This is a genomic window from Actibacterium sp., assembly GCF_055134745.1.
Map to the genome: position 1 here is coordinate 1 of NZ_JBSRVX010000037.1, position 40,883 is coordinate 40,883.

Below are 40,883 nucleotides of genomic sequence, written 5' to 3' on the forward strand. Positions count from 1 at the left end.
GTGGCTGATGGAAATTCTGGCGCTGGCCATTGCCGCGTTTGTGGTTTTCGTCTGGGTCAAAGGTAGCTTCGCAAACTTTTGGCGGGCCTGGAAATTCGGTGGTGATACGCCTGAAATCGGTATTCCGCTTTGGATTGGTATGTTAGTCGTAAGCTGTGCACTTTCGCTTCTTCTGGTTCGACTGGCCGTGCAGCTTCTGGAAGCTTTGCGTCTTGTGATCAGCCCCGAAGCACCCACCCGTATCTTCCACGACCCGGTCGAAGATGCGCTTGCGGTACAAGAATAAGGATCTGACATGGACCCCATTACACTAGGCTATCTTGGCCTCGCGCTTCTTGTCGTGTTGATTTTCTTCGGCGTTCCGGTCGCCTATGCCGCTGCGTTTACCGGGATTGTCGGCATCACCATGATCCGTGGTTTTGGCGTTGCTTCTGGCTTGGCTGGAATTATACCCTATGCGAATTCAGCCTCATATTCCTTCAGCGTTCTACCTCTATTCATCGCCATTGGCTTTCTGGCGATGCATGCGGGCATAACGACGGCAGCCTATGACGCCGCGCGGGTCTGGGTCGGTCGTGCCCCAGGTGGCCTGGCCACGGCAACCATCTTTGCCAGCGCCGGCTTTGCCGCCGTTTCGGGCGCCAGTACGGCCAGTACCGCCGTGTTCACCCGTCTGGCCCTGCCCGAGATGGAAAAACGCGGTTACGACCAGGCGCTTGCTGCTGGTGTCGTCGCCGTTGGCGGCACCCTGGCCGCGCTGATCCCCCCCAGTGCCCTGCTGGTGATCTATGGCATCCTGGTCGAGGAATCGATCGCGAAGCTTCTGCTGGCCGGCGTTATCCCCGGCGCAATCTCGATCATCGTCTATCTGATCGTGATTTTCACGGTTGTGACCATCAATCCCAAGCTGGCCCCGCGCCAGCCCGCCTATTCGATGATGGAAAAGCTGAAAACACTGCCGCAGGTCTGGGGCATCTTCGGTGTTGTCGGCGTGATCCTGGGCGGCATTTACATGGGCTGGATGACGCCGACCGAATCCGCCGCCGTGGCAACCGCAATCATCTTCATCATGTCGCTGCAGAAAAAGATGAAGTTTGTGGATCTCAAGAATGGTTTGCTTGATACAGTAAAGACATCCGTGATGATCTTCATGGTGATCTGGGGCGTCATGATCTTCGTGCGGTTCATGGCCTTTACCGGCCTTCCGGCCGAGATCACCAACATGATCGTCGGTCTTGATGTGCCCAGAGAATACATCCTGATCTCGGTCATCATCATGTATCTGCTGATGGGTATGATCCTGGACGGGTTGGGCATGATGATGCTGACGCTGCCGGTTGTGTTCCCGGCGCTGATGGGTCTTGGATATGATCCGATCTGGTTCGGCATTCTTCTGGTCAAGTTGATCGAAATCGGCGTTGTGACACCCCCGGTTGGTTTGAACTGCTATGTCGTGAACGGTATCCGCCCGGATATTCCGCTGGAAAAAGTGTTCCGCGGCGTGGCGCCATTCCTGATCGGCGAACTGGTCATTGTCGGGATAATCGTGGCCTTCCCCGAACTGATACTGGCCTTGCCGAACATGATGAAGTAATTCGAATTTCCATATTCGAAACGAAAACACCCGCCGGAAACGGCGGGTGTTTTTTAATGCGCATCCTGAGCTTGTGATCAGGGCGCCCCAAGGCTGTTCAGCAACGGCGCCAAGTCGTCCAGATCGTCAAGCTGGTCGATCAGCGTTACGATGCGTGCGCTTGCGTCTTCGCCCATGATCGGATCGCTGAGCGCGCGGAACTTGTCGATCACCTGGGCGTCGGTCATCGGGTTCTGGGCCGTGCCGCGCGGCCCGTCATTTCCGGTCTCGATTGTCCTGCCGTCGCGCAGATGGATGGTCAGGCGCGACTGATGATAATGTGACAGTGCATCGCTGTCGGAAACGGCGATTGCATTTGTCAGGCGGGCGATCTGGGGGTTCTGGATATGCCGGGGAAAGTCATTGCTGTGGTCAGGCTGCACCACAGTTGCACCGCAGGCGGCATGGGCCAGAATATACTGAATATGAAACCGTGCCTCGTTGGGGGTTGTGGGCGGGCCCGCTTTGCTGATCGCGGGAATGATATACTTGGGCACGCGCACGTCGATCCGTTCAATCTGGTCGGGATCAAGCCCATCTGCCTGAACAGCGGATGAAAGCGCATCGAATGAAGAATGGATGTAACCGCAGCAGGCATGCAGCTTGCGCCGCGGCCCCATCAATGCCCATTCATCGGTGGTGATTGCGGCCATATCCCATGCTGTTGCCATCGTGGCGAAATAGCCCCGGGAACCTTCCAGAATTTTTCCCGGACCGGTCAACCCGGCCGCAGCATAGCTGACAGCCTGCAAGCCGGACGCCGCCGGAACCGATCCGAACAGCATCGGCTTGATTGTGCCGCCATCGCCAAAGATCACCTCGGCCGGGCACCAGCCTGCGATGGCGCCGGCGATGGCCAGTGCTTCGGTTGTTTGCGCGCGCGACAATCCTGCCAGCCGGGCCGCCGCAGCCGCGCTGCCCAGCGACGACGGAAGCCCGACGCTGACCATGCCACAGGATTCCAGGCCCTTCTGATGCGGGTAAAACGCATTATACAGCCGGGCGGTCACTTCGATGCCGGCGATCAGCGCGCTGACAAGATCACGCCCCGAAGATCCATTCAACTCGGCAGCCGCCAGCGCGGCAGCGACATTGCCAATGCTCGCATGGCCGCCGATCAGGTCGTTCAGTTCGAACATGTCGCCCATATAGCCGTTCACGCGCGCGGCCGAACTGGCCCCAAGCCGCACATCGTGACCCACGATCATGGCTTGCGCCGCGCCGCCTGATGCGGCTTCGGCCGCGATCACGGACTTTGCCTCTGGCATCTGCGAACCTGCAATCATGCAGCCCAGCGTATCAAGCAGGCAAAGCCGCGCCTGCAGGCGAACCTGTTTTGGGGTTGTGTCGGGTGACAGGTCAAAGCTGAACCCTGCCAGTTCCTGAACAACGTTCGATACGAGTGTGCTTTGCACATCCTCGAATGGCGGCTGTATCGAGTTCATTCAACTTCTCCTGTTTGTGCGCGTGATCGCGCCCTGGCAATTTACATTTGCAATTGTAAGCGCAAATTCATTCAAGGCCAATCGTGCGACATCACTGGGCATCATTTGGTGCAGATATGGCGGGAAATATGCTTGTAACCCGTGGTGGCCTGTTGTTGTAATGCGAGTCTGAAGGGACAGGGTGCGTTCAATAAATCGCTGTCACCGCATCGTTACGGACCAGCCTGAAAAGGGTTCGGGCACCGTGTCGAATTCAGCATAGGGGGGATCATGGCGAAGATGCGCGCGGCATTTCTGACCGGGCATGGCGGCAACGAGGTTGTCTGTATCGGCGAACGGGAAATACCCCAACGCCGCGCGGGCGAGGTTCTGGTGCGCGTGGTTGCGTCTGGTTTAAATCGCGTCGATCTGTACATGCGCAACAGCGGTGCCGGAATTCGGCACAACCTGCCGCTGATCATGGGGCTGGATTGCGCGGGCACCGTAGAGGATGCGGACGACAATTCAGGCTTGGCCAAGGGCGAGCCGGTTGTCCTGCATCCTGGCATCGGTTGTGGGGTATGTGAATTCTGTATCCGCGGCGATACCGTTCTGTGCACCAGAATGGCCATTATCGGCGAACATCGCGACGGCAGTCTGGCCGACTTCATCAGCCTGCCGCAAAGCAATGTATTCCCGATGCCGGCCGGGCTCAGCTTTGCGCAGGCCGCCTCGCTGAGCGTTGGTCACCTGACTGCATGGCGGATGCTGCACACGCAGGGCCAGGCCAAGCCGTGGGAAACGGTGCTGATCTTCGGTATAGGCGGCACCGTTTCGCTGGCCGCCTTGCAGCTGGCCAAATTGTCGGGGATGCGCGTTATTGTCACATCCCGGCATGATCACAAACTGGCGCAGGCCCGTCAGTTGGGGGCGGATGCCGTCATCAATGGCGCAACCGAGGATGTCGTAGCCCGCGTGCAAGACCTGACGGATGGGCGCGGCGTGGATATGGTGATCGAGAATGTTGGCGCCGCCGTATGGTCCGATGCGCTTAAATCCTTGGTGCGGGGCGGGCGGATCGTGGTGTGCGGCGCAACCACCGGTGGGGCACCTTCGGCGGATCTTAATCGTATCTTTATCAGACAGTTACGCGTGATCGGCTCGACCAGCGGAACGCTGGCGGATTTCGCGAATATGCTGACCGCGGTCGGGCGGTCGGGCATCAAGCCCGTGATCGACAGCACCTATGATCTGGCCGATCTTCACGCCGCGTTGGACCGGTTGGATCAAGGGGCGCAGCTTGGCAAGATCAGCATCTCGGTTGCCGAAAATGAATAGTCGACTTGTCGCAAATTATAGGACTTTTGTATTTTCTGGGCTTGACACTAGAATAAAAATACATGAATGACCGTTCAATCATGAGGCTCGGCGAGTCGTCTCGCCGCGAATAGGGAGAACTTCCGATGACCATTCTCAAGCGCGAAATCTTCTCAGACTATCACGACATGTATCGTGAAACGGCGCGCAAGTTCTTTGAACAGGAAGTGGTTCCCTATCACGCCCAATGGGAAAAAGACGGTGTCGCGCCCCGCTCGGTGTGGAAGAAGGCCGGCGAAATGGGCCTGCTGTGTGTGAACCTGCCCGAAGAATACGGCGCTGCCGGTGCCGATCGCCTGGCCTCGGCCATCCTGATCGAAGAACAGGCTCGCCTTGGCTTGTCGGGTCCCGGCTTTTCGACCCATTCCGACATCGTTGCCCCTTATGTCCTGAATCACGGCACCGAAGAACAGAAACAACGTTGGCTGCCCAAGATGGTATCGGGCGACCTGATTGGCGCGATCGTTCTGACCGAACCCGGTGCCGGGTCTGATCTGCGTTCGATCCGCACCAATATCCGCGAAGATGGCGACAGCTATATTCTGAATGGACAAAAGACCTTCATCACAAACGGCCAGTGCGCCGACCTGATGGTTGTCGCCACCAAGTCCGGCGATGCGAGCGGCACGAAGGAACTGACCCTTGTGGTGGTCGAGGCAACGATGCCCGGCTTTTCGCGTGGTCAGAATTTCCACAAGATTGGCATGAAGGCGCAGGACACCTGCGAACTGTTCTTCGACAACGTCCGTATCCCCAAGGAAAACATTCTGGGCGAGGTCGGCAAGGGCTTTCCGCTGCTGAGCAAGGAACTAGCCTGGGAGCGGCTGCAGATCGCAATCGGGGCCGTTGCCACATCCGCCGCTGCACTGGATTGGACCATCGAATATACCCGCGAACGCAAGGCTTTTGGCACACCTGTTTCAGATTTCCAGAACACCCGTTTCCGCCTCGCAGAGGTCAAGACCGAAATCGAGATCGCGCAAGTCTTCATCGACCGTTGCATCGTCGAGGCCGAGGAAGAGCGTCTGGACCCCGCCGTGGCCGCAATGGCCAAATATTGGTGCACCGAACTGATGGGCCGCGTGGTCGATCAGTGCCTGCAACTGCATGGTGGTTACGGCTATATCTGGGAATACCCGATCGCACGCGCCTATGCCGATGCGCGGGTGCACCGGATTTATGGCGGCTCGAACGAGATCATGCGCGAACTTGTCGCGCGCACCCTGTAAGACATAACCGGCGGCAATGTCCGCCATATTGATCGCCCGGACGCGGGCCCAACTTGCCGGCACGGCCCTTTGGCCGAAGCAAGGCATCCAGAACGGGAGAGGACTATGCGAATTCTATTGACGGGCTCCAGCCGTGGTATTGGTCGCGCTTTGGCGGAACGGCTTGCCAAGTCGGGCAACAGCCTGGCTTTGTGCGCCTCGCGCCCCTCTGCCGAGCTGGACGAGGCCGTGCTTGCCTGCAAGGCGGCCGGCGCGGCAGATGCGGTGGCTTTGACGGGCGACATGGGCGCGCCCGACGTTCCCCCCCGCCTGATCGCCGAAGCGGTTGAAAAGCTGGGGGGCCTGGATGGGGTCGTGTCCAATGCCGGTATCGCAATCTCTGGCAGCCTGAACACCATGCCGCAGGAAGAATGGGATCGTGTCTTCAACGTCAATGTGCGCGGGTCGTGGCTGTTGGCCAAGGCCGCCTATCCCGAAATGGTCAAGGCGGGCGGCGGTTCCTTCGTTTCCGTTGCCTCGATGTCGGGGATCGAACCCTATCCTGGAACTGGCGCCTACAGCGCATCAAAGGCATCGCTGATCATGCTGGTCCGCACCCTTGCGCTGGAATGGGCGGCGGCGGGTGTGCGTGCCAATTGCGTGTCGCCGGGTCTGTTCCTGTCGGCCATGACCGCGCCGATCTATGCGGACCCCCAGAAAAAGGCCGACCGCGAGGCCCTGATCCCGATGCACCGGATCGGTGATCCCGCCCGCGATATCGCTGGTCTGGTCGAATTCATGCTGTCACCTGATGCCGGATATATCACGGGCCAGAATGTGCTTGCCGATGGCGGGCTGATCGGGTCGATCCACGCCCAGATTGCCGGGCGTCCAACCTCGGGGAATATTTGATGCGCTATCCTGTTCCAGACAAGGCGTTCAGCGAGAAATACCGTGCATTGGGGTATTGGCGCGACGACACGGTGCCAGCCCTGTTCGCCAAATCCCTGGCGCAAAACCCCGAAAAACTGGCGGTGCGCGATTCTACCGGCGCATCCGTGACCTATGCCCAGCTTGACGCGCAATCTGCCAGTGTCGCCGGATTTCTGGCCGCCCAAGGTCTGGGCAAGGGCGATGTCGTTACCGTTTGCCTGCCCAACTGGGTTGATACGGTTGTCATTTTTCTGGGCATCATGCGCATCGGCGCCGTCGTGAACCCGGTTCCGGTCACCTATGGTCGCGCCGATCTGACCTTTGTGATGGGCAAATGCGACAGCCGCGCCCTGTTCACCGCCGACCGGTTCCGCAGCACTAATTTCAATGATATGCTGTCCAAGATGGACCCCGGCACCCTGGACAATGTCGCCGTGGTCACGCTGGGCGATGACGTGGCCACAGGCCGCACCGCTTACCGCGATGTGCTGAACCACGCGCCCTTTACTGGCACTGTCAATATCAGCGCCGATGATCCGGCCGTGATCCTGTTTACCTCGGGCACGGAATCCAAACCCAAAGGCGTCGTTCACAGCCACAACACCATGCTGTTCGGCGAACGCACCCTGGCCCAGGCCCTGTCGATCGGCGCGGATGACGTGGCTTTCATGGCCTCGCCGATCTCGCATACCACGGGCTACATGCATGGTGTCATCATGACACTGATGACCGGTGGCACGCTGTCGCTTCTGGATGTGTTCAAGGGTGGTGCCGCCGCCACCCAGATGGCTGAACATGGCTGCACATGGACAATGGGCGCCACGCCGTTTCTGGCCGATATATCCGCAGCCCTGCGCGAAAAGGGTGAAACCCTGCCGACCATGCGCTATTTCCTGTGCGGCGGCGCGCCGATCCCGGAATCGCTGGCGCGGGCCGGCACTGATGTGGGGTTCCACGTGCTGTCGGTCTATGGTTCGACCGAAAGCCCGCCCCACACGATCGTTCTGCCCACCGACCCGATTTCCAACGCCTGGACAACCGATGGCCGTGCCTTGCCCGGCATCGAAGTGCGCGTCGTTGCCGAAGGCGGCGTCGATGCGCCGCTGGGCGAGCCGGGCGAAGAGTGGTCGCGCGGCCCCAATACATTCCTGGGCTATCTGGGCGAACCTGAACTGACCGCCCGCGATCTGGATGCCGATGGCTGGTATCATTCCGGCGATCTGGCGCGCATGACCGAAGATGGATCTATCCGCGTGACGGGCCGCCTGAAGGAAATCATCGTGCGCGGCGGCCAGAATATTTCGGTGCGCGAAGTCGAAGATTACCTGATGGCACATCCCGCAGTGCTGCGCGCGGCCGTTGTCGGTATTCCGCATGACCGGCTGGGCGAAACCGGCTGCGCCATCATCGTGCCGAAGGACGGCCAGCAGGTGACCTTTGAAGAAATGATTGCCTATCTGAAATCCAAGGGTGTGGCGATGTTCAAGCTGCCCGAACGGATGGAGATTTGGCCCGAACTGCCGATGAACGCATCAGGCAAGATCCAGAAATTCATCATCCGTCAGAAACTGGCGGAAACTGACGGGGGAAAACCGGAATGATCGAATTTACCCTGACCGGACAGACCGGCACCATTTCCATGAACCGCGCGCCGGTCAATGCGATCGACGCAGCCTTCGTCAAGGCAATGCATGACGCCCTGGACAAGGCCGAGGCCGCCAAGCCCACTGCGCTGGTGTTCAAAAGCACCACCAAATGTTTCAGCGCCGGGGCAGATCTGGCGATGATCGGGGGCTTTTTCGATGATGCCAACGCGGTGTCACTGATGGACGTCTATGTGCGGTCCTTGCACAAGCTGTTCGACCGGATCGAAGCCTTCCCCGCCATCACCCTGGCGGTGATCGACGGCCCCGCCCTGGGCGGCGGTCTGGAACTGGCACTGGCCTGCGATATGCGCATCACCTCGTCCAAGGCCAAGGTCGGTCTGCCCGAGGCGCGCGTAGGCATGATCCCCGGTGCCGGCGGCACCCAGCGCCTGACCCGCCTGTGCGGCCCCGGCGTGGCATCGCGCCTGATCCTGGGCGGCGAGATCGTCGATGGAACCGAAGCCGCGCGCCTAGGCATTTCGCAATGGTCCACCACAACCGAAGAATTGGATGCGTTGACGGCTGAAACCGCAACACGCATCGCCGATATGTCGCGCCAGGCGCTGCTGGCATCCAAAGACTGCATCGCCGCCTGGAGCAAACCCGATGTCGATGGCTATGCCCTCGAGATTGAAAAGCCCAAGGCCATCATCCCGACCGAAGAAGCCCGTAACCGCGTCACCAGCTTCTTCAAGCGCAAGTAACGCCCATCCCGATACCCTTTCAAAGAACGGAGACAGACATGAACTTCACCGGTAAAACAGTCCTGGTCACGGGTGCCGCGTCCGGCATCGGTAACGCCTGCGCCAAAGGCTTTGCCGAAGCTGGCGCAACCGTCATCCTGACCGACATCAACGAAGCTGCGGGCAATGCCGCCGCTGCCGAAATCAAGGGCTCGCAGTTCATCAAGCTGGACGTGACCAGCCGCGACTCCGCCGAGGCCGTCGCCGCCCAGATCACCGCCGAAGGTGGCAAGCTGGACGTTCTGGTGAACGCCGCCGGCTGGGACATCATCGAACCCTTCATGAACAACACCCCCGAATATTGGGACAAGATCATGGCGATCAACTTCATGGGCCCGGTTCAGCTGACCCGCGCGCTGTTGCCGCTGCTGATCGAATCCGGTTCGGGCCGTATCGTGAACGTGTCGTCGGATGCCGGTCGCGTTGGGTCGTTCGGTGAAACCGTTTATGCGGGCGCCAAGGGCGGAATCATCGCCTTCACCAAAAGCCTTGCCCGTGAAATGACCCGCAAGAATATCCGCGTGAACTGCATCTGCCCGGGGCCGACCGATACCCCGCTGTTCGCCTCGCAAAGCGAAAAGATGCAAGAGGCGCTGAAAAACGCCATCCCGATGAAACGCGTGGCCAAGCCCAGCGAAGTCGCCGACGGTGTGCTGTTCTTCGCCTCCGACCGTTCGTCCTTTGTCACGGGCCAGGTGCTGTCGGTTTCCGGCGGCCTGACCATGGTCGACTAAGCAATGCCCCTGAAAGGTCGCAACATGAGCAAGCAAGTCACCCTGTCCAAGGCCATCGCCCAAACCGTGAAATCGGGCGATGTGCTGTGCTTTGGCTTCACCCACAACCGCAGCCATGCCGCGGTTTACGAAGTCGCGCGGCAGTTTCGTGACCAGAACTGCCTGACACTTGTTGCGACCGGTCTGCTTGAATACGCATCCATCCTGGTTTCGGCCGGGGTGGTGCAACACCTGGAAGCCGCCTTTTCCGGCAATACCTATCCCGCGCCGTCACCGTCGCGCATTTTGCAAAACGTCTTTGCCGAAGATGCTGAAAGCGATCCGGACTGGACGAATTACACCATGACAGTGCGCCTGATGGCGGGCGCGATGGGCTGGCCCTTTGTGCCGGTCAACAGCCTGCTCGGGTCTGATCTGTGGCGCGACAAGGGCCGCGCCTTGGTCAATGATCCGTTCACCGGCGAAGACAAACCCATCATCCCCGCGCTGGTGCCTGATGTGGCCTTCCTGCATGCCCCCATCGCCGATACGCTGGGCAATGCCGTCATCCACGGCCCCGACGCCGAAGAAAGTTGGGCCGCCTTTGCCGCGCGCAAGGTCATCATCACCGCTGACCGTGTTGTCAGCCCCGAAGAATTCCGCAAGCTGGGGCCGCGCAATGGTATCCCCGGCCATCTGGTCGAATATGTGATCGAAGCGCCGTTCGGCGCCCACCCCCAGGCCCAGTTTGTCTGGACCAAGGAAGAGGGCGTGGAATCCTATGCCGAAGATTACGAGTTCCGCAAAACCCTGCGCCGCCTGACGCGCGACCCCAAGGCGTTGCGTGAATGGGTCGAAGAATGGGTTTTTGACAGCGACCATGATGCCTATCTGGCGCGGCTGGGCAAGGATCGCCTGAAAGCCTTGCAAGACGCCGCCGTGAACCCCGTTCCGGCAACCCCGCGCGATGCCGACGCACCCGCATCGCCCGAAGAACGCGCCGCCGTTGTCGGCATGCGCAAGGCTGTGCAGCGCGCCACCGATGGCAGCGCCCAAAGCTTTTTCGCCGGGATCGGCCTGTCACATCTGGCCGCCTGGGGTGCCGAACAGATCTGCCGCGACAACGATGTGGAAGTGGCCGTGATCGCCGAAAACGGCATGGTCGGCTTCCGACCGCTGGCGGGTGATCCCTATCTGTTCAACCGGCCCAATGCGGCCTCATCGCGGTTCCATTCCAGTTTCATGCGCACGCTGGGCGTTCTGGCCGGCCCGCGTGCCCGCGCCTGCCTGTCAATGCTGGCGGCTGGCCAGATCGACAGCGCTGGCAACATCAATTCGTCGCGCACCGCAGATGGCGGCCTGATCGTCGGGTCGGGCGGTGCGAACGATCTGGGCGGTGGCGCATCCGATGTAATGGTGGTGATGCCGCTGAAACCCGGCCGCTATGCGCCGAAAATGGCGTTCACCACAACGCCGATCAAACACCTGGCCGGGATCGCAACCGATCTGGCCTGGCTGGAGCGCGGCGCCGACGGCACGTTGGAAATTGCCGGTATCGTCTGCGACGAAGGCGGCGAAGCCGAAGCCCTAGCCGCGATCGAGGCCGCGACGGGCGTCAAGCTGCCCGTGCGCGCCAACGCCGAACGCATCGCCCCCCCAAATGACGCCGAGGTTGCGCTGCTGCGCAGCTTTGACCCCGCCCGGGCCATTCTTGGCTGAATACCCTTAACCCCGAAGGAGAAAATCATGGAATATACCGACGTCCTTTACGAGGTCAGCGAAGGCATCGCGACCATCACCATCAACCGCGCAAATCGCCTGAACTGCTTTCGTGGCCGCACCATCGAAGAACTGATCCACGCCTTCAAACGCGCCTGGGCCGACAAGGATGCCGGCGTTGTCATCCTGACCGCTGCGGGTGAAAAAGCCTTCTGCGTCGGTGGCGACCAGAAGGAAATGGCCGAAAAAGGCACCTATGGCACCTCGGAAAATGGCCTGTGGGAAATCGACGACCTGCACATGGTCATCCGCAACATCCCCAAGCCGGTGATCTGTGCCGTGAACGGCTATGCCATCGGTGGCGGCCACGTGATCCATGTGATCTGCGACATGACCATTGCCGCTGAACATGCCAAATTCGGTCAGGCCGGCCCGCGCGTCGGTTCGTTCGACGCTGGCTGGGGCTCGGCCTATCTGGCGCGCACCGTCGGTGAAAAACGCGCCCGTGAAATCTGGTTTCTGTGCCGTCAGTATACCGCCGCGCAGGCGCTGGACTGGGGCCTGGTCAACGCCGTCGTTCCGGGCGATCAGCTGATGGCCGAAGCCCGCAAGATGGCGGCCGAAGTCGTCGCGCTCAGCCCGACCGCGCTGAAGTTCCTGAAACATGCCTTCAATGCTGACAGCGCCCATATCTTCGGTCAGGTCAAAATGGCTGCCGACGGTCTGGCCAGCTTTGTCAATTCCGAAGAAGCTGCCGAAGGCCGCGACGCTTTCCTGGAAAAGCGTACGCCCGATTTCTGGCGGTTCCGTTGATCGCGGATTTCACATCAGCAGGCGCGGTTTTCCGCCGCGCCTGCGCTCCGGCCACCCCGGTTCATGGGGTGGCCCATGGTTGATTCAAACGTATCATCGGTCGTAGGAAACCCTGATCTGATCGAAAAGCGTCGCAAGCAGATCGTCGATGCCGCGACAAAGCTGTTTTCCGATCAGGGCTTTTACCGCACCACGATCAAGGATGTCGCCCAACTGGCCGGGGTCAGTGCAGGCACCGTTTACCTTTACGTGCGCGAAAAGGAAGACGTGCTGCTGTTGGTCCTGCTGCAGGTGCTGGAAGACTATGCCACCGAAATTCCGAAATCCATCGAAAGTCTGACAGACCCGCTGCAGCGTCTGATGACCATTGTCGACGCCTATTGCCGCGTGGTTGATCGTCATCGCGCCGCAACTGTGCTGGCATATCGGTCCACCAAATCGCTGTCGCCGGAACGCCGATTGCTGATTCAGCAGCACGAAACCGAAACCAACCAGATCATTTCCCGTGCCATCATTGCCTGTCAGGAGGTGGGCGTCGTACGCCCGCTGAACGTCGATGTGCTGACCTATCAACTGATGCTGGTGGCCCATAGCTGGGCGTTGAAAAGCTGGTATTTCAAATCCCGCCTGACGCTGGATGAATATATCGCTGCCAGTCTGGATACCTTGTTCGCGGGTGCGCTGACAGATACCGGGAAAACCCAGTTTGATACGCTGCGCCTGGCGGGCGACCGGCCGGAACAGGGCGTGCAATCATGACTGTTTACCAATCCCCGGATGCACAGGCCGCGCTGGAACAATCCATCAGGCATCTGTTGAAGAATGACGCTTATTCCGCCTTTCTGGGAATCGAACTGGTCGCCGCACGCCCCGGTTTCGCGGAACTGTCGATGCTGGTGCGCCCCGAACTGATGAATTTCCATGGCACCGCCCATGGTGGCGCGATCTGGACCTTTGCCGATCTGGCCTTTGGATCCGCCGGGCGGCATCTGGGGCCGATCCTGACAGTGGAATCCAACCTGTCCTTTCTGCGCCCGTCGCCCGGAAATTCGGTTCTGACCGCGCGCGGCCAGCAGATCGCACGGCGTGGCAAGACAGGGGTGTTTCAGGTGACGGTTGGCGCCGATCTGGATACCGAAGAGGGCGTATTCGCCACCGGTATCTTTTCAGGCCGCTGGTATGAACCGGCCAAGACCGAATGATGAATGCGACGATACGCACCGACGAAAGGGTGACAAGATGACAATACGCTGTGACATCACCAACGGAACGGCCACCGTAACGCTGGATGGCGCCGCCGCCCCTTATCGCGCCGACCTGCTGGCCGCGCTGGAGCAGGCCCGCGCGGCAAACGTGACTCGTGTGATTCTGGCCGGCACTGGCAAGACGTTCTTCGCCGGTGCCGGTGAAACCGTTCCGGCACTGGCCGATGTAACGGCGGCGATTGCGGCCTTGCCCGCCATCGCGGCGATCAACGGGGCCGCCTTGGGTGACGGCTGCGAAATCGCGCTGGCCTGCCGGTATCGTGTGGCGACGGTTGCTGCCTCGCTGGGGCTGCCGGGCGTTGCGCATGGTTTGCTGCCCGGTGGTGGCGCAACCCAGCGCCTGCCGCGCCTGATCGGGCTTGCGGCTGCGGCTGCGATGATATCCGAAGGCAAATCCACGCGTGCCGACAAGGCCGCCGAAATCGGCCTGGTTGATGCGCTGTCCGACGATCCGGTGGCCGCGGCAATGGCCGTGGATGCAGCCGCACTGCCCGCCGAGCGCCCGGCCCCGAAGGCCGACGATGAAGGCCTTGCCGCCGCCCGCAGCACCGCGAAAAAGAAGATGCGCGGCATGACGGCCCCGCTGGCCGCCATTGATCTGGTCGCACAGGCCGCCACCCTGCCGCTGGCCGAAGGTCTGGCCGCGGAACGCGCCGCCCATGATGCGGCTGCCAATTCCGATCAGGCCCGCGCGCTGGCACATGTCGCCGCCGCCGATGCCCGCGTGGCTGGCCAAAGCCGCAGCCTGGGCACCGCCCCGGTCGAGGTGACACAGGCCGTTGTTGTCGGGGGCGGCAACATGGGGTCGTCTATCGCCTATGCGCTGGCCCAGATCGGCGTTCATGTGACGCTGGTCGAAATGGATGCCGCCGCCCGTGATCGCGCGCGCGATAATGTCGGCCGCCTGTATGGGCAGGCCGTCAAGCGCGGCATGATGACACCCGAAGCCGCCGACAAGGCGCAGGCCGACGGGTTCGCGTTTGCCATCGGCTATGACGCGCTGCCCCCCGCGCAGATCGCGATCGAGGCCGCCTTCGAAGACATGGGCGTCAAGAAAACCATTTTTGCCGCGCTGGCGGCAGGGCTGCCCGATACCGCCGTTCTGGCCACAAATACATCCTATCTGGATGTGAACCAGATCGCCGACGGCATTCCAAACCCGGGCCGCCTGTTGGGCATGCATTTCTTCAGCCCGGCGCATATCATGAAGCTGCTGGAAATCGTCAAGGCGCGCGCCACCTCGGATCAGACCATGGCCACCGCGTTCCGTCTGGGTGAACGGCTGCGCAAGATCCCGGTTCAGGCCGGTGTCTGCGACGGGTTCATCGGCAATCGCATTCTGACACGCTATCGCCAGACAACCGATATCGTGATGCTGGAAGGCGCGCTGCCCTGGCAGATCGACAAGGCGATGCGCGATTTCGGCTTTGCGATGGGCCCGTATGAGGTGCAGGATCTGTCCGGCCTCGACATCGCCTATGCCAACCGCAAGCGTCTGGGGCTGAAGGATAATCCCGATTATCGCTATATCCCCATCGCCGATCGCATGGTCGAAGAACATAAACGCCTGGGCCGCAAGACCAAGGCGGGCTGGTATGACTATGCCGAAGGCGCCGCGCCTGCGACATCGCAACTGGTCGAGGATCTGGTGATTGAAACATCGGCGCAGAAGGGCGTGACCCGCAAATCCTTTGACGATGCCGAAATCCAGGCCCGCGCCCTGACCGCGATGATCGAGGAAGGCACCCGCATTCTGGAAGAACGTATCGCCGAACGCCCGGCCGATATCGATCTGGTGATGATCCACGGCTATTCTTTCCCGCGCTGGCGCGGCGGGCTGATGTATCATGCCGATCAGATCGGGGTGTCCGAACTGGTGTCGCGCATCGAACGCTATCGCGCCGAAGATCCGCTGTCCTGGGATGTGCCCGACCTGCTGCGCAAGCTGGCCAAAGACGGCAAGACCTTCGCAAGCCTGAACTGAGAAACCTTCCGCGGATCAGCCGCGCAAAGACGGAGAAACGAAAATGGCAGACGCATTCATCTGCGACTATGTCCGCACCCCGATTGGCCGCTATGCCGGTGCCCTTGCAAAGGTTCGCACGGATGATCTGGCCGCTATTCCCGTGGCGGCGCTGGCGGCGCGCAATACCGGGCTGGACGCAGCCGCGATCGAAGAGGTTTATTTCGGCTGCGCCAACCAGGCCGGCGAAGACAACCGTAACGTGGCCCGTATGGCGCTGCTGCTGGCCGGCCTGCCCGACACGGTGCCCGGCGTGACCCTGAACCGCTTGTGCGGGTCGGGGATGGAGGCCGTGGCCTCGGCCGCGCGCGCGATCATGGTTGGTGACATCCAGGTTGCCATCGCTGGCGGTGTCGAAAGCATGACCCGGTCACCCTTCGTGATGCCCAAGGCCGAAACGGCCTTTGCCCGCGCGAACGAGGTTCACGACACCACAATCGGCTGGCGGTTCACCAACCCCAAGATGCACGCCCAGTATGGCAGTGAATCCATGCCCGAAACGGCGGAAAACGTGGCCGATGATTTCAAGATCAGCCGCGAAGATCAGGACGTTTTTGCGCTGGCATCCCAGCACAAGGCCGAGGCGGCGATGACATCAGGCCGTTTTGCGCAGGAAATCGTGCCGGTTACCATTGACCTTGGCCGCGGCAAAACGGCCGAAGTCACGCAAGACGAACACCCCCGCGCCGGTGCCACGATCGAAGACATGCAAAAGCTGCGCCCCTTCGTGCGCAAGGATGGCACGATCACGGCCGGCAACGCATCGGGCGTGAATGACGGTGCCGCCGCGTTGTTGATCGCCTCGGGCGATGCGGTCAAGAAATATGGGCTGAAGCCGATTGCCCGTATCGTGGCGTCGTCCTCTGTCGGGTTGGCGCCGCGCATCATGGGCTATGGCCCGGTGCCCGCGATCCGCAAGCTGTGCGATCTTGCCAAGATCACGCTGGACGATGTGTCCGTGATCGAACTGAACGAAGCCTTTGCCAGCCAGTCGCTGGCCTGCCTGCGCGATCTTGGGCTGGCTGACAATGACCCTCGCGTGAACCCCAATGGGGGCGCAATTGCCCTGGGGCACCCGTTGGGTATGTCGGGTGCGCGCATTGTTGGCACCGCAGCACTGGAATTGCAGAAAACCGGCGGTAAATATGCCATATCGTCCATGTGCGTGGGCGTCGGGCAGGGCGTCGCCCTTTTGATGGAACGCGTCTGAGCACGCGCAAATACAAGGAACACAATCATGACTGACAAGAACAGTTTCGTGTGGGATGACCCCTTCCTGCTCGAGGATCAGCTGACCGAAGAGGAACGCCTGATCCGCGATACCGCCCGCGCCTATTGCCAGGACAAGCTGGCCCCGCGCGTCAAGGAAGCTTATCGTCAGGAAAAAACCGATCCCGCAATCTTCCGCGAGATGGGTGAACTTGGCCTTCTGGGCGTCACCATCCCCGAAGAATACGGCGGAACCGGTGCCGGCTATGTGTCTTATGGACTGGTTGCCCGCGAAGTAGAGCGTGTGGACAGCGGCTATCGTTCGATGATGTCGGTGCAGTCCAGCCTGGTGATGCATCCGATCTATGCCTATGGTTCGGAAGAGCAGCGCAAGAAATACCTGCCCAAGCTGGCAACCGGCGAATGGATCGGCTGTTTCGGTCTGACAGAACCCGATGCCGGTTCTGACCCCGCAGGCATGAAAACCCGCGCCACCAAGGTGCAGGGTGGCTATGTTCTGAACGGCGCCAAGATGTGGATTTCCAACAGCCCCATCGCTGACGTTTTCGTGATCTGGGCCAAATCAGATGAACATGGCGGCAAGATCCGCGGTTTCGTGCTGGAAAAAGGCATGAAGGGCCTGTCTGCACCGAAAATCGAAGGCAAGCTGTCGCTGCGCGCCTCGATCACCGGTGAGATCGTGATGGAAAACGTCGAAGTTGGCGAAGACGCATTGCTGCCCAATGCCGAAGGTCTGGCCGGGCCGTTCGGCTGCCTGAACCGTGCGCGCTATGGCATCGCATGGGGTGTTATGGGCGCATCCGAGGCCTGCTGGCACGCGGCCCGTCAATACGGTCTGGACCGCAAGCAGTTCAACCGTCCGCTGGCCAACAACCAGCTGTATCAGGCCAAGCTGGCCGATATGATGACCGAAATCACACTGGGCCTGCAGGCCTGCCTGCGTGTCGGCCGCCTGTTTGAAGAAGGTCGCATGGCGCCCGAGATGATCTCGATCATCAAGCGCAACAACTGTGGCAAGGCCCTGAACATCGCCCGTATGTCGCGCGACATGCATGGCGGCAATGGTATCTCTGATGAATTCCCGGTCATGCGTCACATGGTGAACCTGGAAACGGTGAACACCTATGAAGGGGCCTATGACGTGCACAGCCTGATCCTGGGCCGCGCGCAAACCGGGTTGCAGGCCTTTTTCTGATCGTCAGATCTGACTGGTAAAACGAACACCCGCGGCGCTGCGCCGCGGGTGTTTTCATTCAGAACAGAATCCCGTGCGCCACGATCACCACCACCCCGGACAGCACGCAGAACGCCAGATAGGCACCGTTCCAGCGAAAGCTCAGCGTTATCGGACTGACCCCGAACAACCGTCCAGCAACGATGGTCGTGGCGGTAAAGGGCGAAAACTGTGCGCATAGCGACCATGCCGACAACAGAACCAACGCATAAAATGTCGGCTCCATCCCGATGGCCGCCGGGTCGCCAACCAGTGCGATGGCGACGGTCACTGTCAGAATGGCGTTCACACCCACAAGCGACAGCCCGACGGTGGCCAGGAAAACCACGATGGCGATGATCTGCGGCGATACGTGGTTGGCCATGAAAAAACCGGTAATCGCATCGAAGGGCACCATGGCCAGAACCATCGGCCCCAAAAGACCGGCCGCCACGAAAACAGTGGTTTCCGAGGCCTGCTGTGGAAGGCGCACTCCGATTATGTTGCGTATCGGTCCGGTCACGACATCGTTCAGGCGGCCCCGGCATTGCACCGCCAACCAGATCAGCGAGGTCAGCGGAATCAGCAACGTCACGACTGTCGCAATCGACAGTGACAGCGTGACCGAGGCGAATTTTATCGCGGCAAAAATCAGCGTGATCATCAGCGCCAGTTTGGCAAAACTGGCCCAGGGCAGGGCAACGCGCGGCAGCCCTGTCATATCGGTGCTTGTGGCGGATCCACGTCCGCCCAAATAGGTAAATACCCCCGCCGAAAGCAGCATCAATGCCGCGATCAGCATCGCTTGCGGCATCACATGCGCCATGTTCACGCCAGGCAGCAGCGTGCCGACAAATATCGGTGGCACGGCCAGTGGCGACCACATCGACGACGGGGCAAAGCCCCGGACCGATGACAGTGCAACCTGCCTTTGCGCGGCATCGGGCGGTTCACCGTCGCGCTTGTTGGCGGTGGCGATGGTGCCGATCAGGATCAACGATCCCAGATTCATCATCACCGCCATCACCTGTGTGCCCAGCATCACGAAAATACTGCGCCGCTGAATTGGCTGGCCGATCAGGTAAAGGCCGATCCTTTGCAGCATCCGCGACCGCAAGGCGGCCTCTTGCAAGGTGAACACCGACGCCATGAAACCCTGAAAGAATAGTCCGCGCTTGATCCCATCCCAGATTACCGGCCCCGGTTCATCAATCACCAGCAGGGTGATGATGACGCCCGCGATCGTCAGCCAGACGAACAGCCTCGAAACACGCCCGCCCACGAACAGCACAATGCCGAAAACCGCCAGCAGCGATATCGCGCTGGGATAAAGCAACCACTCAAGACCAAACCAGCCCTGAACGCCGACCATGATCATGTTGACCAGCAACAGACCCCCAAGAACCCATGTCAGCGGTGTTACATTCGGCCGGGACGCTGCAGGAATGGCGGAGGGCGTGGGCACGATCAACATTTCCTGTTGCGCTGGTATTTCGAGGCACCTGATGGCAAGGTTTCAATGCACCGTGCGCCATGGGCTTTGGCAATGAGTCGCATGATACAGGAATATTTACAATATGCCTGTTGGGGTGCTATCGCGGGGGAAGCTGGAAAAAGGATATTCTCAATGACCAGAAATGTGGCGATGCTGGGCTGTTCCGCCCTGCCCGTCGGGAAATGGCAAAACCCCGACAGCAAAGACGCGCAGAACCTTGAACACGAAGTGCTGGCGCGGCTGGTCGTCGATGCGATGGCCGATGCAGGGCTGGAAAAGTCCGATATCGGATCGCTGATCTTCAGCCTGCCGCGCCCCTATACGCCGCAGAAATACTTTGCGACCTTCATGGCGAACTATCTGCGCCTGCCATGTGACGGCCTTGTGGCCGAAATGATGGGCAACGGCATGACCGGCGCGCTGGCCTTTCAGACGGCGGTTGATCAGATCCGGCTGGGGCGCACCCGCGTATCGCTGGCGCTGGGCGTCAATTTTGAAACCGCCACCTCGGCGATTGACCACATGATGAGCTCGATGCGCGCCACCGGCGATGTCGATTTTCACGTGCCCTTCGGGTTCACCCCGATTTCCTGGTACGCGATGGACGCGGTGCGCTATATCCATGAATATGGTTCATCGCGCGAAGAACTGGCGGCCGTCGCGGTCAAGAACCGCGCCCATGCGATGCAAAACCCCATCGCCCAGTTCCGCAAGCCGATGACAATGGACGATGTGATGGCGCAAAAGCCGATCGTCGAACCCCTGGGCCTGTTCGAGGTTCCGGGCCGTGGCGATGGCGCGGTCTGTATCGTTCTGGCCGACGAAGAAGTCGCCAAATCCACAGGTCTGCCCTATGCGCTGATCCGGGGCGAAGGTTTCTTCCACGAAGGCGCGCATCAGATCAGCGAAGTGCCCAATGACATGATCGCGCTGCAGGCCGCGCAGCGCGCCGGCGAAAAGGCCTATGCCATGGCGGGCGTCACGGCCGCCGATATCGACTTTGCCGAACTTTACGCCCCCTGCACCATTGTCGAGGTTCTGGTGTCCGAGGCACTGGGCCTGTGCAAACGCGGGCAGGGGGGCAAGGACGCAACCGCCGGTGAAACATCGGTGGGGGGCCGTATTCCGATCTGCACGTCAGGCGGTTTGCAATCGCGCGGCCACCCGGCCTATGTCACCCCGCTGTACAGCTATGTCGAGGTGATGGATCAGTTCCGCGGCCGCGCCAATGGCCGCACGGTCAAGGGCGCGAACCTGGCGATGACCAGCGCCGAGCTGGGCAATTACAACGCCGCGATGGTGCATATTCTGGAGGCAATGCAATGACCCTTCCCAAGCTGAAAATCGCATCGCAGCGGCCCTATCCCCCCCGCCAAAGCGAATTCACCACGCCGTTCTGGGAAGGGCTGAAACAAAGCGAATTCCGCACCACTCAATGCGTGGCCTGCGGCAAGAAATCCTTTCCGCCAAAACCGATCTGCCCGCATTGCTGGTGTGGAGAGGTCACTTGGGGTGTCTTGTCGGGCTTTGGCACGCTTTATTCCAAAACCACGATTCATGCGGCGCCTGCCGTGTTTCAGGCCGAAGCCCCCTATGAGGTCGGCATCGTGGATCTGGATGAAGGTCTGCGCATCGCGACCCGCATCCTTGACAATCCCGCGCTGGATCAGCGCGTGGAAATCGTCGTGTTGGAATATGAAGACGGCCCGATCTATGGGGCTCGTCCTGCCTGAATCGAACGGGCGCGCGTTTGTGCGCCCATTCGTCTAGCGCGACAACCTGGGTGTTGGAAAAACCGGTGTCCCGGCCCCGTCATTAGGTTGGAAGCTTTGCAGCCGCTGCGAAATCCGTGCGGCGGCTGCAACGACCAGATCGCGCAGCGCGTCCAGATCTTCCTGTGTGCTGATATCGCGTCGCCGCACATAGCACAGACTGGCGGAAACGGCATTGGGCGCGTGAAAGATCGGGGCTGCCACACCCACGGCGCGCGCGTCCAACTGATTGCCGACGCAATAGCCATCACGCCGGATCGCCTTGAGCACCGCGCGAAAACCGTTCCAGTCATCACCCATACCGGCTTTGGCAATCTCGGCGGCATTCTTGGAATAGACCGCTTTCAGGTGATAGGGCGGCAGATAGGCAAGGATCACCTTTGACGGCGCGGCATAGAACAGCGGAAAGGTGCGGCCCCGCTCCATCGTCAGCAAAATGTCCTGATCGCGCTTGTCGACGTAAACCGACAACATCTGATCGCCGTAAAAACCGCAAATGAACTTGGCCCCGATGATAGGGCTGTCATCGGGCGCAAGGCAGGGAATCGCGACATTCAAAAGCGGATCCGATTTCTGGATCTGTCGGTCGATCTGGATGAAGCGCGGCCCCAGCACATAGCTGCCACCCGCACCGGGCACGACCAGGCCCGCAGTATTCAGCGCCTTGAGATAGCGATAAGTGGTCGCCCGGGTCAGGCCCAATTCTTGGCTCAACCGCTCTGCCGTCCAGGCCGGGCAGTTTTCGGTAAACAGGTTCAGAATGCCCAGAACCTTGTCTGTGCTGCTTTGTTTTTCTTTTTTGGACGCTGGCATACCGCGCTCTCGTTCTGTGTGTCAGGCTGTCATTGGCGGACACCATACAACATTCCGCATGACACCCAACAACAATGAATGACTGGCCGGTCATATCCGCGGTATGCGATCATCGGATATCCTGTTGAAAATCACCTGCTCGCCCTCGTTATGGTCTGTAAAAACAGGTGCGGTTGGGCTATGAAAACCTTGGCTGCCCATGCCGGGCGGATATGGCGGAATTGCACTTGCCTGCGGGTGATTATCTCGTATTGTGCGACGAATGCCAGCAAAAATACTGCGCGAAATCTGATCCGCCCGGATCAGTCAAAGTGCCTGTCGCGGTTCGAAACGAAGGGGGGATACATGAAAGTTGCAAGTGCGACTTGTGCCATGTTCTGTCTCTTTGCGCCCCGACCCGGCAATCAGGAAAGAGCAAGGCCAAGCAAATGAAAAGACCATTCAAAGATTTTCCAGCCCATGTTCCCAACAAGCCCGGCGCACAGCGCCCGCTGTCGGGAATGAAAGTCGTGGATTTCACGCATTTTGTCGCGGGACCCTTCGCGACAATGATGCTGGGTGATTTCGGCGCCGAAGTGATCAAGATTGAATCGCCGCGCGGTGACGATTTCCGCCAGTTCCCTCCGGCCGATCCGGCCCTGAACGGGGAAGGGTCCCCCTTCCTGTGGACCAACCGCAACAAGAAAAGCATCGTGGTGAACCTCAAAAGCGAAGAGGGCCAGCAGGTTGTTCGGGAATTGATCAAAGAGGCTGACATCATCGTCGAAAACTTTTCGACAGGCGTGATGGAGCGCTTTGGTCTGGGCTATGATGATGTGAAGAAGATCAACGAAAACATTATCTTCTGTTCAGCGTCTGCTTATGGCCGCACGGGCCCCTATGCCGACCGCACCGGGTTCGATACCGTCGTTCAGGCCGAAAGCGGTTTCATTTCGATGAACGGTTTCCCCGATCGCGAAGGCGTGCGCGCCCAGCCGGTTGTGATGGATACGACCACGGCATTGATGGCCTGTAACGCGATCCTGGCCGCGGTCGTGCATCGTCTGCGCACCGGCAAGGGACAGCGGATTGATGTATCCCTGTATGAATCCTCCTTGATCATGCTGGGTTTTGGTTCGATGCAATACCTGCAAAACGGGATTGTCCCGCCGCGCGTGGGCAATTCCAGCAACGATACCCAGCCCACCGGCACCTTCCATGCCAGCGACAGCGCCTTCTTCATTTCGTCATCCTCAACCGCGATTTTCCGGCGGGTATTCGAGGTGATCGGCCGGCCGGACGTGGCCAATGACCCCGAATTGCAAGACCGTATGGGCCGCCTGAAAAAGGCGCAATATATGAAGGACATCCTGGAAGAGGCCTTCGGCAAACAGCCCTGGTCATATTGGGAACCCAAGCTGCGCGCCGCCGGTGCACCTGCAGGCAAGATCAATGAATTGAACGAAGCACTGGAAGCCGATGTAACCCGGTCATTCGGCGTCATCACGAAAATTCCGCATCCCACCGCCGGTGAAATTCCGAACCTTGCCTTGCCAATGCATTTCTCGGAATCGCCGCTTGCCGATCCGGTGGCTGCACCGACAGTCGGCCAGCATACCAACAGCATTCTGAAAGATATGCTGGGATATGATGACGCAAGAATTGCGGCACTCGAATCCAGCGGTGCGATCGGCAAGGCCAAATAGGCTGATTTAATGAACTGACCCGCGCCGCCCTGGCGTGGGTCAGAATTCGATCTTCACACCCGGCAGCTTCAATGCCGCCATTAGATCGCGCAATTCCTGACGGGCTGCCACATTTGAAAGGTTCAGACCCTTCACGCCCAGATCTTTCAGATCCAGCAATGTCAGCCCGCTTGGGAACAGCTCTCGGAAGATCACCCTTTCGCTGAAACCGGGGATCACGCGAAACCCGATCCGCTTTGACAGGGCCTGCAACGCGTCGCCCATCTTTTTCTTGTTGTGCATCTGCTGGGCGCCCATTCGGTTGCGCAGCACCACCCAGTCGATCGCAGGCAATCCGGCCTGCGCGCGCAATTGCCGCGCGCTCCAGACCATTTCGGAATAGATTGATGGGCCAAGGATCTTGCCGGTATGCGGCTCGATCCGGGCCAGAAGATCGAAGTCGATGAAACTGTCGTTCAGCGGCGTGATCAGCGTATCGGCCAGCGAATGGGCGACCTGGCTCAGGCGCGTATGTGACCCCGGACAGTCGATCAGGATGAAATCCACCTCCTGCTCCATGCTGGCCACGGCGGCCGACAGCCTGCGGTCAAAGATGTTCTCGCCCGGATCCAGTTGGTCTTTTTCGACTTCGGGAAGGTCACGATAGATCGGCGTGGGCAGGTCCAGCCCTTCGCGGGCGCAATGGGCGATGCGGTTGTCGATATAGCGGCCAAAGCTGCGCTGGCGCAGGTCCAGATCCAGTGCACCCACCCGGTGCCCCATCCGCGCCAGCGCTGTCGCCACATGCATGGATGTGGTCGATTTGCCGGCCCCGCCCTTTTCATTGCCTACGACGATTATATGCGCCACGTCGTCACCCTTTCCCGATGCAAAAGGCGCGTCCAGAATATGAACGCGCCCCTACTATATGTTGTGTGCTTCCGTTTGGAAAGCGGCAGGGAAGGGTCAGAAGCCCAGCCCGGCGTATTTGTTCTTGAATTTCGACACACGACCGCCTGCATCCATCAGACGGGTCGATCCGCCGGTCCAGGCCGGGTGAACCGAAGGGTCGATTTCCAGCGACATCGTTTCGCCTTCCTTGCCCCAGGTGGATTTCATCTGAAGCACGGTTCCGTCGGTCATCTTGACGTTGATCGTGTGGTAATCGGGATGGATCTCTTTTTTCATTGTCCCACTCCTTACGCTTCGGCGCCGGGTTTGGCTTTGTAATTGGTGACCTCGACGATGCGGGCCGACTTGCCGCGGCGCGCGCGCAGGTAATACAGCTTGGCGCGGCGCACCTTGCCACGGCGGACAACCTCGATGCTGTCGATATTGGTCGAATACAGCGGGAACACACGCTCCACACCTTCGCCAAAGGAAATCTTGCGCACGGTAAACGACCCGGCGATGCCAGAGCCATGCTTGCGCGAAATGCATACACCTTCGTAATTCTGAACGCGGGTGCGGGTGCCTTCGGTCACTTTGTAACCGACGCGAATGGTATCACCGGCCTTGAAATCCGGAATGGTCTTGGCAAGGCTGGCAATCTGCTCGGCCTCGATCTGTGCGATCAGGTTCATCGCGCTTACTCCTATATGCTCACGGTTTTCCCGCGAAGTTGATGCGTCCTCAGAGCTCTCGGTCTTCATCCGGGTCCCTACCGTGCGTATCACAGTAAGCCCGCCAGAGATCAGGGCGACGTTCCTTGGTCAGCCTTTCGGCCATGGCCTTGCGCCAGGCGGCGATATGCGCGTGATGGCCGGACAGAAGAATTTCCGGTATCTCACGGCCCCGCCAGACGGTCGGCCTTGTATACTGTGGGTGTTCCAGCAGACCTTCGGAAAAGGATTCCTCTACGATCGACTCGTGATTCCCAAGCACGCGGGGTATAAGTCGGACTGTGGCGTCAATCAAGGCCTGTGCTGCAATCTCGCCCCCGGTCAGGACGAAATCACCAAGTGAGACCTCGGCGACACGGTATTCATCCAGAATACGCTGATCGACACCTTCAAAACGGCCGCAAATCAGGGTGATGCCCTTGGCCTGCGAAAAGCGCCGCGCCATGGTCTGATCGAACGGTTTGCCGCGCGGCGAAAGATAGACCACCGGCCAGGCGTCGCGATCATCCGGCGTGCCCGCAGCGGCCTGATCCAGGGCGGCGGCCATCACATCGGCGCGCAGCACCATACCGGCGCCGCCACCGGCCGGCGTGTCATCGACATTGCGGTGCTTGCCCTCACCAAAAGCGCGCAGGTCGATGGGTTCCAGTGCCCACAAACCCATCTCCAGCGCCTTGCCGGTCAGCGATTCCCCCAGAACACCGGGAAAGGCCCCGGGAAACAGGGTAATGACGCGCGCAGTCCAGGCGCCTTTCAGGCGCGGGCGTTCAGTCATCAGATCACGCGGGGTCAAGGATGCACTGATCGACCGGCGGCCATGGGATCGGGGGGTATCAGTCATCGCCCAGCAACCCTTCGGGCGGGTCGGCAATGATGCGGCGGCTGGCCATATCGACGGTGGGCACGCATGCGGTGGTAAAGGGCAGAAGGATGCTGGATTTCAGCCCCGGCCCATGAATTTCCAGCAAATCGCCTGCACCGTGGTCATGCACCGCATGTACGGTTCCAATAGATTTTCCCCCGGTATCAAGCACTTCCATTCCGATCAGATCTGCGTGATAGTATTCATCATCGTCCAATGCCGGCAGTCTGGCGCGATCGGCAAACAGGCGGGTACCGCGCAGGGCGTCGGCCTCTTCCTTGGTCACGACCCCCGACAGGCGGCCCGAAAAGCCTTCCTTGACGGCACGGGTGATTTTCAGGGTGAAGCTGCGGGTGCCGTCTTCGGTGTAAAGGGGCGCGTATTGCTCGATGGAGGCGGGGTCGGCGCAAAAGCTTTTGACCCGCACTTCGCCCCTTACGCCAAAAGATCCGGCAATGGCGCCCACACAAACGCGATCAGTCATCATGAGCCTTTCATCGCAGAGGCGATCAGATTGAAATCGGTCGCCGGTATTTCGAACAGACTGCGCCGGAACACCATACCGCAATGGTCGATCGAACGGATGAACGATAAGCTGCCCGGCAATGGTCGGATCGGCATTTCGGCGATATCCTCATATTGCGCGCCCCGCGTCCAGGGGCGGGAATCGGCACCCGGCAGAACCCGTTCCGCCGGTTCCAGATCGGTCACATGCCCCAGCGACACAAATGCCTGCACAGGCGCATCATCAAAATCCGTCCTGGGCGCATAATAGACAAAACCCTCGCCCGGGGACAGCTTGCGAGCGGCGCTTTCACGGCCATGCGAAAACGCGCAAAAGCCGCCCCTTTGGGCGGCTTCGGCCTGTTTGCGATCCGCGACACCAATCCGGAAGCGCCATGTCATGGCCGGGCCCCCATGCAGATGCCGCGCGTGTCAACCGACCCGCCGGCAGCAAGGCAGCGGCCTTCCAGCAGATACCTGTCGGCTTTGATCCCGAACCAGATACCCGCTGCCAGCCCCCCGACCATGAACAGGCGAAGCATGTGCGGCCGCGCCGGATTTATTCGGCGGCAGCTTCTTCGGCAGCCGGATCTTCCGCCGGAGCAGGTGCAGCTGCGGCTTCTTCAGCGGCGGCCAGTTTCGCGGCCTTCTGGGCGGCACGCTCTTTGGCCTGCTTGCCCGGCTCGCCCGCCTTGGGGTTGTTGCGGGTTTTCTTGGCGATGATGCCTGCAGCTTCCAGCATGCGGGCGACACGGTCGGTCGGCTGTGCGCCCTGACCCAGCCAATGCTGGATACGGTCTGCATCGATCTTCACGCGCTCTTCGTTATCCTTGGGCAGCAGCGGGTTATAGGTGCCCAGCTTTTCGATAAAGCGGCCGTCGCGCGGCATGCGGCTGTCAGTGGCGACAACGCGGTAAAAGGGACGCTTTTTCGACCCGCCGCGGGCCAGACGAATTTTCAGTGCCATTTGGTTTTCTCCTTTGGATGGCGATGTGCGACAGGGATTTTCCCGCGCAGAATACGGTTATTCCTGGTGTTTCTTGTGGTGTTGGATAACTTCCTGAATGATGAAATTCAGAAAATTTCGGGCAAATTCGGGGTCGAGATCGGCATCGCGCGCCAGTTGCTCCAGCCGGGCGATCTGGGCTGCCTCGCGCACGGGGTCAGAGGGTGGCAAGTCGTGTTCGGCCTTGAGCCGGCCCACCGCCTGGGTGTGTTTGAACCTCTCTCCCAGCGTATAGACAAGGATCGCGTCCAGCCGGTCGATGCTGGCGCGGTGATTTTGCAGCACATTGGCGGCGCGGGTGGTTGCGTCGGTCATATCACGGCCTTTCGGACGGAGTGTATCAGGCTTTCGGCGCGCACAGCGGCAATGCAGCGGGTGCTGGAAAGGGCAGGGAGCCTGCGGCGCGAGTATTTGGGCCAAGAAGATGACATCAGTTATCCCTTTTGGGCCGGGTGTGACGATAGACCAGAACATCCGGGTCCGGTCGGGGCGCCGTGTCGTCGCACGTGGCGCCCAGCCATTCGGCCAGGGTGATCGAGCGGGCATTGCCGGGCTCGATATACGAGACCAGCGCGGGCAGATCGAGATGCGCGAACGCATAATCACGAGCTGCGGCGCAGGCCTCGCGGGCAAATCCGCGCCCTTCGGCGCCGCTGAGCAGGAAATAACCCAGTTCGGGTTCCAGATCGCCATACTCCAAGTGGATCAGCACAAACCCAAGGGTCTGTCCGGTCATGCCGTGTTGTATCGTCCACAAGCCAAAACCGCGCAACTGCCAGCCCGAGACCGCGCAGGTGAAATCAAGCCACGCATCACGGCGGCTGAACGGGCCATCCATATAGCGGGCCCGGTCGGACATCAGGATTTCGGCATAGGCGTCGAAATCGCCGATGCGCGGTGCGCGCAGCAGCAGCCGTGCCGTTTCAAGCGAAGGCACGCCAGCCGCAAGACGCGCGACCATACCGGCGGCAGGGCCGGTCGCGGCCTGTTCCCAAGCAGGTTTGTGAAAGGCCGCCGTCATTTCTTTTTCCCAAAGCCGGACAGGCCGGGCGGCAGGGCCGCACCGCCGCCAAGACCGGGCAACCCGCCGGGCAGCTTGCCGCCCAGCGCCTTGGCCGCCTGTTCCATCGCGGCGGGATTGTTCATATCGGGCACCCCACCCTTGCCGAACATGCCTTTCATGGCCTGTTTCAGCATGCCGCCCTTGCCCATCTTCTTCATCATATCCGCCATCTGGCGGTGCATTTTCAGAAGCTTGTTCAGGTCGGACACATCAAGGCCCGCGCCGGTGGCGATGCGTTTCTTGCGGCTGGCCTGCAACAGCGCGGGATTGGCGCGTTCCTTTTTGGTCATCGACTGGATCAGCGCGATCTGGCGTTTCAGGATGCCGTCGTCAAAGCCTGCATCCTGAACCTGTTTGGCCATCTTGCCCATGCCCGGCATCATGCCCATCACGCCTTCCATGCCACCCATTTTCAGCATCTGTTCCAGCTGGGCGCGCAGGTCGTTCATGTTGAACTGACCCTTCTGGAAGCGGCGCATCATCCGTTCGGCCTGTTCGGCCTCGATCGTCTGTTGCGCCTTTTCGACCAGCGATACGATATCGCCCATGCCCAGGATGCGGCCGGCGATCCGGTCGGGGTGGAATTCCTCGATCGCGTCCAGTTTCTCGCCAAGGCCGACAAAGCGGATCGGCTTGCCGGTGACGGCGCGCATCGACAGGGCCGCACCGCCGCGCCCGTCGCCATCCATCCGGGTCAGGATGACGCCGGAAATGCCCAGCTTGCCGTCGAATTCGGTGGCGACATTGACCGCGTCCTGCCCGGTCAGGCCATCGACGACCAGCAGCGTTTCGCGCGGGTTGGCGACATCGCGCACCGCCTGCACCTCGTCCATCAGCACATCGTCGATATGCAAACGCCCGGCGGTATCCAGCATATAGACGTCATAGCCGCCCAGCATCGCCTGTTGTCTGGCGCGTTTGGCGATATCGACCGGTTTCTGGCCCGCGACGATCGGCAGCGTGTCGACGCCGATCTGCGTGCCCAGAATGGCCAGCTGTTCCATGGCGGCCGGGCGGTTCACGTCAAGTGACGCCATCAGCACGCGCTTGCCGTTCTTTTCCTTCAGCCGCTTGGCCAGTTTGGCGGTGGTTGTCGTCTTGCCCGAGCCCTGCAGGCCGACCATCAGGATCGGCGCGGGCGGGTTGTCGATTTTCAGCGCGCCGGGATCGGCATCACCGGTCAGCACATGCACCAGTTCATCATGCACGATCTTGACGACCTGCTGGCCCGGCGTGACGGATTTGGTGACAGCCTGGCCTGTCGCCTTGGCCTCGACCGCCTTGACGAAATCGCGTGCGACCGGCAGGGAAACGTCGGCCTCAAGCAGGGCAACGCGCACCTCGCGCAGGGCGGTTGTCACATCGTCTTCGGACAGCGCGCCCTGTTTGGTCAGCCGATCAAAAACGCCAGAGAGGCGGTCGGACAGATTCTCGAACATCTCCTGGTCCTTTCGTGACCGGTTGCACCTGCCCCGACATAGGGTCGGAACGCCTGAACGCCAACGGCACCAGTGGGCGCAACGCGCTGACTGATGGCGATCCCGGATCGGGCCCGGGACCGGAAGCTGGCTGACTTCCGGGAAACTTGGCCCGCGTTTAGGCAGCAGGCCGCACAAAGTCAACCCCCAGGCAGCCCTTGCCACCGGTCGCGGCCTGACGCATTGTCGGGAAAATCCGCGCAGGGACAGCATGCAAAACTGGGACGAAATCCGCACAGCCTATCATGTGGCGCGGCTGGGCACGGTCAGCGGCGCGGCAGATGTGCTGGGCGTGCATCATGCCACTGTCATTCGCCATATTGATGCGCTTGAGGCGCGGCTGGGTGTGCGGCTGTTTCAGCGCCATGCCCGCGGCTATACCCCGACTGACGCCGGGCAGGACTTGCTGCGCGTGGCGCAGACCACCGCAGATCAGTTCGACGCGCTGGAGGGGCGTCTGCACGGCCACGGCGCGGCCCTGACGGGCGAGCTGGTGGTGACATCGGTCGAAAGTTTCGCCGCCCTGCTGGTGCCCGTCGTGACGACCTATCAACAGGAACATCCCGACCTGACGCTGCGCCTGATCACCGACCCGCGCCTGTTCCGCCTGGAATATGGCGAGGCCCATATCGCGATACGCGCAGGGCAGCAGCCCACCGATCCCGATAATATCGTGCAGCATCTGGCGCGCCCACGGTCGGGGCTGTATGCGCATCGCAGTTATGTCGAGCGACATGGCATCATCGAAGGGCCGCAAGATTTTTCGCGCCACCGCTTTATCGGCCCGACCGACGAAAACCATCGCGCCAGTGTTTATCGCTGGATGCGTGACACCGTTCCCGCCGACCGCATCACATTGCGGATGTCCGATATGCGTGACGCCCAGGAAGCGGTGATAGCGGCGGCAGGCGTCGGGTTCATGCCGGTCTGGCGCGCGCGCGATCTGCCCGATCTGGTAGAGGTTTTCCCCGCCCTGCCTGAATGGGATGTGTCGCTATGGCTGGTCACACATGTGGACCTGCACCGCACGGCCAAGGTTCAAAGCTTTACCAAAGTATTGAAAGAGGCCGCGAAAACATGGGCTTAGGTGGGATATCCGAAGGGGCCAAGGGCCATATCGCCATGGCCGTGTTTTCAGGGCTGGCGGCGGGATCGTTCAGCCTGGGCAGCATTGTCGCCCATGACATGGATCCGACCGCGCTGACGGTGATCCGGTTTTTTCTGGCCGGGATCATCATCGGCACGGCGGCGGCGGTGGGGCCGGGGATGCGGATAAGGCATTTCGCGGCGCCCTGGCGCTATGTCATTCTGGGGTTCCTGTTTGGCGCCTATTTCGTGCTGATGTTCGAAGGACTGAAAACCGCGCTTCCGGTATCGACGGCGGCTGTATTCACGCTGACACCGGCCCTGACGGCAATGTTTGGCTGGTTGTTCTTGCGCCAGATCACCACGCCGCGCATGGCGCTGGCGCTGGTCGTGGGCGGCTTGGGCGCATTATGGGTCATTTTCCGCGGCGATGTGCAGGCCTTGCTTGGGTTCGATATCGGTCGCGGCGAATTGCTGTTCTTTGTCGGCTGCGTGTCGCATGCGGCCTATACGCCGTTGGTGCGCCGCTTCAATCGGGGCGAACCGGCGCTGGTCTTTACCTTTGGGATGATGGTGGCGGTGTTCATCATGCTGACGATCTGGGGCTGGTCGGCGCTGTGGTCGATCAACTGGGCCGCGCTTCCGATGCGGTTCTGGGTGGTGATGGGCTATCTGGCGGTGTTTTCGTCGGCGATGACATTCGTGCTGTTGCAATATGCGGCGCTGCGGCTGCCATCGGCCAAGGTGATGGCCTATACCTATCTTGTGCCAAGTTGGGTCATCGTCTGGGAAATCGCGCTGGGGCATGGTGTGCCGCACGCAGTGATCCTGACCGGCGTTGGGCTGACCATCGTGGCGCTGGGCCTGCTGTTGAAAGACGAAACCCGCGAACCCGTCAGGCAAGTCTAGCGGGTCGGCCGTCATTTCGTCGGTGTCTGCCCCAATTCGTCGTTCAGAAACCTTTCGAACGCATCGAAATCCAGCGAGTCATACTGGCCAAAGCCCTGCATCCAGACGCTGGCATCGCGCAGGGCATCCGGTTCCAGCTTGCACCATTTCACCCGCCCGCGCTTTTCCTGGCTGATCAGCCCGGCGCGGGTCAGGATCGCCAGATGCTTGGAAATGGCGGCCAGCGACATCTGAAACGGCTCGGCCACATCGGTCACGGCCATGTCATCTTCCAGCAGCATCGACAGGATCGCCCGGCGCGTCGGGTCGGCAATGGCGGAAAAGACGATGTCCAGTTGGGTCTGCATTGCGCATCCTATTTCCCAGCCAGTGGCAATCGTCAACCAGATGGTTGAATATCCCCACGTCCGCTGTTAGCGCCGCAACTGCGAAACTCACGATGGGGCGGTCTTGACGGCATTTGAAAATACCATTCAAGATCAATGCCTTGGTGTGTAAGGATGGGGCGGTAATCGCGCTTGACTCATGCCGGGGCTGTCCCTAGTTTCCCGGCGACTGTCCATGGGGGACTTCGCATATGGATGATCCGGTAGAAAAAGAGCGGCTGGCCCGCCTTGATGCCCGGATCGCACAGGCGAAAAAGGCGATCACGCCGGAAAAACCCCACCAGGACGAACACTATTCGCAGGCCAACCTGGCGTGGCGCATGGTGATAGAGCTTGTGGCCGGTCTTGGGATCGGTTTCGGCATCGGATACGGGCTGGATGTGCTGTTTGGCACGATGCCTGTCTTTCTGGTGTTGTTCGTGTTGGCGGGCTTTGCGGCCGGGATAAAGACGATGCTTCGGTCCGCCGCCGAGATACAGAAAAAGACGGCGGCCGATGCCGCCAAGGACGAGGGACACTGACGCATGGCGACCGAAGAAGCGAGCACTGGTCTGGTATTCCACCCGATGGACCAGTTCATCGTCAAGCCGCTGTTTGGTGGTGATACGCTGCATTGGTACACGCCCACGAACGTCACTCTGTGGATGGGCCTGACGGTTCTGGTGATCTTCCTGCTGCTGGTGGTCGGATCGCGCGGCCGGGCCATCGTGCCCAGCCGGGTTCAGTCGATCGGTGAACTGGCCTATGGCTTCGTGCACAAGATGGTCGAAGATGTGGCTGGCAAGGACGGGCTGAAATACTTCCCCTATATCATGACGCTGTTCATGTTCATCCTGTTTGCCAATTTCCTGGGTCTTCTGCCCATGGCGTTCACCACCACATCGCATGTGGCCGTCACGGCCGTTCTGGCCTTGCTGGTATTCCTGACCGTCACGATCCTGGGCTTCGTCAAGAACGGTGCTTCGTTCCTGTCTCTGTTCTGGGTGTCGTCGGCGCCGCTGGCCATTCGCCCGGTTCTGGCCGTGATCGAGATCATTTCCTATTTCGTGCGTCCCGTCAGCCACTCCATTCGTCTGGCCGGCAACATGACCGCAGGCCATGCCGTGATCAAGGTGTTCGCGGCCTTTGCCGGTGCGGCACTGTTGTCGCCGCTGGCCGTGGCGGGTGTGGCCGCGATGTACGGGCTCGAAATTCTGGTGTCCTTCATCCAGGCCTATGTTTTCACCATCCTGACCTGCGTCTATTTGAGGGACGCGCTGCATCCGCATCACTGACGGTCAGGTTCAGTTCAGCCATTCCAACCTAAGGAGAGACTTCAATGGAAGGCGATATCGCAGAAATGGGCAAGTTCATCGGCGCCGGTCTGTCGGCGTTCGGCATGGGCCTTGCCGCCCTCGGTGTGGGCAATGTTGCCGGCAACTTTCTGTCGGGTGCCCTGCGCAACCCGTCGGCAGCTGGTGGTCAGACCGCCACGCTGTTCATCGGCATCGCGTTCGCCGAAGCACTGGGCATCTTCTCGTTCCTGGTTGCCCTGCTGCTGATGTTTGCCGTCTGATCCGACGAACCGATCAATGATGCCGGATGGGCCAGCGGGCCTGTCCGGTATATACTGTAGGTTCCCCGGAGGACGTTATGGCAACATCTACGCAAGACGCAGCCCACGGTGCTGCCGACGCCGCACATGCCACGCAAGCCGTGGGCATGCCGCAGCTTGATTTTTCGAGCTTCCCCAACCAGATCTTCTGGCTGGCGGTTGCTCTTGTCCTGATCTATCTGATCCTGTCTCGTGTGGCTTTGCCGCGTATCGGCGGGGTTCTGTCGGATCGGCAAGGCACGATCACCAACGATATCGCCGCCGCCGAAGAGCTGAAGCTGAAAGCGGTAGAGGCCGAAGCCGCCTATAATCAGGCGCTGGCCGATGCGCGGGTCGAGGCCCAGAAGATCATCGCCGAAGCCAAGGCCGAGATGCAGGCCGAGCTGGATGAGGCTATCGCCAAGGCCGATGCCGAAATTGCCGCGCAATCCGCTGAATCCGAACGCCGTATCGGCGAAGTGCGCGCCGGTGCGATGGACAGCGTTGCCGAAGTGGCCAAATCGGCCGCAATGGATATCGTCGGTGCCTTTGGCCAGAAAGCCAATGCTTCTGCGGTGGCCGCTGCGGTTACAACCCGGCTGAAGGGGTAAGGCAGATGAACAAATTTATTGCTGTTCTCTTCGCGCTGCTCGCAAGCCCTGCAGTTGCGGCAACCGGCCCGTTCTTCTCGCTGCGTAATACGAACTTCATCGTATTGCTGGCCTTCATCCTGTTCCTGGCGGTCCTGATCTATTTCAAGGTGCCCGGAATGATCGGCGGTATGCTGGACAAGCGCGCCGCTGGTATCAAGGCCGATCTTGAAGAAGCCCGCGCCCTGCGTGAAGAGGCCCAGACCATTCTGGCAGATTACGAGCGCAAGCAGCGCGAGGTGCTGGAACAGTCTGAACGCATCATCGCCCATGCGCGGGAAGAGGCCATTTTGGCAGGCAAACAGGCGCGCAAGGACCTGGAAGCCTCGATCGCCCGCCGGGTGCAGGCCGCCGAAGACCAGATCGCATCAGCCGAAGCCAGCGCAGTGCGTGAAGTGCGTGACCGTGCCATTTCGGTGGCAGTGGCCGCTGCGGCCGATGTCATCGCCAAGAACATGACCGATCAGGCCGGCGAAAAGCTGATCGAAGATTCGATCACGCAGGTTCAGAACAAGCTGCACTGATCATCGGTCTTACCTACCGAACAGAAAAACCCGGCCATTGGCCGGGTTTTTTATTACGCGCGGCTTGGCCGACGATCAACCGTTGGGGGTGATGACGATTTCCACCCGACGGTTCTGGGCGCGGCCCTGCGGTGTCAGGTTCGAAGCAATCGGCTGGTCTTCACCCCGGCCATAGGCCTGGATGCGCCCCGAAGAAACACCCGCCCCGATCAGGATCGAGGCCACCGACGCAGCCCGCTGCGTCGACAGCGATTGGTTATAAGCGGCTGACCCGGTATTGTCGGTATGGCCGATCACCTGAACCGTGGTGTTGGGATACTGGTTGATGCTGCCGGCCAGCACGCGCAGATCACTTTGCAACTGACCGTTGACCACGGCACTGTCGGTCGCAAACAGGATATCCTGCGGCATCGTCACAACCAGCTGCGATCCGGTATTGACCACGCTGATCTGGCTGTTGGACAGGCTGTTTTGCAGGTCTCGGGCCTGACGGTCCAGATCGGCCCCGATCACACCACCCGCCGTCGCGCCGATGATGCCGCCGATTACGGCGCCTTGATTGCGCGATTTTGAATCATTTCCGATCGCGGCACCGGTAATCGCCCCGACGACACCGCCGATAACGGCGCCTTCGGTGGTGCGTTGATTTGGATTGTTGGTTTGCACGGAGGGATCGGTACACGCTGCCAGCCCCAACGCGGCTGCGGTTGTCAGTCCAAGTGCCAGTTTCGCACGGGTCATGGTAAGCCTCATATCAGGGTCCTTTGCGGGACAACGTTCAATACATAAGACCGGTTCCGCAAATTTCGAAGACCAATGCAGGACACATCACGACAAAGGCACAGGCTGCGGCGGGTTTTCGCCCATGATCGTATCAGCACTGTCGGCGCGGGCCGCTTCCCAGGCCAGCATGGCCCGCTTGACCGGAAGCCCCCAGTGATACCCCCCCAATCCACCCGACTTGCGCAAGGCCCGATGGCACGGGATCAGCCAGCTGACAGGGTTGCGTCCCACGGCGGTTCCAACCGCCCGCACTGCTGCCGGATTGCCGACCGCCCCGGCAATTTGCGAATAAGTCGTCACATGGCCAGAGGGAATCGCCAGCAACGCCTCCCATACCTTGATCTGGAACGGCGCCCCGATCACGTGTAATCGGGCCCCGCCATGCGCGCCAAAAGCCGCCTGAACCGATGACGCAAGATGATCGGGCGCCTCGGCATAATCGGCCATGGGCCATCGCGCACGCATATCGGCCAGCGCCATTGCGCGCCCGGTTTCTTGGGTAAAGGCCAGACCACACAGCCCGTGATCGGTCCCCATCGCCAGGGCCTCGCCAAAGGGGCTGTCGAACCAGCCAAAGCTGATCTGCAGCCCCTTGCCCTTCTGGGCATAGCTGCCGGGGCTCATGGCCTCCCATCGCACAAACAGATCGTGTAACCGGCCCGTTCCCGACAGGCCGGTCTGGTTGGCCGTGTCCAGCAGGGTAAACCGCTCACGCAGCAGGGTGCGCGCATGATCCAGCGCCAGATACTGTTGATACCGCTTGGGCGACACGCCGACCCATTGGCTGAACAGCCGCTGAAAATGCGCGGGACTCATCCGCATTTCCCCGGCCAGCCTGTCCAGCGACATAATTGTTCCGCCAGATGCGTCGATCAGATCAATCGCGCGGCGCATGACATTATAATGATAACCTTGGTCGGTTCGAGGGGGCATTTCGCGTTTCCTTTGGTCCGAATCCTAAAAGCTTGGCGCCCGGCACGCGACCCGAAACTTGCGGAAACATGGGCAGATTGTTGCGCCAGCGACGGTAATCGCATTCACAGCCCGATACTGGCCCTCAGCTGCCAACGAACTGACGCAAAATTGGGAATTTTGGCAAAAATACGACAAAACTTGGGCCTTGGCAGGATCGCTGCCCTGAAAGCACCAGGTGCAGTTGCCGCAGCAGCACCACACACAGCAAAAGGATGATTGGATGCGGAAACTTGGAAAATCACGCAGGTCAAGGTTTGCGCTGACAATCCTGACCCTTGTCTTCGCGATCTGTCTGTTGGGCTGGACAACACACATGGGTCAGACCGCCGGCAGTGCCGTCGCGCAACCCGCGCCCTTGTCCTCTGGCCCGTCCGCACAGCAACCCGAACGCATGATCAGCAAATGGTGGCGGACATTGGCGCAAAGTGAAGGTTCTGAAACACCGCAGATTTGCCGCATGGACGAGTATGCCCCCGGCTGGACCGTCGCGGGCTTGTTGCCGCCAGAACCTAATCAGCGTCGATTTGCGAATGCACCACAAGACCTTCTGGTCGGAGGACAAGACGAATCCATGTTTCGCCGGCTTGCAGGTATACCCGGGCCGAACCGGCCCGTGGTCGGCCAGTTCACTGGCCCTGCCAGCGGTGGCCCCGGTCCTGTTTTCAGAAACCTCGCCGCATTCGGGTCCTCGGGATCTGGTTCAGGTGGGGCCGGGGGCGGGTCTGGCACTGGTGGCGGGTCTGGCACTGGTGGCGGCTCAGACAGCGGCGGCGGATCAACGGGCCTGCCAACTGTTCTGCCCCCCACAGATGGTGTGGGAGGAACGCCGGTTCCAGGTGGCACGATCATACCACCCGCCCCTGTGCCCCTGCCCGATTCCGCGCCTCTGCTGATCGGGGCAATCGCCGCGGTATTTCTTCTGCGTCGACGCGCGATCAAAAGCTGACATCAGGCGATCATTCGCGCGTCAATCCGGTTGCGATCCATCCGGTCACATGCAATCACAAGATATGACGCGGCAGCTTGATTATCACAGTATCCAACAGATTTTCACGCGGTTTCAGGCTCATGAACCTGAACCAAAGGGCGAACTTGACCATGTCAACGCCTATACCTTGCTTGTGGCCGTGGCCCTGTCGGCCCAAGCCACCGATGCCGGCGTGAACAAGGCCACCCGCACCCTGTTCCAGATCGCCGACACCCCGGCAAAGATGCTTTCACTCGGCGAGCCCGGGCTGACCGAACATATCAAGACCATCGGCCTGTTCCGTCAAAAGGCGAAGAATGTCATCCGGCTGTCCGAAATACTTGTCCGCGATTATGGCGGGCAGGTGCCTACCTCGCGTGCCGCGCTGCAATCGCTGCCCGGGGTCGGACGCAAGACCGCGAATGTCGTGCTGAACATGTGGTTCCACTATCCTGCGCAGGCTGTCGACACCCACATCTTTCGGCTGGGCAATCGCACCGGCATCTGTCCAGGCAAGGATGTTCTTGCCGTCGAGCGCGCGATAGAAGACAATATTCCGGTGGAATTTCAACAACATGCCCATCACTGGATGATTCTTCACGGCCGGTACGTGTGCAAGGCGCGCAAACCGGCCTGCGCCAACTGCCTTATCCGTGATCTTTGCCCCTACGAGGAGAAGAACCTGTGACAAAACGCTATCAGGTTGTCGGCATCGGCAATGCGATCGTTGATGTGCTGACGCGCGCCGAAGACAGCTTTCTGGATCTGATGGGTATCCAGAAAGGCGTGATGCAACTCGTGGAACGCAAGCGCGCCGAAATGCTCTATGGTGCGATGCGAACCCGCACCCAGGCACCGGGCGGATCGGTCGCAAATACCCTGGCTGGCCTGGGAAATCTGGGGCTGTCGACGGCCTTCATCGGTCGGGTCAATGACGATGATCTGGGCCGGTTCTATGCCTCGCAAATGCAGGCCGGCGGCACCGATTTCGTTAATCCGCCTGTGACCGACGGCGATTTGCCCACCTCGCGCTCGATGATCTTCGTCGCGCCCGATGGCGAACGCTCGATGAATACCTATCTGGGAATTTCCGCCGATCTTGGTCCCGAGGATGTGCCCCGTGATGTGGCCGGCCAGGCCGAAATCCTGTTTCTGGAAGGCTATCTGTACGACAAGCCTGGCGGCAAACAGGCCTTCACCCATGCCGCGCGTCTGTGTCGCGAAAATGGTGGCAAGGCGGGTATTTCCTTATCCGATCCCTTTTGTGTCGATCGTCACCGTACCGATTTCCGTCAACTGGTCCGTGATCTGGATTATGTCATCGGTAACGAACATGAATGGGAATCGCTGTATCAGACCGACCTGAGCGCGGCATTGGAACAGGCCGCCTCCGAAAGCGGGCTGATCGTCTGCACAAGGTCAGGCCATGATGTCGTGCTGGTGCGCGGTGAAGAACAAGCCACCGTGCCAGTGCAGCGCGTGGTCCCGGTTGACGCCACCGGCGCGGGCGACCAGTTCGCGGCGGGATTTCTTTACGGTTTGGCCACGGGGCAACCGCTGGCCATCTGCGGGCGGATGGGCACCGTTGCCGCCGCCGAAGTGATCAGCCATTTCGGCGCGCGCCCTGAAACCGATCTGAAGGCGCTGTTTACCCAAAACGGCCTGATCTGATGCATATGGCGCGCAATGGGTATTTTGACCAAGAATAAACCCAAGGGTGCGCCCCGCCACCTGCGCCGTTCGGCACCTTGCCGATGCTTACGCAGGGGGCGGGGCGGCTTATCCTTGGACGGTCATCGGCTCCCCAGCCTGTACCGCAAAACCAGAACACCCGATTCTGGTTAAAACTTCGTTGTTTATTCTTGGCGCCAATACCCTTGGGGGTGAGGCCGCAGGCCGAGGGGGCGAAAGCCCCCTGATGCTGTCAGCCCGCCATGTGGTGAAATTCACCATCCGGCCCCAACGGATCGGGGCCGAAGCGGTTTGACCCCATCGTGCCGCGCCCCACGAACCAGACGATCAGGATGATCCAGCCGATCACCGGGATCAGATACAGCAGCAGCCACCAGCCGGATTTATCCAGATCATGCAACCGACGTGCACCAACGGCGAGCGAAGGCAGAAACGTCGCGAGGCTGAACAGGCCCGACAGGATCGATGCATCATCCGCCGCGCTTGTGAACAGGATGGAGTCGAAAATGCTCAACACCATATTCGCTGCAAACAGAAACAGCGTGAAATACCAAAACTCTGACCGGGCGGCGCGACCGGAAAAAGTAACATATTTGCGGAAACATATCCGAATAGCGTCCTGAAAACCCATGGGAGCCTCTCATCAGAAACAGTCTGCAAGGTTACAATACCCCAGCGGCGGACAAGGTCCAAAGAAAATGCCGTGCTGTCTGATCAGCTCTTTTTCGCGCCGATCTTCGGTTCGGTTCCCTTTTTCAGCCGTTCGATATTCGGCCAGTGGCGGGCATAGATCAGCACAGTGAGCAGCACGCCCAGAAAAACCATCTGACCATGGCCCAGCCAGACCATCCACACCGGTGAGATGGCCGCTGCCACCAGCGCCGACAGCGATGAATAGCGCCCGATCAGCGCCACGACCAGCCATGTGGCACAGGCTGCCAGCCCCACCGGCCAGGCCAGGGCCAGCAAGGCGCCCAGAAACGTCGCCACACCCTTGCCGCCCCTAAAGCCCAGATAGACCGGAAAGATGTGCCCGACAAAGGCGGCAAGCCCCGCCAGTTGCGCGGCGTCTTCACCGATGGCGGCGCGCGCGATCAGCACTGCGGCGGCGGCCTTGGC

The 40,883-nt window shown here is 60.4% G+C and carries 44 protein-coding genes and 1 pseudogene; 27 read left to right on the forward strand and 18 right to left on the reverse strand.

Annotated features, from left to right (window positions below):
- Positions 1 to 286: pseudogene (locus ACTCHC_RS07995) on the forward strand (hypothetical protein); the annotation flags it as partial.
- Between the two features lie 9 nt (positions 287 to 295).
- Positions 296 to 1,594, forward strand: a complete 1,299-nt coding sequence (locus tag ACTCHC_RS08000) for a TRAP transporter large permease (RefSeq protein ID WP_463021954.1) — start codon at positions 296 to 298, stop codon at positions 1,592 to 1,594.
- Positions 1,595 to 1,671: 77 nt separating this feature from the next.
- Here ACTCHC_RS08000 and ACTCHC_RS08005 read toward each other — a convergent pair whose 3' ends face one another.
- The gene (locus tag ACTCHC_RS08005; protein WP_463021955.1) at positions 1,672 to 3,078 is read right to left on the reverse strand and encodes an MmgE/PrpD family protein; all 1,407 of its coding nucleotides are present in this window, start codon (positions 3,076 to 3,078) and stop codon (positions 1,672 to 1,674) included.
- A 270-nt stretch (positions 3,079 to 3,348) separates the two neighbouring features.
- On the opposite strand from ACTCHC_RS08005, the gene ACTCHC_RS08010 reads away from it, so the two are divergent.
- The 13 genes from ACTCHC_RS08010 (at position 3,349) to ACTCHC_RS08070 (ending at position 17,922) form a co-directional block, all read left to right on the forward strand.
- A complete protein-coding gene (locus ACTCHC_RS08010; RefSeq protein ID WP_463021956.1) occupies positions 3,349 to 4,395 on the forward strand; it encodes a zinc-binding dehydrogenase in 1,047 nt (348 codons plus the stop codon).
- 125 nt (positions 4,396 to 4,520) lie between these two features.
- The gene (locus ACTCHC_RS08015) at positions 4,521 to 5,663 is read left to right on the forward strand and encodes an acyl-CoA dehydrogenase family protein (RefSeq protein WP_463021957.1); all 1,143 of its coding nucleotides are present in this window, start codon (positions 4,521 to 4,523) and stop codon (positions 5,661 to 5,663) included.
- Between the two features lie 105 nt (positions 5,664 to 5,768).
- The gene (locus tag ACTCHC_RS08020; RefSeq protein ID WP_463021958.1) at positions 5,769 to 6,554 is read left to right on the forward strand and encodes an SDR family NAD(P)-dependent oxidoreductase; all 786 of its coding nucleotides are present in this window, start codon (positions 5,769 to 5,771) and stop codon (positions 6,552 to 6,554) included.
- Positions 6,554 to 8,176: an AMP-binding protein gene (locus ACTCHC_RS08025; protein WP_463021959.1), complete on the forward strand. Its 1,623-nt coding sequence runs from the start codon at positions 6,554 to 6,556 to the stop codon at positions 8,174 to 8,176. The genes ACTCHC_RS08020 and ACTCHC_RS08025 overlap by 1 nt, the downstream gene beginning before the upstream one ends.
- Positions 8,173 to 8,925, forward strand: a complete 753-nt coding sequence (locus ACTCHC_RS08030; RefSeq protein ID WP_463021960.1) for an enoyl-CoA hydratase/isomerase family protein — start codon at positions 8,173 to 8,175, stop codon at positions 8,923 to 8,925. The genes ACTCHC_RS08025 and ACTCHC_RS08030 overlap by 4 nt, the downstream gene beginning before the upstream one ends.
- A gap of 38 nt (positions 8,926 to 8,963) precedes the next feature.
- Positions 8,964 to 9,698, forward strand: coding sequence for an SDR family NAD(P)-dependent oxidoreductase (locus tag ACTCHC_RS08035; protein ID WP_463021961.1), 735 nt, complete (start codon positions 8,964 to 8,966; stop codon positions 9,696 to 9,698).
- Between the two features lie 24 nt (positions 9,699 to 9,722).
- Positions 9,723 to 11,396 (forward strand): CoA-transferase, encoded by a 1,674-nt coding sequence (locus ACTCHC_RS08040; protein ID WP_463021962.1) that lies wholly within the window; start codon positions 9,723 to 9,725, stop codon positions 11,394 to 11,396.
- A 27-nt stretch (positions 11,397 to 11,423) separates the two neighbouring features.
- Positions 11,424 to 12,209 (forward strand): enoyl-CoA hydratase-related protein, encoded by a 786-nt coding sequence (locus ACTCHC_RS08045; protein ID WP_463021963.1) that lies wholly within the window; start codon positions 11,424 to 11,426, stop codon positions 12,207 to 12,209.
- Between the two features lie 75 nt (positions 12,210 to 12,284).
- Complete coding sequence (locus ACTCHC_RS08050) at positions 12,285 to 12,968, forward strand: TetR/AcrR family transcriptional regulator (RefSeq protein WP_463021964.1); 684 nt, start codon at positions 12,285 to 12,287, stop codon at positions 12,966 to 12,968.
- Positions 12,965 to 13,411 carry a PaaI family thioesterase gene (locus ACTCHC_RS08055; protein ID WP_463021965.1) on the forward strand — a complete coding sequence of 149 codons (447 nt, stop codon included), beginning with the start codon at positions 12,965 to 12,967 and terminating at the stop codon, positions 13,409 to 13,411. Before ACTCHC_RS08050 ends, ACTCHC_RS08055 begins: the two co-directional genes overlap by 4 nt.
- Before the next feature lie 37 nt (positions 13,412 to 13,448).
- Positions 13,449 to 15,458, forward strand: coding sequence for a 3-hydroxyacyl-CoA dehydrogenase NAD-binding domain-containing protein (locus tag ACTCHC_RS08060; protein WP_463021966.1), 2,010 nt, complete (start codon positions 13,449 to 13,451; stop codon positions 15,456 to 15,458).
- 43 nt (positions 15,459 to 15,501) lie between these two features.
- Positions 15,502 to 16,707 carry a 3-oxoadipyl-CoA thiolase gene (gene pcaF / locus ACTCHC_RS08065; RefSeq protein ID WP_463021967.1) on the forward strand — a complete coding sequence of 402 codons (1,206 nt, stop codon included), beginning with the start codon at positions 15,502 to 15,504 and terminating at the stop codon, positions 16,705 to 16,707.
- A 27-nt stretch (positions 16,708 to 16,734) separates the two neighbouring features.
- Positions 16,735 to 17,922 carry an acyl-CoA dehydrogenase gene (locus ACTCHC_RS08070; protein WP_463021968.1) on the forward strand — a complete coding sequence of 396 codons (1,188 nt, stop codon included), beginning with the start codon at positions 16,735 to 16,737 and terminating at the stop codon, positions 17,920 to 17,922.
- Positions 17,923 to 17,980: 58 nt separating this feature from the next.
- Here the strand turns inward: ACTCHC_RS08070 and ACTCHC_RS08075 are convergent, their stop codons facing one another.
- Positions 17,981 to 19,405: a hypothetical protein gene (locus ACTCHC_RS08075; RefSeq protein WP_463021969.1), complete on the reverse strand. Its 1,425-nt coding sequence runs from the start codon at positions 19,403 to 19,405 to the stop codon at positions 17,981 to 17,983.
- Between the two features lie 162 nt (positions 19,406 to 19,567).
- Between ACTCHC_RS08075 and ACTCHC_RS08080 the strand changes: the two genes are divergently transcribed.
- A complete protein-coding gene (locus tag ACTCHC_RS08080) occupies positions 19,568 to 20,761 on the forward strand; it encodes a thiolase family protein (protein ID WP_463021970.1) in 1,194 nt (397 codons plus the stop codon).
- Entirely contained in the window at positions 20,758 to 21,168 is a 411-nt protein-coding gene (locus ACTCHC_RS08085; protein WP_463021971.1) for a Zn-ribbon domain-containing OB-fold protein, read from the forward strand. The genes ACTCHC_RS08080 and ACTCHC_RS08085 overlap by 4 nt, the downstream gene beginning before the upstream one ends.
- A 33-nt stretch (positions 21,169 to 21,201) precedes the next feature.
- Here the strand turns inward: ACTCHC_RS08085 and ACTCHC_RS08090 are convergent, their stop codons facing one another.
- Positions 21,202 to 22,020: an IclR family transcriptional regulator gene (locus ACTCHC_RS08090; protein WP_463021972.1), complete on the reverse strand. Its 819-nt coding sequence runs from the start codon at positions 22,018 to 22,020 to the stop codon at positions 21,202 to 21,204.
- Between the two features lie 428 nt (positions 22,021 to 22,448).
- Here ACTCHC_RS08090 and ACTCHC_RS08095 point away from each other — a divergent pair, with 428 nt between their 5' ends.
- On the forward strand, positions 22,449 to 23,705 hold the full coding sequence (locus ACTCHC_RS08095) for a CaiB/BaiF CoA transferase family protein (protein WP_463021973.1): 1,257 nt from the start codon (positions 22,449 to 22,451) through the stop codon (positions 23,703 to 23,705).
- Between the two features lie 39 nt (positions 23,706 to 23,744).
- Here the strand turns inward: ACTCHC_RS08095 and ACTCHC_RS08100 are convergent, their stop codons facing one another.
- From ACTCHC_RS08100 to ffh, 10 genes are all read right to left on the reverse strand, one after another.
- Entirely contained in the window at positions 23,745 to 24,554 is an 810-nt protein-coding gene (locus ACTCHC_RS08100; RefSeq protein ID WP_463021974.1) for a division plane positioning ATPase MipZ, read from the reverse strand.
- Positions 24,555 to 24,650: 96 nt separating this feature from the next.
- Positions 24,651 to 24,872, reverse strand: a complete 222-nt coding sequence (gene rpmE, locus ACTCHC_RS08105; protein ID WP_463021975.1) for a 50S ribosomal protein L31 — start codon at positions 24,870 to 24,872, stop codon at positions 24,651 to 24,653.
- A gap of 11 nt (positions 24,873 to 24,883) precedes the next feature.
- Positions 24,884 to 25,267, reverse strand: a complete 384-nt coding sequence (rplS, locus tag ACTCHC_RS08110; protein WP_463021976.1) for a 50S ribosomal protein L19 — start codon at positions 25,265 to 25,267, stop codon at positions 24,884 to 24,886.
- 49 nt (positions 25,268 to 25,316) lie between these two features.
- Positions 25,317 to 26,147 carry a tRNA (guanosine(37)-N1)-methyltransferase TrmD gene (trmD, locus tag ACTCHC_RS08115; RefSeq protein WP_463021977.1) on the reverse strand — a complete coding sequence of 277 codons (831 nt, stop codon included), beginning with the start codon at positions 26,145 to 26,147 and terminating at the stop codon, positions 25,317 to 25,319.
- Positions 26,140 to 26,652 carry a ribosome maturation factor RimM gene (gene rimM / locus ACTCHC_RS08120; RefSeq protein WP_463021978.1) on the reverse strand — a complete coding sequence of 171 codons (513 nt, stop codon included), beginning with the start codon at positions 26,650 to 26,652 and terminating at the stop codon, positions 26,140 to 26,142. Before rimM ends, trmD begins: the two co-directional genes overlap by 8 nt.
- On the reverse strand, positions 26,652 to 27,074 hold the full coding sequence (locus ACTCHC_RS08125; RefSeq protein ID WP_463021979.1) for an EVE domain-containing protein: 423 nt from the start codon (positions 27,072 to 27,074) through the stop codon (positions 26,652 to 26,654). Before ACTCHC_RS08125 ends, rimM begins: the two co-directional genes overlap by 1 nt.
- A 157-nt stretch (positions 27,075 to 27,231) precedes the next feature.
- Entirely contained in the window at positions 27,232 to 27,639 is a 408-nt protein-coding gene (rpsP, locus tag ACTCHC_RS08130; RefSeq protein WP_463021980.1) for a 30S ribosomal protein S16, read from the reverse strand.
- A gap of 57 nt (positions 27,640 to 27,696) precedes the next feature.
- Positions 27,697 to 27,993 carry a chorismate mutase gene (locus ACTCHC_RS08135; RefSeq protein ID WP_463021981.1) on the reverse strand — a complete coding sequence of 99 codons (297 nt, stop codon included), beginning with the start codon at positions 27,991 to 27,993 and terminating at the stop codon, positions 27,697 to 27,699.
- A gap of 115 nt (positions 27,994 to 28,108) precedes the next feature.
- Positions 28,109 to 28,699: a GNAT family N-acetyltransferase gene (locus ACTCHC_RS08140; RefSeq protein ID WP_463021982.1), complete on the reverse strand. Its 591-nt coding sequence runs from the start codon at positions 28,697 to 28,699 to the stop codon at positions 28,109 to 28,111.
- Positions 28,696 to 30,180, reverse strand: a complete 1,485-nt coding sequence (ffh, locus tag ACTCHC_RS08145; RefSeq protein ID WP_463021983.1) for a signal recognition particle protein — start codon at positions 30,178 to 30,180, stop codon at positions 28,696 to 28,698. The genes ACTCHC_RS08140 and ffh overlap by 4 nt, the downstream gene beginning before the upstream one ends.
- Before the next feature lie 250 nt (positions 30,181 to 30,430).
- On the opposite strand from ffh, the gene ACTCHC_RS08150 reads away from it, so the two are divergent.
- A complete protein-coding gene (locus ACTCHC_RS08150) occupies positions 30,431 to 31,306 on the forward strand; it encodes a LysR family transcriptional regulator (protein ID WP_463021984.1) in 876 nt (291 codons plus the stop codon).
- A complete protein-coding gene (locus tag ACTCHC_RS08155; protein ID WP_463021985.1) occupies positions 31,297 to 32,214 on the forward strand; it encodes a DMT family transporter in 918 nt (305 codons plus the stop codon). Before ACTCHC_RS08150 ends, ACTCHC_RS08155 begins: the two co-directional genes overlap by 10 nt.
- Positions 32,215 to 32,225: 11 nt before the next feature.
- Here the strand turns inward: ACTCHC_RS08155 and ACTCHC_RS08160 are convergent, their stop codons facing one another.
- The gene (locus ACTCHC_RS08160) at positions 32,226 to 32,561 is read right to left on the reverse strand and encodes an ArsR/SmtB family transcription factor (RefSeq protein ID WP_463021986.1); all 336 of its coding nucleotides are present in this window, start codon (positions 32,559 to 32,561) and stop codon (positions 32,226 to 32,228) included.
- 230 nt (positions 32,562 to 32,791) lie between these two features.
- On the opposite strand from ACTCHC_RS08160, the gene ACTCHC_RS08165 reads away from it, so the two are divergent.
- The 5 genes from ACTCHC_RS08165 to ACTCHC_RS08185 all read left to right on the forward strand — a co-directional run bounded on the left by ACTCHC_RS08165 (position 32,792) and on the right by ACTCHC_RS08185 (position 35,347).
- Positions 32,792 to 33,121: an AtpZ/AtpI family protein gene (locus ACTCHC_RS08165; RefSeq protein WP_463021987.1), complete on the forward strand. Its 330-nt coding sequence runs from the start codon at positions 32,792 to 32,794 to the stop codon at positions 33,119 to 33,121.
- A gap of 3 nt (positions 33,122 to 33,124) precedes the next feature.
- The gene (locus ACTCHC_RS08170; protein WP_463021988.1) at positions 33,125 to 33,874 is read left to right on the forward strand and encodes a F0F1 ATP synthase subunit A; all 750 of its coding nucleotides are present in this window, start codon (positions 33,125 to 33,127) and stop codon (positions 33,872 to 33,874) included.
- Between the two features lie 44 nt (positions 33,875 to 33,918).
- Entirely contained in the window at positions 33,919 to 34,155 is a 237-nt protein-coding gene (locus ACTCHC_RS08175) for a F0F1 ATP synthase subunit C (protein ID WP_463021989.1), read from the forward strand.
- Positions 34,156 to 34,232: 77 nt separating this feature from the next.
- Positions 34,233 to 34,784, forward strand: a complete 552-nt coding sequence (locus tag ACTCHC_RS08180) for a F0F1 ATP synthase subunit B' (protein ID WP_463021990.1) — start codon at positions 34,233 to 34,235, stop codon at positions 34,782 to 34,784.
- A gap of 5 nt (positions 34,785 to 34,789) precedes the next feature.
- On the forward strand, positions 34,790 to 35,347 hold the full coding sequence (locus tag ACTCHC_RS08185) for a F0F1 ATP synthase subunit B (RefSeq protein ID WP_463021991.1): 558 nt from the start codon (positions 34,790 to 34,792) through the stop codon (positions 35,345 to 35,347).
- Between the two features lie 75 nt (positions 35,348 to 35,422).
- Here ACTCHC_RS08185 and ACTCHC_RS08190 read toward each other — a convergent pair whose 3' ends face one another.
- Both ACTCHC_RS08190 and ACTCHC_RS08195 read right to left on the reverse strand, forming a co-directional pair.
- Positions 35,423 to 36,088, reverse strand: a complete 666-nt coding sequence (locus ACTCHC_RS08190; RefSeq protein WP_463021992.1) for an OmpA family protein — start codon at positions 36,086 to 36,088, stop codon at positions 35,423 to 35,425.
- Between the two features lie 87 nt (positions 36,089 to 36,175).
- The gene (locus tag ACTCHC_RS08195; protein WP_463021993.1) at positions 36,176 to 37,063 is read right to left on the reverse strand and encodes a methylated-DNA--[protein]-cysteine S-methyltransferase; all 888 of its coding nucleotides are present in this window, start codon (positions 37,061 to 37,063) and stop codon (positions 36,176 to 36,178) included.
- 1,052 nt (positions 37,064 to 38,115) lie between these two features.
- Between ACTCHC_RS08195 and nth the strand changes: the two genes are divergently transcribed.
- Entirely contained in the window at positions 38,116 to 38,760 is a 645-nt protein-coding gene (gene nth, locus ACTCHC_RS08200) for an endonuclease III (protein ID WP_463021994.1), read from the forward strand.
- Positions 38,757 to 39,743 (forward strand): adenosine kinase, encoded by a 987-nt coding sequence (locus ACTCHC_RS08205; RefSeq protein WP_463021995.1) that lies wholly within the window; start codon positions 38,757 to 38,759, stop codon positions 39,741 to 39,743. Before nth ends, ACTCHC_RS08205 begins: the two co-directional genes overlap by 4 nt.
- Before the next feature lie 253 nt (positions 39,744 to 39,996).
- On the opposite strand, the gene ACTCHC_RS08210 is transcribed toward ACTCHC_RS08205, so the two are convergent.
- Together ACTCHC_RS08210 and ACTCHC_RS08215 are read right to left on the reverse strand one after the other, a co-directional pair.
- Complete coding sequence (locus tag ACTCHC_RS08210) at positions 39,997 to 40,395, reverse strand: DUF805 domain-containing protein (RefSeq protein WP_463021996.1); 399 nt, start codon at positions 40,393 to 40,395, stop codon at positions 39,997 to 39,999.
- 83 nt (positions 40,396 to 40,478) lie between these two features.
- The coding region (locus ACTCHC_RS08215; protein WP_463021997.1) for a glycerol-3-phosphate acyltransferase at positions 40,479 to 40,883 on the reverse strand (405 nt) is incomplete at its 5' end.

Coding starts and splice junctions, on each gene's coding strand:
- ACTCHC_RS08155 (WP_463021985.1), top strand. CDS start 31,297: ATGGGCTTAGGTGGGATATCCGAAGGGGCCAAGGGCCATATCGCCATG.
- ACTCHC_RS08000 (WP_463021954.1), top strand. CDS start 296: ATGGACCCCATTACACTAGGCTATCTTGGCCTCGCGCTTCTTGTCGTG.
- ACTCHC_RS08150 (WP_463021984.1), top strand. CDS start 30,431: ATGCAAAACTGGGACGAAATCCGCACAGCCTATCATGTGGCGCGGCTG.
- ACTCHC_RS08170 (WP_463021988.1), top strand. CDS start 33,125: ATGGCGACCGAAGAAGCGAGCACTGGTCTGGTATTCCACCCGATGGAC.
- ACTCHC_RS08020 (WP_463021958.1), top strand. CDS start 5,769: ATGCGAATTCTATTGACGGGCTCCAGCCGTGGTATTGGTCGCGCTTTG.
- pcaF (WP_463021967.1), top strand. CDS start 15,502: ATGGCAGACGCATTCATCTGCGACTATGTCCGCACCCCGATTGGCCGC.
- ACTCHC_RS08060 (WP_463021966.1), top strand. CDS start 13,449: ATGACAATACGCTGTGACATCACCAACGGAACGGCCACCGTAACGCTG.
- ACTCHC_RS08165 (WP_463021987.1), top strand. CDS start 32,792: ATGGATGATCCGGTAGAAAAAGAGCGGCTGGCCCGCCTTGATGCCCGG.
- nth (WP_463021994.1), top strand. CDS start 38,116: ATGACGCGGCAGCTTGATTATCACAGTATCCAACAGATTTTCACGCGG.
- trmD (WP_463021977.1), bottom strand. CDS start 26,147: ATGACTGATACCCCCCGATCCCATGGCCGCCGGTCGATCAGTGCATCC.
- ACTCHC_RS08055 (WP_463021965.1), top strand. CDS start 12,965: ATGACTGTTTACCAATCCCCGGATGCACAGGCCGCGCTGGAACAATCC.
- ACTCHC_RS08160 (WP_463021986.1), bottom strand. CDS start 32,561: ATGCAGACCCAACTGGACATCGTCTTTTCCGCCATTGCCGACCCGACG.
- rpsP (WP_463021980.1), bottom strand. CDS start 27,639: ATGGCACTGAAAATTCGTCTGGCCCGCGGCGGGTCGAAAAAGCGTCCC.
- ACTCHC_RS08005 (WP_463021955.1), bottom strand. CDS start 3,078: ATGAACTCGATACAGCCGCCATTCGAGGATGTGCAAAGCACACTCGTA.
- ACTCHC_RS08040 (WP_463021962.1), top strand. CDS start 9,723: ATGAGCAAGCAAGTCACCCTGTCCAAGGCCATCGCCCAAACCGTGAAA.
- ACTCHC_RS08095 (WP_463021973.1), top strand. CDS start 22,449: ATGAAAAGACCATTCAAAGATTTTCCAGCCCATGTTCCCAACAAGCCC.
- ACTCHC_RS08050 (WP_463021964.1), top strand. CDS start 12,285: ATGGTTGATTCAAACGTATCATCGGTCGTAGGAAACCCTGATCTGATC.
- ACTCHC_RS08080 (WP_463021970.1), top strand. CDS start 19,568: ATGACCAGAAATGTGGCGATGCTGGGCTGTTCCGCCCTGCCCGTCGGG.
- ACTCHC_RS08180 (WP_463021990.1), top strand. CDS start 34,233: ATGGCAACATCTACGCAAGACGCAGCCCACGGTGCTGCCGACGCCGCA.
- ffh (WP_463021983.1), bottom strand. CDS start 30,180: ATGTTCGAGAATCTGTCCGACCGCCTCTCTGGCGTTTTTGATCGGCTG.
- rplS (WP_463021976.1), bottom strand. CDS start 25,267: ATGAACCTGATCGCACAGATCGAGGCCGAGCAGATTGCCAGCCTTGCC.
- ACTCHC_RS08090 (WP_463021972.1), bottom strand. CDS start 22,020: ATGCCAGCGTCCAAAAAAGAAAAACAAAGCAGCACAGACAAGGTTCTG.
- ACTCHC_RS08070 (WP_463021968.1), top strand. CDS start 16,735: ATGACTGACAAGAACAGTTTCGTGTGGGATGACCCCTTCCTGCTCGAG.
- ACTCHC_RS08030 (WP_463021960.1), top strand. CDS start 8,173: ATGATCGAATTTACCCTGACCGGACAGACCGGCACCATTTCCATGAAC.
- ACTCHC_RS08045 (WP_463021963.1), top strand. CDS start 11,424: ATGGAATATACCGACGTCCTTTACGAGGTCAGCGAAGGCATCGCGACC.
- ACTCHC_RS08210 (WP_463021996.1), bottom strand. CDS start 40,395: ATGGGTTTTCAGGACGCTATTCGGATATGTTTCCGCAAATATGTTACT.
- ACTCHC_RS08135 (WP_463021981.1), bottom strand. CDS start 27,993: ATGACCGACGCAACCACCCGCGCCGCCAATGTGCTGCAAAATCACCGC.
- ACTCHC_RS08085 (WP_463021971.1), top strand. CDS start 20,758: ATGACCCTTCCCAAGCTGAAAATCGCATCGCAGCGGCCCTATCCCCCC.
- ACTCHC_RS08140 (WP_463021982.1), bottom strand. CDS start 28,699: ATGACGGCGGCCTTTCACAAACCTGCTTGGGAACAGGCCGCGACCGGC.
- ACTCHC_RS08190 (WP_463021992.1), bottom strand. CDS start 36,088: ATGACCCGTGCGAAACTGGCACTTGGACTGACAACCGCAGCCGCGTTG.
- ACTCHC_RS08010 (WP_463021956.1), top strand. CDS start 3,349: ATGGCGAAGATGCGCGCGGCATTTCTGACCGGGCATGGCGGCAACGAG.
- ACTCHC_RS08195 (WP_463021993.1), bottom strand. CDS start 37,063: ATGCCCCCTCGAACCGACCAAGGTTATCATTATAATGTCATGCGCCGC.
- ACTCHC_RS08125 (WP_463021979.1), bottom strand. CDS start 27,074: ATGACATGGCGCTTCCGGATTGGTGTCGCGGATCGCAAACAGGCCGAA.
- ACTCHC_RS08025 (WP_463021959.1), top strand. CDS start 6,554: ATGCGCTATCCTGTTCCAGACAAGGCGTTCAGCGAGAAATACCGTGCA.
- rpmE (WP_463021975.1), bottom strand. CDS start 24,872: ATGAAAAAAGAGATCCATCCCGATTACCACACGATCAACGTCAAGATG.
- ACTCHC_RS08185 (WP_463021991.1), top strand. CDS start 34,790: ATGAACAAATTTATTGCTGTTCTCTTCGCGCTGCTCGCAAGCCCTGCA.
- rimM (WP_463021978.1), bottom strand. CDS start 26,652: ATGACTGATCGCGTTTGTGTGGGCGCCATTGCCGGATCTTTTGGCGTA.
- ACTCHC_RS08035 (WP_463021961.1), top strand. CDS start 8,964: ATGAACTTCACCGGTAAAACAGTCCTGGTCACGGGTGCCGCGTCCGGC.
- ACTCHC_RS08175 (WP_463021989.1), top strand. CDS start 33,919: ATGGAAGGCGATATCGCAGAAATGGGCAAGTTCATCGGCGCCGGTCTG.
- ACTCHC_RS08015 (WP_463021957.1), top strand. CDS start 4,521: ATGACCATTCTCAAGCGCGAAATCTTCTCAGACTATCACGACATGTAT.